Origin of the sequence: Rhodanobacter sp. L36 (assembly GCF_009765755.1) — a bacterium.
In the GTDB taxonomy this organism is placed as follows: domain Bacteria; phylum Pseudomonadota; class Gammaproteobacteria; order Xanthomonadales; family Rhodanobacteraceae; genus Rhodanobacter.
The window spans coordinates 1,071,432-1,127,408 of sequence record NZ_LMUV01000011.1 but is presented as its reverse complement, the minus strand read 5'-3'; the positions used below and the strand labels follow the sequence as shown (position 1 = coordinate 1,127,408).

Genomic DNA, 55,977 nt, shown 5'->3' with positions numbered 1-55,977 from the left:
ATGGCGCAACGAACCACGCCGGTTCCGCCGAAGGAGCCGCGTGCAGCGGCTGCTGCACAACAATCAAGCGCGCAGGCGGCGATGCCTTCGGATTCCAGCGTCGGTGTGGCCGCTTCTCCGCATCGGACGCGCCATGCCGCCGCCCCCGCGGTGGGTGGCAATGGCCAGTACGGGCCGGTGGCACGGGGCCAGACGTTGTCGTCGATCGCACGCAACACGGCACCTGCCGGCGTCGATGTACATCAGATGCTGCTCGCGCTGAAACAGGCCAACCCGGACGCTTTCTATCGCGACAATATCAACGCCCTGAAAACCGGCGCCGTGTTGCGTGTGCCGACCCAGACGGAAGCGCAAGCGATGGAAGTCGCGGCCGCCGTCGCGGAAGTGCAGCGCGAAAACAGCGACTGGCGCGCTGGCACCACGAGCAAGCCCGGCATCGTCGCCGATGCCGGAACGCGTGCCAACGCATCCAGCTCGCCGACCAGCAAACCGAGCAAGACTGGCGATCACCTCGCGTTGGTGCCGGCGAAGGAAGGCAACAGCGCAGGTACGCAAGGCAACACCGCCGGAGCGAAGGGCGACGCATCATCGTCCACGGGCGCACGACAGGATCTGCTGCGCACCAAGGAGAGCCTCGCCAGCCTTCAGCAACAATCGGCGGATCTGAAAACGCGGCTCAAGGATCTGACCGACATCAACAGCAAGAACGAGCGTCTGTTGTCGCTGAAGGACAACGAGATCGCCGAGTTGCAGAACAAGCTGGCCGAAGCACGCAAGGCCGGCGGAACTCCATCGACACCGGTTGTCGCACAGAACAAGCCTGCTTCGGCGAGCAGCGCGCCGGCCACGGCTGTCGTGCCTGCCCATGCAGCCACGATCGCGCCAGCCAAGTCCGGTGCCGCTGCGCTTCCCGTCACGGCTCCTATAACCGCTGCGTCGTCAACAACGACCGCCGTGACAAAGCCTGTCATCGCGGCAAGCTCGCCGACAGCGAGCGCGCCCGCCGTGGTCAAGCCGGTGGTTGTACCCGCCGCCAAGCCGACTGTCGCCCCGCATCCTTACAAGCCCACTCCGGTACAGGTCGCGGAAGACCCCTGGTACATGCAGCCCTGGGCATGGGCTGTGGGCGCCGTCGTGTTGTTGCTGCTGATCGTGGCGGGCCTGCGTGGGCGCCGTCGTAGCGCGGTGACCACGTCCGGTTCCGCGTCGTCGCTGGCCGACCGTTTCGGCTCGGATGTCCCGGGCGATCACGGTCTGGTTGGCAGCGAGGACGTCGATCTGGACGAACTGCTCGACCAGCTGGCCGAGCATCCCGACGACATCGGCCTGCATCTCGAACTGGTCACGCTGTATTACTCACGTCGCGACGTGGATCACTTCGAAGCCGCCGCGGAAGCGATGCACGCGCACATCACCGATCCGCAGCAGGACGAGTGGCAAGACGTGATGCACATGGGCGAGGATCTCGCGCCGGGCCATCCGCTGTTCGACCATCACCCCGAACTGCCGCCGAACGAAGCGAACGAGGCGCGCCGCGCTTTCGATATCGACGACTACGCCGACAACAGCGCTGCGCATGCGACGGAATCGGCGGTGCCGCCGCTGCCTGCGTCACCGAAAAAAGTCAGCGAGTACAGCTTCAATTTCGACCTGACCTCAGCGAACCAGGTGGTGGCTGATGCGGACAAGTCGGCCCTTGCCGATGTGCAAGCGGACGAACATCACGAAACACCGGCCAGCACCGACAGCACCCCGCCGAGCTGGCAGTTTGACGAATCCGAGCCGCATGTAGCGCATCCGGATCACGGCCACGAGCTCGGCGAGTTCAACGACGATCCGGTCGATACCAAGCTCGATCTGGCGCGTGCCTACCTCGACATGGGTGACGCCGATGGCGCGCGCGCCATGCTCGGCGAGGTCATCAAGGAAGGTAGCCAGATGCAGCAGGATGTCGCCAAACGCCTGCTGGAGAACCTTCACTGAAGACGCTGTCACGCGTCGCATCGAATGTCGGGCCGGCCTTGCCGGCCCGACCTCGTTGAGGGCCTGCTAATCTTTGACGTCATCGACGGAATTCCATCACCAAGCCATGCGTCTCGCCCTGGGTATCGAATACGACGGCACTGATTTCTGCGGTTGGCAACGGCTGAAAGTCGACGCGAGCGTGCAGGCGGCCGTGGAAGCTGCGCTCTCCAAAGTCGCTGCGCATCCGGTGGAAATCAGTTGCGCGGGCCGCACCGATGCCGGCGTTCACGGTCGCTGCCAGGTTGTTCATTTCGATACCGAAGCGCAACGCGACATGCGAGGTTGGGTGCTGGGCACCAGCTCGAATCTTCCGCCCAGTGTCGCGGTGCTGTGGGCACAACCGGTGCTGGAAAGTTTTCATGCGCGCTACGCAGCACGCAGTCGACGCTACTGTTATCGCATCCTCAATCGGCCCGTTCGCGCCGCGCTCGATGCGCGTTACGTAACCTGGGAGCGGTTGCCGCTGGATGCCGAGCGCATGCATCTTGCCGCGCAGGCCTTGCTGGGCGAGCACGACTTCAGCACCTTTCGGGCCTTGTCGTGTCAGGCCATCCATCCGCGACGGAGCATGCTGGAGATCGATGTGCGACGTGACGGCGATTTCGTCGTCGTCGAAGTCGAGGCGAACGCCTTTCTGCATCACATGGTGCGGAATATCGTCGGTTCGCTGCTGCTTGTGGGACGCAACGAGCGACCCATCGAATGGATGGCTGAACTGTTGGCTGCCCGTGATCGACAAATCGCCGGGCCGACCGCGCCGGCGTCGGGGCTTACCTTCGTTGGCCCGCGTTATGAAGCGCACTGGAAATTGCCCATTGAAGTGACGTTGATGGAGAGCAATCCATGACCCGCATCAAGTGTTGCGGCATGACCCGCGTGGAAGACGCGCTGCTCGCGGCGCAGCTCGGTGCCGACGCCATCGGTGTCGTGCTTACGAGCAGAAGTCGCCGGCATGTTTCTGTTGCGCAGGCAGCGAAGATCGTGCGCGCGATGCCGCCGTTTATCGGAACGGTGGCGTTGCTGATGAATGACGACGAGTCGCTGGTCCGCGACGTGATCGAGATCGTGCAACCCGCATTGCTGCAATTTCACGGCGCGGAGACCGATGCATGGTGCGCGCAATTCGGACGGCCTTTCATCAAGGCCATCGCGATGGGCGAGGGCGCCTCGGCACTGACGCAGCTCGGCAATTTTCCGAACGCGAAAGGCTTGCTGCTGGACAGCCATGGCCTGGGCGAAGCCGGCGGCAGCGGCAAGGTTTTCGACTGGTTGTTGATGCCCACGTCGACAACACAACCGCTTATCCTTGCCGGCGGCTTGCATGCGGGCAACGTGGGCGCTGCGATACAGCGCGCGCGACCGTGGGCCGTCGACGTCGCCAGCGGCGTCGAATCCGAACCCGGCATCAAGAACGCACGAAAGCTCGCGGATTTCATCCAGGCCGTGCGCGCGGCGGACAGGGCCTAGCGTAGTCGTCGAGTTTTGTCCCGGGCAGCGATCCCGCTAAGATGATCGATCGTTGCCGCACTGCGGCAATCCTTCTGCAGGTCCACCGACGCGAAGCGCGATGTCGTGACAGCGATCTGCATCAACGAGCGAGTGCATGAACAAGATCGTGGATTTCAACGCCTATCCCGACGCGCAAGGGCGCTTCGGCAACTACGGCGGCAGCTACGTCGCCGAAACGCTGATGGCGCCGCTGGCCGAACTGACGGAAGCCTATCTGCGACTGCGCGAGGATCCGGAGTTCATCGCCGAGCTCGATCACGATCTGAAGCACTACGTCGGCCGGCCCAGCCCGATCTATCACGCCGAACGTCTGTCAAAGCACGTTGGCGGTGCGCGCATTTTGCTCAAGCGCGAGGATTTGAATCACACCGGCGCGCACAAGATCAATAACACCGTCGGCCAGGCGCTGGTCGCCAAACGCATGGGCAAGCCGCGCATCATCGCCGAGACCGGCGCAGGCCAGCATGGCGTTGCCAGTGCCACTGTCGCTGCGCGGCTGGGCCTCAAGTGCGTCGTCTACATGGGTGCCGTCGATATCGAGCGGCAGAAGATCAACGTCTATCGCATGAAGCTGCTCGGCGCCGATGTGGTGCCCGTCACCTCCGGCTCGAAGACGCTGAAGGATGCGCTGAACGAAGCGATGCGCGACTGGGTGACTAACGTGGCCGACACGTTCTACATCATCGGCACGGTGGCCGGTCCGCATCCGTATCCGCTGATGGTGCGTGACTTCAACGCCATTGTCGGACGCGAAGCGCGCGCGCAGATGCTCGAGCAATATGGACGTCTGCCGGACGTGCTGACCGCATGCGTCGGCGGCGGCTCCAACGCCATCGGCCTGTTTCACGCTTTTCTCAATGACGCCGACGTTCGCATCGTCGGCGCCGAGGCGGCGGGTGAGGGTATTGCGACCGGGCATCACGCGGCATCGCTGGCGGCGGGTCGCCCGGGTGTGCTGCATGGCAATCGCACTTATGTGCTTTGCGACGACAACGGCCAGATCACCGAAACGCATTCGGTGTCGGCAGGTCTGGATTACCCGGGCGTGGGTCCCGAGCACGCGTTCCTGAAAGACGCGAACCGTGCCGAGTATGTCGGCGTCACCGACGACGAAGCGCTGAAAGCGTTCCATCTGCTGGCGCGCACCGAAGGCATCCTGGCCGCGCTCGAATCCAGTCACGCAGTGGCGCAGGCGATGAAACTCGCACGCGACATGCCGAAGGACGGCATCGTGCTGTGCAATCTCTCCGGCCGTGGCGACAAGGACGTGCACACGATTGCGGCGCGCGAAGGAGTCGACGTATGAGCCGCATCGATCGTCGCTTTGCGGCCTTGAAAATGGCCGGCCGCACCGGCCTGATTCCGTTCGTCACCGCCGGCGATCCCTCGCCCGAGCACATGGTGGTGTTGATGCATGCGCTCGTTGATGCGGGCGCGGACATCATCGAACTGGGCGTGCCGTTCTCCGATCCGATGGCGGACGGCCCGGTGATCCAGCACGCCAGCGAGCGTGCCATCGCGAAAGGTATCGGTCTTGCACAGGTGCTGGCCTGGGTGACCGCGTTTCGCGAGCGCGACACCGACACGCCGATCGTGCTGATGGGCTACCTGAATCCGGTCGAGATTCACGGCTATGTGCGGTTCGCCAGCGAGGCTGCGAAGGCGGGCGTCGACGGCGTACTTCTCGTCGATTGCCCGCTCGAAGAAGCAGCGGTGCTGCAGCCGTTGCGAGACGCCGGATTGCAGCAGATTCTGCTCGCGGCGCCGACCACCGCACCCGCGCGTATGGCGCAGCTGTGCGGGTCCGCGGAGGGCTTCCTGTACTATGTGTCGTTCGCTGGCATCACGGGTGCGGCGCAGTTGAACACGGCCGACATCGCTGCGCGCGTCGCGGAGATTCGCCGCCAGTCGAAGGCACCGGTGGCGGTCGGTTTCGGTATCCGTGATGCGACGAGTGCTCGCGCGATCGCCGAATTCGCCGACGCCGTGGTGATCGGCAGCGCGCTGGTCGATCGGCTGGATGGCGCTACGAGCGCTGAAGACATCACCGCGCGGACGCATGCGTTTCTCGCTCCGATCCGCGCCGCGCTGGATGTGCATTGACATGAGCGGCACCACGCAGGTGCCCACCACGAATCAGGTGACGCGATGAACTGGTTGCAGAAAATCATGAACCCGACCACCCGCGCCCAGCAGCCGAACGCCGGCAAGGGCTCGGTGCCGGAAGGCGTATGGGAGAAGTGCGGCGGCTGCGGCACGGTGCTGTATCGGCCGGAGCTCGAGCGCAACCTGATGGTCTGTCCGAAGTGCGGTCACCACCATTACATCGAGGCGCGCACGCGCCTCAATGCGCTGCTCGACGAAGGCTCCGCAACGGAACTGTGGGCCAGCATGGAGCCAACCGACCCGCTGAAATTCCGCGACTCCAAGAAGTACCGCGACCGCATCATCGCCACGCAGAAAAAAGTCGGCGAGAAAGACGCGCTGCTCGCGATGAGCGGCAAGCTCAAGGGCCGGCCATTGATGGCGGTGGCGTTCGAGTTCGCCTACATGGGCGGCTCGATGGGCTCGGTGGTCGGCGAAAAATTCACCCGCGCCGCCGAACGTGCATTGGCCGAGCGCAGCGCGCTGGTGTGCTTTTCCGCCACCGGCGGCGCACGCATGCAGGAAGCGTTGTTTTCGCTGATGCAGATGGCCAAGACCTCCGCCGCACTCGCTCGTCTGCGCGATGCCGGCGTGCCGTACATCAGCGTGCTCACCAACCCGACCACCGGCGGCGTCTCCGCCAGTCTGGCGATGCTCGGCGACATCAACATCGGCGAGCCCAAGGCACTGATCGGTTTTGCCGGCCCACGCGTGATCGAGCAGACCGTGCGCGAAACCCTGCCCGAAGGTTTCCAGCGTTCGGAATTTCTGGTCGACCACGGCGCCATCGACCTGATCGTCGATCGCCGCGAAATGCGCGACAAGCTGGCTGATCTGTTCGGTATTCTCATGCGCTCGCAACGCGCGGCCTGAGCGCTTGAGTTGTCCACAGCCATTGTGGAAGCAACCCGTGGAAGCCTGTGGACAAGTAGGCTATCTGCCTGACCGCAAAGGAACTCGCGACGGACTGCGCAAGAACTGTCCAGCCAGAATCCGAACCGCTGCAACGTTGGATCAGATGATCCGCGTCGCCAGCGGTATCAGGCAGGCCGAGCCGCCGCCGAGGATGCTGCCGATCAGCATCGCCGCCAGTACATCGCTGGGATAGTGCAGGCCGAGGATCACGCGCGAGGCGGCGACCAGTGTGGTGAAACCGATCAGCAACGCTGCGAGCGGCGGGTACCAGGCGATCGCCACGATGCTGAAGCTCACTGCCTGCAAGGTGTGGCCGGAGGGAAAGCTGAATTCGTCCAGCGGTGGGATGTGCGCGATCACGCCGGGGCAGACGCGATACGGTCGCGGCCGGCGCGTCCATCGCTTCAGCACACGATAGAGCATGAGCGCAGTGAGTCCGGTGAGTGCCATCTGCGTGGCGGCAATAGCGCCGTGCTGTCCGCCCACCAGCGCAAGCACAGCCATCAAGGCGTACCAGAAAATGCCGTCGCCAAGTCGGCTGATCGCGCTGAAGAACAACCCCACCGCGCGTCGCGCGCCCCAGCGGTTGGCGGCCACGCAGACGCGACGATCGAGCGCGAAACGCGGCGCCGATATGTCAGGCGTGGGCAACGTCGGCAACATGCTCATGCAGATTCTCCTCGGCCATTTCGCGCAACAGCGATTCGAAATCACGGATGACGGCATCGGGCGACAGCCCGGCGACGCCGACATGTGCGGCACGCCCCATGTGACGGATCAGCCCCGGGTTGCTCGCCAGTTTCACGGTCGCGGCGGTGAAAGCGGCTGCGTCTCCCGAGGCGATGGCATAGCCGTTGACGCCGTCGGTCAGATGTTCGCGCGCCGCGCCTTCGGTATAGGCGACCACCGGCAACCCTGCGGCCAGCGCTTCGAGGATCACGTTGCCGAAGGTTTCGCTCAAGCTCGGGAAGGGAAACACATCCGCGCTGGCGAAGTGTCGCGCCAGTGCTTCGCCACGCTGCACGCCGGCGAAGATGAAATCGGGGTTCGCCGCTTGCAGCGCCTGGCATGCGGGGCCGTCGCCAACCCACACGTAGCGCGCATGCGGCACTTGCTGCTGTACGGCGCGAAAAGTCTGCACGGCGAGGTCGAGGTTTTTCTCTGGCGCCACGCGCCCCACGTACAACATCACCGGCGTCGTCGCGTCGACACCCCACGACGCGCGCAGCGCTTCATCGCGATGGCGCGGATGAAAAAGTTTGGTATCCACGGCGCGGCGCAGCAGGCGTGCATTGGTGACACCCATGTCGAGCAACTCCTTCGCCAGCGCATCGGTCGGCACCAGCGTCGCCGCCGTGCGCCGATGGAAACGTGTCAGATAACCGCGTACCAGCGGGGTCAGGAAACCCACGCCGTAGTGATTCGCGTAGCTGTCGAAGCGCGTATGAAAGCCGCCACTGACCGGAATGCCCAGTCGCACGGCAGCGCGCACTGCCGACCATCCCAACGGCCCTTCGGTGGCGACGTAGATCGCATCGGGCCGTTGCTGCTGCCAGTGCTGGCGCAGCGTGCGACCGGCCGGCAGCCCGAAGCGCAAGCCCGGGTAGCGCGGCAAACCGCCGCCCCGAACAAGCAGCGCTTCGATGCCCGGCTCGTCGACGTGCGGCTGCGGTTGACGCGGTCTGACCAGGTCGATGCGATGGCCGCGGGCGGCGAGGCCGGCGGCGAGACTGTGCACGGTGAGTGCGACGCCGTTGATTTCCGGTGGATAGGTTTCGCTGACGATGCCGATGCGCATGACCTTACCTGTGCTGGCTTGGCCCAGCTTGGTCACTACGCGTTTCGGTGACGTGGCGCGCGCATGACGTTGCGGTGACGCGGGGCGCAGTTGCGCATGCCGATGGTGAATCTATCCGCCCCTTTGACGCGCCGGGAGGACTCAGGCGTGAACCCCTCGATACTCATCGATGAGGCAAAAACACTCACCCATGAGGCTCGCTCACTCATCGACAAGCCTTTTTGCTTCGTCGACGAGGCAAAAAGAGTCATGCGTGGGGCTCCCGATACTCAACGATGGGGCAAAAAGGCTCACGGATGAGGCTCGCTCACCTCACCGACGGGTCTTTTTGCTTCATCGACGAGGCAAAAAGAGTGATGCGTGAGGCTCTCGATACTCATCGGTGAGGCAGAACTACTCACGCATGAGGCTCACTCACCTCATCGACGAGTCTTTTTGCTTCATCGCCGAGCCGCACGACCTCGCCGCCGAATCTCATCGGTCGCGGCCCTACACTGGTTGTTCTGACCACTGGGAGATACCGATGAAGAAGCTGTTGCTGGCCGTTGCGTTGTCCGGGCTGAGCTTTTCGGCGATGGCCGCCGATGCGTCGGCCTTGCCGGTGACCAAGGCGGCTGCCGATGCCGCGGTCTACATCATTTCCCCGAAGGACGGCGCTACCGTCGGCACGCAGGTGGTCGTGCGTTTCGGTCTCAAAGGCATGGGCGTGGCGCCTGCCGGCGTCGCCAAGGAGCACACCGGCCACCATCACCTGCTGGTGGATGTGAAGGAGTTGCCTGCTGCGGGCCAGCCGATTCCGAAGGACGACAACCACCTGCATTTCGGTGGTGGACAGACCGAGACGACGCTGACGCTGAAGCCCGGCACGCACACGCTGCAACTGGAACTCGGCGATGCCAATCACATCCCGTTCGATCCGGCGGTGGTGTCGAAGAAGATCACCATCCACGTCAAGTAACGCGCACGGTCGCCGCCGGTTAGCGCCCGAAATAGACCGACACGCCGAGATTAGTTTGCCACTCGGAGGCGTTGCCGCTCAGGCGGTGATCGAGGCCGGCGTCGAGCTGTACGCGCGGGCTGGCCATCCAGGTCAGCCCGCCACCGGCCACCGTGCCGTGGCCCTGATCGGGTGAATGCAGCAACGCGGTTTCGACATAGGCGACAAGCGTTTTGCTCAGCGTGACGTTGTCGCTGAAGGCCACGGTGGTGCTGTCGGTGTGGCCGGCGCGAACATCTTCGAGATACGCGCCGAGAGAATGGCGCTCGCTGGCCTGCCAGTTGAATTGCGCGCCCAGCAGATACTGGCGTTGATCGTTGCGGAAATCCTTCGCGCCGTCGGTGAACTCGACGTTGCCCAGCAAACCCCAGCTGAAATCCTTGTTGGACGAGGGCAGCGCGAGCTTGAGCCCGAGGTTGCTGCTGCCGCGTCCGCTGCTGCGGTGGTTCACGCCAGCGCCGCTCTGACGAAGCGAATTCCACGGCGTACTTCCAAGCTGCAATTCGAGCGGGCCGCCGATGCCGATGCGCAACAGGCTGTCCGCGGCGTAGAGCGAGCTGCTGACGCCGCCATCGTGATCGCGACTCCAGTCCGGCAGGCCTTGCTCGAAGGTGACGTCGCCGGCCGCCAGCACGGCAGGCGCGAAGCCATAACCGGGTCGGTCATAACCGGGGTTGTCGGCCAGCACCGGGCAGGCGACGAAGGCGCACGCGAGCGCCAGCGTTGCGCGGGCCACACGATGTCGATGCGTGTGTGGCAGGTGAGGCCGGTAAGCGACCCGGTATCGGCTAAAATCCATGACTTCGCTCCGCGCTTTCGAAAATATTCCAATGACTGTCCGCACCCGTTTCGCTCCCAGCCCCACCGGTTTCCTGCATATCGGCGGCGCGCGTACCGCGTTGTATTGCTGGCTGGAGTCGCGTCGTCGCGGCGGCGAATTTCTGCTGCGCATCGAGGATACCGATCGCGAACGTTCCACGGACGTTGCCGTGCAGGCGATTCTCGATGCGATGCAGTGGCTCGGCCTCGAAGCCGATCATGCACCGGTGTACCAGACGCACCGGCTGGAGCGCTACAGGAAAGTGGCCGATCAACTCGTTGCCGCCGGCAAGGCGTACTACGCGTACGAGAGCAAGGACGAGATCGAGGCGATGCGCGAGGCCGCGATGGCGAACGGCGAAAAGCCGCGCTACAACGGCTATTACCGCGACCGCAACGAGCCGCTGCGCGATGATCCGAACCGGGTGATCCGATTCCGCAACCCGAGCGAAGGTTCGGTGGTGTTCGACGACAAGGTGAAGGGTCGCATCGAATGGGCGAACGCCGAGCTGGACGATCTGGTGATCTTCCGCTCCGACGGCTGGCCGACGTACAACTTCGCCGTGGTCGTCGACGACATCGACATGGGCATCACCGAGGTGATTCGCGGCGACGACCACGTCAACAACACGCCGAGACAGATCAACATCTATCACGCGCTCGGCGGTACCGTGCCGGAGTTCGCGCACCTGCCGATGATCCTCGACAAGGAAGGCAAGAAGCTTTCCAAGCGCACCAGCGCGGTGAGCGTGATGGAGTATCGCGACGACGGATTCCTCCCGCATGCGCTGCTCAATTATCTCGTGCGGCTGGGTTGGTCGCATGGTGATCAGGAGATTTTTTCGCGCGACGAAATGATCGCGCTGTTCGATGTCGCCGACGTCAACAAGGCCGCCTCGCGCTTCGATACCGAGAAGCTCGCATGGCTCAACCAGCACTATCTGAAGACCGACGATCCGCAAGTCCTGGCGCCGGAACTCGTCTGGCATCTCGCGCGTGCCGGCGCGGATGTCACCGCAGGACCTGCACCTGCCGAAGTGATCGTTGCACTGCGTGATCGCGTGCACACGCTGAAGGAAATGGCCGAGCGCGCGATGATCTGGTATGCGCCGATTGTCGACTGGGACGATAAAGCGGTTGCCAAGCATCTGAAGAACGACAGCGCCGCTGGCGTGCTGGAAACGGCGAAGGCGCTTCTCGCCGGATGCGAGTGGAATCCTGAGCCGATCCATCAGGTGATAGAGCAGGTCGCGACGAAACTCGAGCTGGGCATGGGCAAGATCGCGCAGCCGCTTCGCGTGGCGATGACCGGTACGCAGGTGTCGCCGTCGATCGATCACACGATTTATCTCGCCGGTCGTACCGAGGCGCTGCGACGCATCGATGCAGCCATCGAGATCGCGTCGGCGTAATGGTGTCTTCACTGGAAAGTTGCCGGCGTCGCGATGGATGAGTTGCTCGCCAAGGCGGGTGCGGGCGTTGATCCCGATGCGCCGGGAGCGTTCTGGCACATCTTTTTCAACGTGTTGAATTCGCTGCCCTGGGCAGCCATGTTCTGGTGGACGCTGATCTTCATGGTCGTCGGCGCCGCCATCGGCTGGTGGCGTGGCCGATGGGTGGAAGGCGTGGTGTGGGCCGCCGTGCTCGGGCCGATCGGCTGGATCGTGGTGATCGCAAGACCCAAGGCTGTGCCGCGCAAGAAACCGCCGCCGCTGCCGCTGTGACCGGACCGTCACGAGCGCCATGTATGATTTGCAACGAGGTGAAATCGTGAGCCAGGACGCAGTCAACCATTCGCACGCACATCCCACGCATCATCACGATGCGAAAGGTTTCGTGCGCGCCGTGGAGCATGCGAGCGAGGAGCGCGGCCTTCGGCTTACGCCGTTGCGCAAGGAGGTTCTGGAGTTGATCGCCGCTTCGCGCAAGCCGATCAAGGCCTACGATTTGCTGGACCTGTTGCGCGAAAGACACGGCAACGCCGCGCCGCCGACGGTTTATCGCGCGCTGGATTTCCTGCTCGACAACGGCTTCATCCACAAGCTCGAGTCAATCAACTCGTATGTGTCCTGCCATCACCCGGCGGAGGCGCATCAGGTGCCGTTCCTGATCTGCGACAGCTGCTCCAGCGCCGAGGAAGTCTGCGACGACCGCGTGGCCGACCTGATCGAGGCGCAGGCGAAAGCGCTGGGCTTCAAGCCGCAGGCGCAGACGCTGGAAGTCCACGGTACCTGCAAGAACTGCCGCAAGGCTTGAGCGCTCTCCAGGCTCGAGGCGGCAGTGGTGTTCAAAGTTGTTATAATGTAACATTACGTTGAAGCCGAAACCGTCATCCTCGACGGTGCAAGAGCAGACGATGGATGCCGAGTCCGAACCGTTGAGCAAAACCCGCTGGTGGCGAATCGCCGACCGCGTCGGTGCGACGGCGTCGTTTCTGTGTGCGATCCACTGCGCGTTGCTCCCGTTCGTGATTGCGCTGCTGCCGTTCGTTGGCCTTGAATTTCTGGCCGATCATCGTTTCGAACGTGGCTTCGTGCTGTGTGCGTGTGCGCTGGCACTGCTTGCGCTGGTACGCGGCTATCGTCGCCATCAAGGTTCGCTGCCGTTGCTGTTGGCGGCGCCAGGCCTCGCGTTGTTGCTTCTCGGCGTGACGTATGCCGAGAACTACTCGATCATCCTGCACAGCGTGCTGGTGACCTGCGGCGGACTACTGGTGGCCTCGGCGCATTTCGTGAACCTGCGTGCGGATCGTCGTTATGGTCATGGTCATGTACACGGTCCGCAATGCGCGCATTGAGCGCCGTTGCCGGTCGTGGTGATTGTGTAACGGCGCTGGCCATTCCTAGCATGCGTCGATGAATACCCAACACGCCCACCATCACGATCATCCGCATGTGCATTCGGCGACCGAGGCGCATGGCTCGCACGGACATCGTGGCCGCAAGCTGCTTTTCGCCTTTGCATTGACCGTCTTAACCATGGTGGCCGAGGCTGTCGGCGGCGTGTGGTCCGGCTCGCTTGCGCTGCTGGCCGATGCGGGTCACATGATGGTCGATGCGTTGGCGCTGTTGCTGGCTTTCGTAGGCGCCTGGATGGCGACGCGGCCGGCCGATGCGCGACGCAGTTACGGCTATGGACGCATGGAAGTGCTGGTCGGCTTCGTCAACGCGCTGAGCCAGTTCGTGCTGGTCGGCTGGATCATCTACGAGGCGGTCGTGCGCCTGCTGCATCCGGGGCCGATTCTTTCCGGCGTGATGCTGGTCGTGGCGATCGGCGGCCTGCTGGTGAATACGCTGCTGCTGCGCACGCTGCACGGCCACGCCCACGACGACGTGAACATGGCCGGTGCAAGCCTGCATGTACTTGGCGATCTATTGGGTTCGGTCGCGGCGGTGCTCGCGGCGCTGGCGATCCGCTGGTTCGGCTGGCTGTGGGCTGATCCGCTGCTTTCCTTGCTGGTCTCGCTGCTGATCCTCGCCAGCGCGTGGCGGCTGCTGCGGTTGTCCGCGCACATCCTGCTGGAAGGTGTGCCCGATGGCATGGACAGCGAAGTCGTGGAGGTCTCGCTGCGCGACGCGGACGCGTCGATCCGCAACATCCACCACCTTCACGTCTGGCAGCTCGCCTCCGGCTCGCGCATGGCGACCTTGCACGCCGAACTTTACGAGCACGCGGATGCCGCCAAGGCGCTGCTTTCGATCAAGCAGATGTTGCTGGAGCGCTTCGAGATCCAGCACGTCACCGTACAGATCGACCCGGGCGACTGCCTCGACCAAGGCGAGGACTGCGCCGGCCATGGCCACCCCTGACTAGGTGCCCCGGGTCGGCGCTGCTATGATCATCGGCCGTACATCCAAACTATCTGAGGAGTTTCCATGGGCAAGGGCGATCGCAAGACCCGTCGTGGCAAGACCTATCGCGGCAGCTACGGCAACACCCGTGCGCATTCGGTGTCGCCGGCTGTGGTGGGCGCCAAGCAGACCGTGACCAAGCCGGCCGCAGCCAAGAAGGCCGCGCCGAAGAAGAAATCGGCCTGAGCTTTCGAAGCCGGATCCGAACAAGACCCCGCCACGGCGGGGTTTTTTTTGCGTGCGATTTTTAAATTGCTGCGTTCGCTTTGCGGATTGCGCGCGACTCCGCGAGGCAGTTCATGCCGCGCCCTGATGTTTTGAACACGACTGATTTCTGCATCTTGACGGTTACGTCGAGGTCAGCGGTGAGCGGTAAATAAGTTTCTTGTCGACGGCAACGGTGCATCTCGAAAAATCGATACGTCATCACTCGATTCGCGCAGGATTGCCGTCACGCACCAGCTCATGTAGCATCCATGTATCGTATTAACGCGTTAGTACACTATGAAACGTCGATCGCTCGATCCTGAAACGCCGGTCGAATCCGCAGAACAGAGTCTTTACGAGGCTTTGCTGTCGTTGAAAAACGTCGACGAGATGGGCGCATTCCTCGGTGATCTGTGCACGCCGGCCGAACTGGAAGTGCTGGTGGATCGTTGGCGCGTCGTGCCCTACCTGCTGGAAGGCGTCTCTTACCGTGAAATCCATGAACGTACCGCAGTGAGCATCACCACCATCGGTCGCGTGGCGAGATACCTCAACCAGGGTAACGGCGGCTATCTCGCCGCTGCGGCACGCGCGGCCAGACGGCAATCGATGGCAGCCAGGAAGGCCAGGGCATGAAGACACGTGATCGTTTGCGCATCGCCATGCAGAAGTCCGGCCGGCTCACCGAGCCTGCACTGGAACTGCTCAACCGCTGCGGCCTGAGTTTTCGCCAGAGCCGCGACAAACTGTTCTGTTTCGGCGAGGGCGAGCCAGTCGATTTGCTGCTTGTGCGCGACGACGATATTCCCGGCCTGATCTCGCAAGGCGTATGCGATCTCGGCATCGTTGGACGCAATGTGCTGGGCGAATTCCAGCTCACCGCAGGCCGCGATACCGCGCCTATCAGCGAATTGCGACCACTCGGCTTCGGTCGTTGCCGGCTCTCGATCGCCGTGCCACAGGAGCTGGAATATCTCTCGCCGCAGCAGTTGGAAGGCCAACGTATCGCGACGTCTTATCCGGGCCTGCTCGGCGAATGGCTGCGCCTGCATGGCATCAATGCTGGCGTGGTGACGTTGAACGGATCGGTGGAAATCGCCCCGAAGCTCGGCACCGCGGATGCGATCTGCGATCTCGTGCAGAGCGGCGGAACGCTGGTCGCGAATCAGTTGCGCGAGACCGACGTGTTGCTCGAAAGCGAAGCCGTGCTCGCGGGTCCATCGACTCTCCCCGTGGACGAGCGTGGCGACATGCTGGAGCTGCTGCTCAAGCGGCTGGATGGCGTCATCCAGGTGCGTGAATCGCGCCTGCTGCTGCTGCAGACATCGCGCTTCCATCTGGATGCTGTCACGCGCCTGTTGCCCGGTGGTCCGCAACCCACGCTGTTGCCCGTAGCGGGTCAGCCTGATCAATTCATGTTGCAGGCGCTGTGCGCCGGCGAGGTGAGCTGGCGGCAGCTGGAGGAAATCAAGAAAGCCGGTGCGCGCGAAATGTTCGTGCTGCCAGTGGAGAAAATGCTGGCATGAATCGCCTCGACTGGAATCTGCTGGACGAGGACGGCCGTCGCCAAGCGCTTTCGCGACCGGCGCAGTCGCGCTCCCAAACGTTGCGGGATCGGGTCGAGCAAATCATCGCTGCGGTAAGAGACAACGGCGATCAGGCTTTGCTGGAACTCACCGCAACCTACGACCACTGCAAACTCGATACGATCGAGGTAAGCGAAGCCGAGTTCGCGGCGGCGGAGGTGGCGCTTGATCCAGCTTTGAAAGCGGCCATCCAGGAAGCGGCGGGCCGCATCGAAACGTTCCATCGCGTCGCGGCGCCTCAGGCTGTCGCCGTCGATACCGCGCCCGGCGTGCGTGTCGAGCGGATGCTGCGGCCGATCAGTCGCGTTGGACTTTATGTGCCGGCCGGCACGGCGCCGTTGCCATCGACCGCTTTGATGCTGGGGATTCCTGCCAGCATCGCGGGATGTCCGCAGATCGTGCTGTGCTCGCCTGCGCGCGCCGATGGCCTTTGCGATGAAGCCGTGCTTTACGCGGCGCGCGTCACCGGTGTGCACAGAGTGTTCAAAGTGGGCGGTGCGCAGGCCATCGCTGCGATGTCCTATGGCACGGCATCGATTCCGAAATGCGACAAGATTTTCGGACCGGGCAACGCCTGGGTCACTGAAGCGAAGCTGCAGGTGTCGAGCGATCCGGAAGGCGCGGCGATCGACATGCCTGCCGGGCCATCCGAAGTTCTGGTGATCGCGGATGCTGAAGCGAGCGCCGTATTCGTCGCAGCGGATCTGCTTTCGCAGGCGGAACACGGAGCGGACTCGCAGGTGATCCTGCTCGGTTCCTCCAACGAACTACTTGATCGTGTCGAGGCGGAAGTCGCGCGCCAGTGCAGCGAATTGCCTCGCAGGGATATCGCGGCACAGGCGCTGGATCACAGTCGCCTGATCGCGGTCGAGTCGCTTGAGCAGGCGATTGAAGTCAGCAATCGTTACGCACCCGAGCATCTGATTCTGCAAGTCGATAACCCGCGTTCCCTGCTTGATGGTATCGAAAGCGCGGGTTCGATTTTTCTTGGCGCCTGGACGCCCGAGTCGGTGGGCGACTATTGCAGCGGCAGCAACCACGTATTGCCGACTTATGGCTATGCACGCAGTTACAGCGGTGTATCGGTCGCGAGTTATCAAAAGCAGATCACGGTGCAGGAAGTCAGTCCCGAAGGGCTGCGAAACATCGGCCCGTGCACTCTCACCCTGGCGCAAGCCGAACAACTGGAGGCGCATCGACGCGCGGTGACGTTGCGATTGGCGGCACTCGATCGAATCGACATGGAGCGAAACATCATGGAACAGACAGGCGTGGAGCACCGGGCATGAGCGTACTGGATATCGCAAGAGAGGAAATTCGCACGATGCAGCCGTATTCCTCGGCGCGCATGGAGGCCAGTGGCGGGCAGATTTTTCTCAACGCAAATGAATCGGCGTGGCCGCCGACCGGCGACATGGGGCAGGGTCGCAATCGCTATCCCGATCCGCAACCAGAGGAACTGCTGACGGCATTGGCCGAGCTCTATGGCGTGCGTCAGGAACAGCTGCTTGTAACGCGTGGCAGTGACGAAGCGATTGATCTGCTGGTGCGTGCGTTCTGTCGCGCAGGAAGGGATGCGATCCTGATTCAGCCGCCGACCTTCGGAATGTATTCGGTGTGCGCGCGAATCCAGGATGCAAAAGTCGTCGACGTGCCGCTGGCCGCGAATTTCACGCTGGATGTGGATGCCGTCCTGGCTGCGTGGACGCCCGCCGTGAAACTGGTGTTTGTCTGCACGCCGAATAATCCGACCGGCCAGGTGATCACGCGTGCGCAACTCGAAAAACTGGCTCTTGCGCTGCGCGACCGCGCCTTGTTGGTCGTTGACGAAGCCTACGTTGAATTCTGCGATGGCGGCAGCGTGACGGATCTGATCGAAGGACATGAAAACCTCGCGGTGCTGCGCACGTTGTCCAAGGCCTGGGCGCTGGCCGGCGCGCGCATCGGTAGCCTGCTGGCCAACGCCGGCGTCATCGACATGCTTCGCCGGATATTGCCGCCTTACCCGCTGCCTTCGCCTTGCGTGGATGCCGCATTGATGGCGCTGTCCGGCTGGGGCCAGGCGAACGCGCGCGAACGCATCGCGACCGTGTGCGAGCAACGCGCGCAAATCGGTGCGCAACTTGCGGCGCTTCCGGGTGTTCGTGCGGTGCTTCCTTCGCAGGCGAATTTTCTTGCAGTGCGTTTCGATGATGCGGGCACGGTATACAAGTGTTTGCTGGCCGCCGGGATCGTGGTGCGCGACATCAGCCGGTACCCGGGATTGGGCGATGCATTACGCATCACAGTCGGCATGCCGCAGGAGAACGCTCGCGTGCTGGCCGTTTTGCAGGGAGCTTTCGCATGAGCCGCAAGATACTTTTCATCGATCGCGACGGCTGCCTGATCGAGGAACCCGCCGATCAGCAGATCGACAGCTACGAAAAACTGAATTTGCTGCCGGGCGTCATCAGCGCTCTGCAACGTTTCGGCGATGCCGGTTATGAGCTGGTGATGGTGACGAATCAGGATGGCCTGGGCACGGATAGCTTCCCCGAGCCGCAGTTCAACGGTCCGCACCAACTTCTGCTGCGCATCCTCGCATCGCAAGACATTCGTTTCCGTGAGGTCTTGATCGACCGGAGTTTTGCGCACCAGCAACTCGACACGCGCAAGCCAGGCATCGGCATGGCGCGTCACTATTTGTCCGATGATGGCTGGAGCAGGGCGGCGTCGGCGATGGTGGGTGATCGCGAAACGGATATGCAATTCGCAGCCAACATCGGCGTGCGCGGATACCGCGTCGGTGCACAGGGCACGTCGTGGAGCAATATCGCCCATGAAATACTCGATGCGCCACGCACAGCGACGATTCGGCGCGATACCAAGGAGACGCGTATCTCGGTTCACGTCGATCTTGATCGCGTGGCAGAGCCGCAGATCCAAACCGGCCTTGGTTTCTTCGACCACATGCTCGAACAGCTTGGCAAGCATGGTGGTTTTGCATTGCAGCTGGAGTGCGAAGGCGACCTGCATACCGACGAACATCACACGATCGAGGATTGCGCGCTCGTGCTCGGTCAGGCGTTGCGTCAGGCGCTCGGCGACAAGCGTGGCATCAGTCGCTACGGTTTCACCGTGCCGATGGACGAGTCGCTGGCAACGGCAACGCTGGATTTGTCCGGACGTCCATACTTCGTCTTCGAAGGCAGCTTCCCACGCGAACGCGTCGGCGAGATTGCCACCGAACTCGTGCCACATTTTTTTCGCTCGCTGTGCGAAACACTCGGCGCGAATCTGCATCTTTCAGTGCAAGGCGACAACGCGCATCACATGGTGGAAGGCTGCTTCAAGGTGGTCGCGCGCGTATTGCGTCAGGCGATGCGACGCGAGGGGAACGAGCTGCCGAGCACGAAAGGGACGCTCTGATGGCGGTAGTTCTTGTCGATGCAGGCGGCACCAATATCGGCTCGGTACGTTACGCGCTTCAGCGTCTTGGTGTGGATGCGGCGTTGACTTCGGACGGCCAAACCATCCGTGCTGCGGACAAGGTCATTCTCCCGGGCGTTGGCGCCGCTGGCCCGGGCATGGCGCGGCTGCGTGAACTGGGTCTGGTCGAACTGATGCGCTCGTTGACACAACCGATACTTGGTGTCTGCCTTGGCATGCAGCTGTTGTGCGATTGGTCGGAGGAAGGCGATACGCCATGCCTCGGCGTGATTCCCTCAAAGGTACGACGCTTCACCAAAGTACCGAGTCTGCGCGTGCCACACATGGGCTGGAATTCATTGAACAAGCTGCAGGCTCATCCGCTGCTGAAAAATCTTGATGACGGTGACCAGGCATATTTCGTGCACAGCTACGCCGTGCCCGTGTGCGAGTTCAGCCTCGCCACAGCCGACCAAGGCGTCGCTTTCTCCGCCGTGATCGCACGCAGCAATTTTCACGGCATGCAATTTCATCCCGAACGTTCGGCCGCGGTTGGCGCGAAGCTTCTGCTGAATTTTCTCGAACTATGAAAAAATCGATGAACGACTTCGCCGTGATCCCCGCCATCGACCTGCGCGATGGCCGCGTGGTGCGTCTGAAGCAGGGCGACTATGCGCAGCAGACCATCTACGACATCGATGCGATAGCACTCGCTCGACGCTATGCCGACGCCGGCGCTCGCCATCTGCACGTGGTGGATCTGGATGGTGCGCGCTCCGGCAAGCTGGACAATCTTGCGGTGCTCACAGCGATCGCGGCGACGGGCATGTCGGTGCAGGCTGGCGGTGGTGTGCGTGACGAGACGGATGTGCAACGCCTGTTCGATGCGGGCGTGTCCCGCGTGGTACTTGGCAGCGTGGCGATTCGTGATCCGGAACGCGTGGCCACATGGCTGAACGCCTATGGTTCAGAGCGTCTGATCATGGCGCTAGATACGCGTCGCATCGAAGGACGCTGGACCTTGCCAAGCAGTGGCTGGACCGAAACGGAAACGCGCACGCTCGACGATCTGGCTCCGTGGTACGCCGCTCACGGTGCACGCCACCTGCTTTGTACCGACATTGATCGCGACGGCATGTTGTCCGGTTTCAATATCGATCTTTACCGTCATCTGGCTGAGCACGTACCAATGCTCGCCGTGCAGGCATCAGGCGGCGTGCGCTCACTGGAAGATATCCGTGGCGCGCGGGACGCCGGAGCGAAAGCCGTGATTCTCGGTCGTGCGCTGCTGGAAGATCGCTTCACGCTGGAGGCAGCACTGGCATGCTGAGTCGAAGGATCATTCCCTGCCTCGACGTTCGCGACGGACAGGTGGTCAAAGGCGTGCGGTTTCGCGATCACGTCGTTCTCGGAGAGATCGTCGATCTGGCGCTTCGATATCGCGATGAAGGCGCGGACGAACTGGTGTTCTACGACATCACTGCGAGCCCTGAAGGCCGCAGCGTTGATCGCGCGTGGGTCGAACGCGTGGCGCGGCTGATCGACATTCCCTTTTGCGTGGCAGGAGGCATACGTTCGGTGGACGATGCGCGCGCAGTGCTGCACGCCGGTGCCGACAAGATATCGGTCAATTCGCCCGCGCTCGAGCGGCCCGAACTCATCGGCGAGCTCGCCGCGGCATTTGGCGTGCAGTGCGTGGTGGTTGGCATCGATTCGTTGCGCGATGTCGATGGCGAATGGCGCGTGCGCCAGTACACCGGCGATCCCGATCGCACGCGCGCATTGCCACGCACGACACTCGACTGGGTTGACGAAGCGCAACGACTTGGCGCCGGCGAGATCGTGCTCAACTGCATGGGTAGCGATGGCGTGCGCGCAGGCTACGACATGCAGCAGCTACGCGCGGTGCGTGCGGTGTGTCACGTGCCGTTGATCGCTTCCGGTGGCGCTGGCGCACCTGAACATTTTCGTGATGCCTTCGTGGAAGCCGACGTCGATGGTGCGCTCGCCGCCAGCGTGTTCCACACCGGCGCCATTGCAATACCAGCGTTGAAGCAATATCTGCGCGAGCAAGGTGTGGCGATCCGCCCATGAGTCCGGAGAAAATCGTGACGAACGAAAAGAATGTCGATACGAGTCGACTCGACTGGGCCAAAGGTGATGGCCTGCTGCCGGTGATCGTGCAGCACTGGCAAAACGGCGAAGTGCTGATGCTCGGTTACATGAACGCGCAAGCGCTGGCGACAACGCAGGCCACCGGTCACGTGACGTTCTTCAGCCGAAGCAAGCAGCGGTTATGGACCAAGGGCGAGAGCTCGGGTCACCTGCTTGTCTCGCGATCGATAAGAGTCGATTGCGATGCAGATACGCTGCTCGTTTCCGCCGAACCGCGAGGACCGACGTGCCACGAAGGCAGCACGAGTTGCTTCGGTGCAACGGTTCGTCCGCCGCTCGGTTTTCTGGCCGAGCTCGATGCATTGGTGGCATCTCGTCACGGCGACATGCCGCAGGACAGCTACACGGCGAGCCTGTTCGAGGGCGGTCTGCGGCGCATGGCGCAGAAAGTCGGCGAGGAAGGTGTGGAGACGGCACTTGCCGCGGTGGCGCAGAGCGATGACGAACTGCTGGGCGAATCGTCGGATCTCGTTTTCCATCTCATCGTGCTGCTGCGCGCGCGCGGTTTATCGCTAGCGGATGTGGCGAGCGTGCTGGCAGAGCGTCATGAAAAGCGGGAAGCATCCTGATCGTATGGCTTCACGAGCCAGCAATGATGCTCAGGGAGTTTCCCCGGTCATGCTTGTTGCTTGTGCGGGCGCGGCCGGCTTGAACGGCACCGCTGCTCCTGGGGTAAAGCCGCTGCGCCATGCTGCAAGCTGTGCCGCGATACCGTCACCGATATCGATCTGCGGTTCCGAGGGCGTGAGCTTGCCTTGCTTCTCCCACGTCGCGATATCGGATTTGGCCAGCGCGAAAGCCGCGATGAAATCCGGCGTGCGGTTCAGTGCATCGATGAGCCACGCCTTGCCGAAATAGGTGGCGTCCGAATCACTGCCGCAGCCGAATGAGCTGCGGTCGGTGCGAGCAGCGGTCAGCACCAAAGTGCCGGCATGATGCAGCGGTGGAACGAAGCCACCGGAATAGCAGGCATTGACCACGACGACTTTCCACTTGAAAGGCCGCTTCTCCAGGATGCCGGCCAAATCCTGCGCGCCGATCTGATCCAGCGGCAGCGGATCCATGTCCACGAGAAGGTTGTGGTCAGGATCGCCGTGGGTGGTGAGGTAGAGCAGCAGGATGTCCTGGTCCGGATGCATCACGGTCGCCAGTCCGTCGAGCGTCGCTTCGAGGTTGCTCCAGCTCGCCAATGGGGCAACGTCAAGCGTGGCTGGATTGTTCTCCAGCACGACGCTGTGTGCAGTAGGGCCGAAACGATGTGCAGTCAGCTGCGCGGCGTATTCCGCCTCGTTACGGAATACGTCCTCCTCCCCATCACCTGCAAAGCTCACCACGTAGAGATTCGGTTTCCCCGCTACGCGCGGTGTCAGTTTTGCCAGCGCGTCGCGCACCATACGCGGTTGCGCAAACAGTGCCTGTTCCGGTGAAGGGCCGTTGGCCGGCCAGTCGCTGCCTGCGTCGGCCGACTCGGTATCGTCGGTATTTGTCGAAGCAGCAGTTGCAACATTGGCAGGCGCTTGTTTTGCGAAGATGGTCGGTGCGGAAACGGTCGTGATCGTCGACGCCGGATGTTGGTTTCCATGATGAGCAGGCCACCACAACATGACGATGATGCCGGCAACGAAAGCGAGAAGGGCAGTCAGGGCGTGGCGCATAAGCGGCGATCCGGGTTAGATGTTGATCGCATCGAAATCGCGATAAGCCGAATGCCTGTCATTCGTCGCCGTCTGTTGCGGGTCGCGTTGTAGCCAGCCGGTGCGGAAACCCGCGCTCTTCGCCGCATCCAGTTCTTCGACGATGTCGGAGAGAAAGAGAATGTGCGCGGGCTCTTCGCCGATCGCGGCTGCGATGCGCTGGTAAGAATCGGGTGAGCGCTTGGGGCCGGTTTCGGTATCGAAATATCCGGACAGCAGTGAGGTCAGGTCGCCAGCCTCGCTGTAACCGAAAAACAACTGCTGCGCCGGCACCGATCCGGAGGAATACACATAGAGACGCTGACCCTCGGCGTGCCATGCGCGAAGTTTCGCGGCGACTTCGGGATAAAGGTGTGCGCAATAGTCGCCGGCGACATAACCGTCTTTCCAGATCATGCCCTGCAGCGCCTTGAGCGCGGTGGACTTGCGATCCTCATCGATCCAGCGCAACAACAGCTCAATGATTTCCTGCCGGCTCGCTTCGGCCAGGCCCGCTTCGGCAGCAGCTTCATGAAGCCAGTGCTGCACTTCGGGTTGATCGCCATGCGTCTCGACGAATGCCGGCAGGCGTTGGCGCGCGTAAGGAAAAAGCACGTCGCGCACGAAATCGATCGAGCTGGTGGTGCCTTCGATGTCGGTGACGATGGCGCGGATCTTGGTCATGGCTTCGACTGCGTTGTAAAAGGGGCCAGCATAAAGCGTGTTTCGTGATGAGCCGCGTCAACGTCGACCAGATCAGCCCAACAGCATCAACGCGCGGACGACGCGTTTGGAAGCATGCGCGGAAAATGCTGCGCGATCTCGTCGCCGGTGAACTGGGCGATCCAGCCTTCCTTGTTGGTGAACAGACGGATCGCCACGAAATAGGGCGATTCACTCATGTCGAACCAGTGGCGCGTGCCGTCCGGTACGCCGATCAGGTCACCTTGTTCGCACAGAATGTCGTAGACCTTGCCTGCAATGTGCAGTGTGAACTGGCCGGAGCCGGCGACGAAGAAACGCACTTCGTCTTCGCTGTGCGTGTGCTCGCTGAGAAATTTCTGGCGGAGCGTGGCGCGCTCGGGATGATCGGGCACGAGGCTGATCACGTCGACCGACTGATAGCCCTTTTCGGCGATCAGCCGATCGATATCCGAACGATAGGCGGCGATTACTTCGTCCTGGCTTGCGCCGGGCGCGATCCGCTGGCTCGCCTCCCACTGTTCGAAACGCACGCCAACCTTGTCGAGTTCGCTGGCAATCGCGGCGTGTTCGGAATATTCCGCTAGCGGTGTACGCGGTTTTGTTTCGTCGAAGATGCGCAGGCGACTCATGATGCCCTCAATCTTTTCAGGTCCAGTTCGCAAGCCAGCAGAAACTCCAGCGCTTCGAGATGTCGATGGGTTTCAGCCATGTCCCGGCCCCAGGTATAAATGCCGTGGCCGTTGATCAGATAAGCGTGCAGCGGTTTTCCAGCGTCCAGCCATGCGTCCACTTGGGCCACCAGTTCCGGCATGTGCTGGGTGTTGGGGAAAACCGGGATTTCAAGCACGCTCTCATGCGTGCTGTAACCAGTAATCGCCTTCTGCAATTCCCAGCCTTGCAGACGTACCTTGCCTTCCGCAGCAAAGAATCGAGATGCCACGCTTTGCGTGCGCGAATGCGTGTGCAGCACGGCGCCCATCTCCGGCCAACGGCAGTAAATCTGTGTGTGCAGGGCGGTTTCCGCACTTGGCCGGGCGTCGGTTCCGACGGCCTTGCCCTGCAGATCGATCAGCATGATGTCGTCGCGACCCAGTTGGCCCTTGTGCCTGCCTGAGATCGTGATCGCTGCGTGGTCGGCATCGACTCGCATCGAAAAATTACTGCTCGTTGCGGGCGTCCAGCCACGTTCCGACAGCTCCCGTGCCGTTTCCGCGATGAAATCCGAACAGGCCTCGAACAGGCTTGCGGAGATCGTGGAAGGCAATGTCTGGCTCATGCGTTTGGACGTCCAAATGAGAAATAACTATAACATGCACAAATTTGCCGATCGCGCCGCATGACAGTTATTTATCCAGTCACGAAAAATTGCGACGACGAGCGTACGATCGACGGATATCCGGGGCGGAATGCGCCGGCCCAATCGCCGACGGAGGCTTGCCCATGTCGAATACACCAGATATCGAATCACGCCGACGCTTTCTCAAGTGGGCCACAGCGGGCGCTGCAACGGCGGTGCTTCTGGTTGGCTCGCCGAGATTCGCACGAGCCGATGATCTTCCGGCACTGACCGAGACGGACCCGACTGCCAAAGCGCTCGGTTATGTGGAAAACGGCAGTGTGTCCGGCAATGCAAAACACAAGGCGGGTGACGTCTGTTCCAACTGCCAGTTTTATGGCGGCGGTAGTACCGGGCGCGGGCCATGTCAATTGTTTCCGGGCAAGTCGGTGAACGCGAGAGGCTGGTGCTTATCACACACGCCAAAGAAAGGCTGATTCTTTGATGGCGATGCGGTGATCGCTACTGCGTTTCGTACGCGTCGACTTACCGCATGGAACTGACAGATTTGTTCGACTTCATCGCGACATCGACTCGCGCGTTGTAACCAGCGCTGAGAACGATTTGGAAAAATTGCGGCGTCGTGACTAAAAGTGCTGCCCGACGCGCCAGGCTGAGGAGCTGACCGACCTGACGCGCCGAGCGGCGATCCGGGGCCCACTGCCAAGTGATCAACCCGCGGACTGAGGATGATACTCCCGCCACCAGCAAATGGACGGCCACTTCGAAATTTTCTCTTGAAAAGAACTTGTTAAAATATTTAAAAACAAATAGTTACGGAACTATTCGTGACTGAATCTGCGAGGTAGTTCCTGTTTGTCGCCGGCTCGGCGACTTACTACGTGGAAACGATATTCGGAACATTTTTCGCTATTTAAGGGATTTTCGGCGATTTTCGATTGAAGTCAGCCCAGAGGCGAGGAATTCATGACTTGGCGCAGACGGCTGTGACGTCTTCCATAACCGAAGTAAATGGCCATGCCGAGCACGGTCCAGATACCCAGCAGCAGCCACTGATACCAGTTCTCCCAATACAGCAACGCCAGGCAACTCAACACGCCAAGCACGCAGGTGACCGGCGCCCACGGTACGCGGAATGTGCGCGGCAATTCGGGTCGTGTCTTGCGAAGTATCAGCACGCCAGCGCACACCGCGACGAACGCGATCAGCGTGCCCATCGAGACAAGATCGCCGAGCACGTCGAGCGGAAATACCGCTGCCAGCGCTGCAATGCCGATACCGGTGATGACGGTGTTGATGTAAGGCGTGTGATACCGCGGATGAATTCTGGCGAAAACTGGCGGTAGCAAGCCGTCGCGGCCCATGATCATGAAGATTCGCGGTTGCGCGATCACCATCACCAGAATCACGGAAGAGAGTCCGATCAACGCGCCGACCTCCACCACCCAGCGCAACCAGCCAAGCTCCGGATGCGCCTTTACCGCAGTGACGACGGGCTCACTTGTGCCGAGCTGGTCGAAGGGCAGGAGGCCTGTGATGACCGCCGCGATACCTATGTAGAGAACCGTGCAAATCGCCAACGAAGCCAGTGTCGCGATGGGAAGATCGCGTTGTGGATTCTTCGCTTCCTGCGCGGCCGTGGATGTCGCTTCGAATCCTATGTATGCGAAGAAAACCAGCGTGGCTGCGCGCATGATCCCCGACCAGCCGTATTTCTCGACACCTTGATTGGCTGGAATGAAGGGATGCCAGTAGCTGGTGTTGACGTAGTGCCAGCCGGCGACGATCACGATCACAATCAGGCTGACCTTGAGAATGACCATCGCCAGATTCGCACCGCTGGATTCCTTGATCCCGACATAGCAGAGCCAGGTAAGCGCGAGCACGATCACAACGGCGGGCAAGTTGAACAGCGCTCCCGTCGTCACAAGATGCCCATCGGTAAATGCGAGCGGGGCATTCGTAAGGACAGCAGGCAGGTGGAGTCTGAGAGGAATACCCATCCTGGCGAACAGGGAAGAAATGTCATCGAGCAAGCTGACGAAATAACCCGTCCAGCTCACCGCTACCGCGGAAGCGGAAACGCCGTACTCGAGCACCATGTTCCAGCCAATGAACCACGCCACCAGTTCGCCCAGCGTGGCGTATGCATACGAGTACGAACTGCCGGACATCGGAATGAGCGTGGCGAACTCGGCGTAGCACAGCGCGGTGAAGCTGCAGCAAACGGCCGCGATAACGAATGCCAGGATGATGGCCGGACCGGCATGTTCCGCCGCTGCTTGGCCGGTAATCACGAAGATGCCGCCGCCGATCACGGCGCCGATGCCCAGTGCCGTCAATCCCCATGGACCGAGCGTGCGCTTCAGGCCGGGACCGTGGCCATCGTCGGCGTTGTTCGAAAAGTCCGTCTTGCGAGCGAGCAGTTGCTTGAGCATGGTCATTCCACAACATGGCGACGGCACGGTTTTCACCGTGCCGCCCGGGTTCGTTCAATCGCCGGACCGCAGCCTCAGCTGGGCTCGGTGCCGTTGGCCAGATGGCTCTTTCGGAAGCCGTAGAGATAGTAAACAACCAAGCCGACCGCGGCCCAGATGAAGAATACCGAAATGGCAGTCTTGGATAGATTCACGAACAACAGCAGGCACCCAACGACTGCCAGCGGGCAAACGATCCAAGCCAGCGGAGTACGAAAAGGACGCGGCCGCTCGGGCTGCTTTTTGCGCAGGATCATCACGCCAATTGCCACCATCATGAAGGCAAACAAAGTGCCTGAGTTGGTGATGTCCGCAAGCAAACCGACCGGAAAGATCGCGGCGAACAATGAGACAAAAGTTCCCGTAATCATCGTTAACACGTGTGGCGTGTGGAAACGCGGATGGACCGTGGAAAGACGATTGGGCAGCAGGCCGTCGCGGGACATGGTGAAAAAGATCCGAGTCTGACCATAGATCATCATTAGAATGACCGAAGGCAACGCAATGCTGGCTGCGGCGCCCACCAGATAACCGATCTTGTCCGAACCCAATGCGTGCAATACGAAAGCCAGAGGCTCCTTGCTACAGACCAACGCATGCAAGCCCTTGCAGGCAGTTGCCATTTCCGGAGTGCCTGGCTGGAGGGCGAGGCCATCCGCCCCCAACATGGGCTGAGAACCCGCCGCGCCAACGGCGCCGTAGCCCACTAACAGGTAAAAGATGGTGCACACGGTCAGTGACCCGATTAATCCAATCGGGATATTACGGTTCGGATTTTTGGTTTCCTCGGCGGCGGTCGATACCGCGTCAAAACCGACGTACGCAAAGAAGATCGATGCCGCGGCGCCCAACACCCCGATGCCACCCAGAGGACTTCCCCAACCATTGGGCAGGAAGGGATGAAAGTTCGATTGGTGCACCGCCGGAACCGTGATGATGATGAAGGCGATCAGTGCAGCGACTTTGACGGAAACCAAGACCGCATTAACTTTGGCGGATTTGGACGTCCCGAAGACCAGAAGCACGGTCACCGTCAGTGCCACCAGAAAAGCGAGCAGGTTGAAACTTCCACCGTCAAAAGGTCCAGTCCGCAGAAACTCCGGCAAGCCATAACCAGCGCTTGCCAGAAGGCCATTGACGTATCCAGACCAACCCACCGATACCGTACTGGCAGCTATGGTGTATTCGAGTATGAGCGCCCAGCCAACCACCCAGGCAAGCCCCTCCCCAAGGACTCCGTATGTGTAGGTGTAAGCGGAACCTGCAACGGGAATCATCCCGGCCAATTCGGCGTAGGCCAGCGCCGCAAGTGCACAGACCACCGCGGCGATCACGAACGCGATCATCATTCCCGGGCCGGCTTTTTGTCCGGCTTCTGCAGTGAGTACGAAGATACCGGTGCCGATGATTGCGCCGACGCCCATCAAGGTCAGTTGGATCGGACCAAGCTGACGTTTCAGGCTCTTCTTCTCGGCCGTCGCGAGAATCTGATCGAGTGGCTTGACGCGCTGAAAAAGCATATGGAGTAACTCCCCTTGAAGGCTGGACGGCGCTCGATCTGGGCCACAGCGAAGGTGGCGTGCCGGGCTGACGTGACGAGCAACCATAACGGAGCGGGACAAGGGGGACAAGCTGCGACGCAGCTATCATGCGCCTCGCCCATCAAGTCGCGTCCTCGTCCATGCCTGATGATTTTTCGCCTCTACTTGCTCGTCTCGATGCGTACGCATCGCGCTGGCCGCACGAAGCAGCGCTGGTCCGGACTTTCGGCGAGTTTCTTCACTCCGATCCGGCGGTTTTCGAACGTCGTTTTCTTGTCGGCCACTTCACCGGATCGGCATGGCTGGTCAGCGCAGAGAGTCAGCGCGTGCTGTTGATGCACCATCGCAAACTCCGCCGCTGGCTGCAGCCGGGCGGCCACGCCGATGGCGATGTCGATCTCGCGCGCGTGGCGTTGCGCGAGGCGCAGGAGGAAACCGGTGTGACCGGTTTGCAGGTGGACGAAGACATCTTCGACATCGACCGCCACCGCATTCCTTCGCGCGCTGACGAGCCGGAGCATTGGCACTACGACCTTCGCTATATCGTTCGCACGTGTGAGGACGAGCGTTTCGCCATCAACGAGGAATCGCATGCGCTGGCGTGGCGCGACGTGGTGGACGTTGCCGCTGATGCAAGCCTTGAAACATCGCTGCGTCGCATGGCTTCAAAGTGGCTCGCGCGATAAAACGCCTAAGCGTATTTCGCCGGTGCCGGATTCAGGTATCCGCATTCGCTGCAGGTGCGTGCGTCGTGCGATCCATAGAAACGATCGAACACCGGCGGGAAATCGCTCTCGATGCTGTCGAGCACGAAATATTCTTCGTATAGTTTGTGGTTGCAGCGTTCGCAGAACCAAAGCAGGCCGTCTTTCTCCTGCGGCAGCCGGCGACGCTCGATCACCAGCCCGATTGACGCGGGCATGCGTTGCGGCGAATGCGGTATGCGCGGTGGCAGATAGAACATCTCGCCGGCCTTGATCGGAACATCGCGCGCCTTCCCATCGTCCTGCACCTTCAGCACCATTTCGCCTTCGATCTGATAAAAGAATTCGGGGCCCTCGTCGTAGTGGTAATCGGTGCGCGCGTTCGGACCGCCGACGATCATGATGATGAAATCGCCATCCACGATGCACTTGTTGCCGACCGGCGGTTTCAGCAGGTGGCGGTGTTCGTCGATCCAGCGTTGCAGATCGATGGGCGGTAGCAGAGACATGTGAAGAGCCTCGATGGTGGGCACGTCGCTACATTAACGCCCGTGCATGGATTGCGGAAAAGGTGCGGTGGCGTCGCGGCGCAGGACCGCTTGAGCTGCTCACAGGATGCGAACGCGCGTCCCTCGAATCAAACCTCAAGCGTCGCCAGGTCGCCTTTCTCTTCCAGCCACGCCTTGCGATCACTCGCGCGTTTCTTGGCCAGCAACATATCCATCAACTTCGATGTGCCGTCGTCATCGCTGATGGTCAGTTGCACCAGCCGGCGCGTATCGGGATGAATGGTCGACTCGCGCAACTGCGGCGGATTCATTTCGCCGAGTCCCTTGAAGCGCGTCGTGTTGACTGCGCCTTTCATTTTTTCGCGTTCGATCCGTTGCAGCATTGCCTGTTTCTCGCTTTCATCGAGGCAGTAGAAAACCTGCTTGCCCACGTCGACGCGGAACAACGGCGGCATCGCCACGAACACGTGACCCTCGCTGACAAGGGTGGGGAAATGCCTGAGAAAAAGTGCGGTCAACAGCGTGGCGATGTGCAGGCCGTCGGAATCCGCATCGGCCAGGATGATCACCTTGCCGTAGCGCAAGCCGGATAGATCGTCCTTGCCCGGATCGCAGCCGATCGCAATGGCGAGGTTGTGCACTTCTTCCGAGGCGAGCACCGAACCGGATTCGACTTCCCACGTGTTGAGGATCTTGCCGCGCAGCGGCAGGATCGCCTGGAATTCCTTGTCGCGCGCCTGCTTGGCGCTGCCGCCGGCGGAGTCGCCTTCGACCAGGAACAGTTCAGTGCGAGTGAGATCGGTGGCGGTGCAATCAGCGAGCTTGCCGGGCAGTTGCGGGCCTTGGGTGATTTTCTTGCGCACGATCTGCTTGGCGGCTTTCAGTCGCGCGCTGGCGCGTTCGATCGCCAGTTGCGCGATGCGTTCGCCCATCTCCACGTGCTGGTTGAGCCACAGGCTGAAGGCATCGTGGATCACGTTCTCGACCATGCCGGCGGTCTGTCGCGAGGACAGGCGTTCCTTGGTCTGGCCAGCGAACTGTGGATCCTGCAGGCGTGCGGAAAGAACGAAGGCGAGTCGCTCCCACACGTCTTCCGGCGCGAGTTTCACACCGCGCGGAAGCAGGTTGCGGATGTCGCAGAATTCGCGGATCGCGGTAGTCAGGCCGGTGCGTAGACCGTTCACGTGCGTGCCGCCTTGCGCGGTGGGAATCAGGTTGACGTAGCTCTCCTGCACCAGTTCGCCGTCGGGCAGCCAGGCCAGCGCGACCTCCATGCCTTCCACGTCGCGCGCCATGTGATGCACGAACAATTCGCCGGGCAGCGCTTCGGCGCCGTCGAGTTCGCCTTTCAGGTAGTCGCGCAGGCCATCTTCGAAATACCACTCGTTGATTTCGCCGCTGGCCGCGTCGGTGAGCTTGACGCTGAGTCCGGCGCACAGCACCGCTTTCGCGCGCAGCAGATGCCTGAGTTTCGACAGCGAGATTTTCGGCGAGTCGAAATACTTCGCTTCGGGCCAGAAGCGCAGCGTGGTGCCGGTGCGTTTCTTCGGCACCGAGCCGATGACTTCCAGTGGGCTGATCTTGTCGCCGTGCGCAAACACCATCCGGTATTCGGAGCTGTCGCGGCGAATCGTTACCTCGACGCGGTCGGACAGTGCGTTCACTACCGACACGCCCACGCCATGCAAGCCGCCGGAGAAGTTGTAGTTCTTGCCACTGAATTTTCCGCCCGCGTGCAGCCTGGTCATGATCAGCTCGACGCCGGACACGCCTTCTTCCGGATGGATGTCTACCGGCATGCCGCGGCCGTCGTCGGTCACTTCCACCGAGCCGTCGTCGTGCAGGATCACTTCGATGCTGCGGGCGTGGCCGGCCAGTGCCTCGTCGACCGAGTTGTCCACCACTTCCTGCACCAGGTGATTGGGGCGGGTGGTGTCGGTGTACATGCCGGGGCGGCGTTTTACCGGATCAAGGCCGGAGAGGACTTCAATGTCGGCGGCGTTGTAGCGACTGCTCATGCTTTGCTTCGATGGGGACAAAAGACAGCGAAGCATGGGGCGCACTGGCGGCCAGGGTCAAGCTGGCCGCCGGCGATGAGGCTTAGCGCAGCTGCACGTCCACGACTTGCTGGCTGTCGCGGTAGATCGACGGGAAAAGCTGTGCGAGATGCGCCACTTTCGGTGCGTCGTTGTAGACGATGTACGGGTTGTCCGGATGCTCGTTGAAATAATGCTGGTGATACGCCTCGGCGGCATAGAACGCTTTCAGCGGCACGACCTGCGTCACGATCGGTGCGGAGAAGGAGTTCGCGGCAGTAAGTTGAGCGATGTATGCGGACGCGACTTTCTGCTGCTCGTCGTTGCCGTAGAAAATCACCGAGCGATATTGCGTACCGCTGTCGGGACCTTGCCGGTTGAGTTCGGTCGGATCCAGCGCCACCGAAAAAAACACGCGCAACAACGTGCCGTAGCTCACCTGTTTCGGATTGAACTGAACCTTCACCGATTCGGCGTGGCGAGTTTCGCCGGTGCTGACCTGGTCGTAGCTGGCGGTGCTGGCCTGGCCACCGGAATAGCCGGCAGTCGCCTTGTCCACACCCTTGATGTGCTCGAACACGGCTTCGATGCCCCAGAAACAACCGCCGGCGAATACCGCGGTCTGCTCACCGGTGGCGCTCGATGCATCGACGACAGGCGCGGGCAACGCCTGCGCCTCGCTTGCGGCGGAAGCGTTCTGGCACGCGCTCAATCCCATCATCAGGGCGGCAGCCAGCGGAAGAAAAAGTGGTGTGCGACGGATCATGGGAAACCTCGTTGACGGGTGATGCTTCCGTTCGGTTGACGATGGATATACGCAGAAGCCAGCGCGGCGGATGCGGCCGCTTGTAGAGTATTCGCCACTGCCGCGGTGGTGGTTACAGCGCCTTCGGGATAGCCGGTAATATCGTCCGCCTTCCAGGGAGGACTGCACATCCATGCAGCCATCGATCGATCTGAGCGCCTATCTGCGTCGCATCGGGCTTCCACGCCCGCTGCGCGCCGACGCGGAACATCTCCAGGCACTTGCGACGGCGCATGTCGCCTCGATCGCCTTCGAAAGCCTGAATCCATTGCTCGGCCTTCCTGTCGATCTGGCGTTGCCTGCGCTGGAAAACAAGTTGATCCGTTCGGGTCGTGGTGGATATTGCTTCGAACAGAACCTGTTGTTCGCCGCTGCGCTGCGCGCCGTCGGTTACGAAGTGAGCTACCTGATCGCGCGCGTGATGTGGAATCAGCCGGAGGAGGCCATCACCGGCCAGACGCACATTCTCGTGCGCGTCGAAATCGATGGCGAAAGCTGGCTGGCCGATGTCGGCTTCGGCGGGCAGGCACTCAGCGGCGCACTGCGACTGCTGGCCGACATCGCGCAAGACACGCGCCTGGAGCCGTATCGTTTGCTGCAGTCCGCCGATGAGTGGCGCATGCAGTCGCTGGTGCGCGGACAGTGGCTGACACTTTATCGTTTTGATTTGCGACCGGCGCAGATGATCGACTGCATCATCTCCAACCATTACGTGTCGACGCACCCGGCATCGCGATTCGTGAACAACTTGATCGTGGCGCGCACCGAGCCCGGTCGTCGCCTGAGCATGCTCAATCACGAGTTCACCATCCGTCGCCCGGGGCACGAACCCGAACGCCACATCCTTCTCGATCATGTGGCGATTCGGCGCGTACTGGAGCAGGAATTCCTGCTGCGACTGCCTGAGGGCGTGGGCCTGGATCAACGGCTGCAGCAACTGCCCGTTGCAACCGATCGGAACTGAGTCGCATCTATTCCTGCAGAGTCGGCGCAGACGGCTGGCTCACCACGATGTCATCGGAATCGATGAGCATTGATACGACATGCAGGTCGTTGCGGTGCGTGTTCGTGGCCTGACGAATTTGAAGCGCGACAACCAGACCGGTGCGCCACCGGCGCATTCGTAACGGCATTACTCAATCCAGGAAAACGGTATCCGCGTGACGCCGGGGGAGCGGCTTGCCCATGTTTTCACTATCGGGAGATTTCCATGCGATGCACTCTTTTTTTCGCCGCCACGCTTATCGCGTCGAGCGTCACCTGTGCCGAGACCGTCTATCGTTTCGACGTCGTCAATGCGAGTGCCCGCACGATCATAACCGTCGCTGTTGCGCCCGCTGGCGGTGCGGTTTTCAGAAAGGCGCTTGATGAGCTTCATAAGCCGGTGCGGTTGGAACGCGGCGAAAGCATGACGATCACGACGCGACCGAGCGAAGGCGGATGTCTGCGCGATGTACGCGTCGCATTTGATGATGGCCGCGAAGCGATCGATCGCAATCTCGATATTTGTCGACGCAACGCAAGCGATGCAGCCGCGCCATAACCGTCGCCGTCGCGCCGAAGAACACTCGCAGCCAGATGATGATCGGCTGTATGGCCGTCTATTCCTGTTCGGCCAGTACGCGTATCTCGACGTCGCCGAGCTGCACGATTTGGCCTGCGCGCACCTTGTGCGTCTTGCGCAACTCGACGGCGCCATCGACCGATACGGTGCCGCCGGCCACGAGTTTCTTGCCGGCGCCGCCGCTGTCGCACAGTCCGCTCAGCTTGAGCAGCATGTTGAGTTCGACATAGTCGCCTTCGAGTTCGAAATCGATTGTTTGCATGGGTGTTCCGCGTTGCAGGGGTGCGAAGGATGGCAGGATTTCAGTCTTGCATGTGCCGCTCGTCGAACGCGCCGTCGGGCAACGAGAGGAAGGCGAACCACGGTACGTCGTGTTCGGTGCCGAATGTGGCGGCGTCGTCGAGGATGCCGAGCAGCACATCGAAATCCGCCTCGGCGGCGTGCCGCAGGTCATCGGCATGTTCGAACAACAGCACGCGCCCCCATGCCGGCATGCGATCGAGATCGCGCAGGCTGTCGGCCAGCGCATCCCAGTTGTGGCCAAAGTCAGCCGGCAACTGCAGCGACTCTGCCAGGCGGTGCAACAAATCGTCCTTGCTGAAACAGCCAGCCAGGTCGGTGCGACACACATGCAACTCGTCGCGCGTGGCGATCCGGGCAAGCCGATCCAGGTCGTCCACGCTTACGAAATAAACACCGCTCTGCGTCGGCCGGGTGAGGTCGAGATCAAACTCGCGATTCATCGATCCGCGAGTCACCGGGGACGCTCAACGCGGCGAAAGCTGCGGTAGTGGTCGTCGGTGTAGTACCAGACGGTGGGCGGCGTTCCGCCGGTGATGATGCGCCGCGTGCCGCGTGTGTCCGCGCCGGGTGTTTCCACCGTGTACTCGTGGTAGTAGCCGCGAGGCTGCTCGGGCAGCAGGTGTTCGTAGTTGCCGAACACAACGCCATCCTGGCGATGTTCGAACGGACCACCACGCGCGATGGCATCCAGCGTGGTGCGCGCTTCGGGCGGCAGGAACGACGGCAAGGTCACGCTGTCGTCGCCGCGCGCTGTGGCCGAGCCCGGAGCGCTGCTCGCCGGAGACGCAACGATGCCGGGCGCGTGGCGTTGCCAGAAGAACACGACAACAGCTACCACGATCAGCAGCAACAGGGAATGAGGTCGGCGCATGGGTCGTGGCTGGCGTGGCGGGGAACGGTCAGCTTAATGCGCGCACGCACGCTTGGTAAGCCGTCCGTCAACCGTGTGACGTGTCATCGACCCTTGATTGCAGAGCCATCGCCGCCGCCGGATTGCGATGCTTGGCGGCGCTGATGAAATAGATGAAGACATCGCGCGTTTTCGTTCTTGCTGTTGCCGACGTGGCGTGCGGCAATTCGTCGATGTCCTTGCCTGCAGCCCATTCGCTCGCCCGTTTCGACCAGGCATCGAGCTCCTTTGCCTTGTAGCCGGTGGCGATTTCATCGGCGCTGCGCATCAACCGCGCATAAACGAAATCCCCCGTGATGTCGGCCATTGAAGGATAGTCGGGCGAGTCAGTGAATACGGTGGGCACGTTGCGGCTGCGCGCCAGCACGACGTATTCCTGGCACATGAAACTGGGATTGCGCACTTCGATCACGTGGCGCAACGGTCGGCCGTCAAGTTCGTGCGGCAGGTGTTCGAGGAATCCGGCGATGTCGTCGGCGTCGAACTTTCGTGACGGCGCCAGTTGCCAGAGGATCGGCCCAAGCCGGTCGCCCATTTCACTCAGGCCGCCACGCACGAAACCGTCGATGCCTTTGCTGGCTTCGGCAAGCTTGCGACTCTCGACCACGTAGCGCGGCGCCTTCAGTGAAAAAATGAAACCCGCGGGAGTTTCGCTTGCCCACTTCGCATATGTCGCCGGCTTCTGTGCGCCGTAATAGGTGCCGTTGATTTCGATGGTGCGCAGATGCGCGCTTGCGTATTCGAGTTCGCGTCGCTGCACCAGCCCCTCGGGATAGAAGTTGGCGCGCCACGGCGCGTACGTCCAACCGCCGATGCCGATGCGGACATGGCGATCGCCTTCGGTCTTCGGAGCGAACAGATCGTCGGATGCCGATTGCGTTTTCTTCGTCACGAATGTCTCCCGAAGTGATCGCCAGGAGCGCAACTTACGAGCAACACGGTGCATGTCGGGTCAAGGTAAGCACACCGTTCGCGCGACGCTTCAGGCCATCGCGAACGGTGTGCGGGCACAACGACTAACGGGTGTGAGCCAGCATCTTCGTCGGCCCGATCGGCGCCATGATCCGGCATTGCGGCATCGGCGAGCACGGCGCATCCGGGTCGCGGAACATCAGGCTGCCGAACACGTCGTCCTGATAGACCTCCACCGTCGGCACGTAACCGCGATACACACTGTCGGCGATCGATCCCTCGACCATCACGTCCTGGCGGTACGTCGTCGCGGTGGAGTTCTTGTAGGTCAGCGTCATCGTGTTGGTGGTGTCCTGGGTGTTGCCTTTCTTCAAGGTTTCGGACTGTTTGAGGCCGATGTTGATGATCGGGATGACCGGCCCCGTGTTGCCGCCGAGCGTGATGCCGGTGCTCTGCGTGGTGGCGACCACATCCTCGACGGTGGATGCATAGGTTTCGGTGTTCTGGTCGGTGATCGCCTGCGAGTTGCTGACAATCTGCTGGATGTCGAGGTTGGATGTCGTGCCTTGCGGGCCGCTACCCGATACGCCGTACTGGCGATCCGCAACCATCAGCTGCGCGCGTCCGGTGAGGTCCGCCGACTGGCCGCCGCGGCTGTAGAACGGATCGAGCTGGGCGAGCGCGCGGCATTCGTCCGACGTCAATGTTTCCGGCTGTTCGCTGGCCGTGATGAAGGTGAAACCGTTGACGTACTGGCCTGTTTTCTTCGCGCATTCGTCGAGCTGGCTGACGTAGATCGCATAGTCGTTCGGCATGCCGCTGGCGCTGCTCGCGGCGATCAGCTGGCTGGAAATCTTGCCGTAGAAATCCCACACGGCCAGTTGCGGATGGACCAGCACGATGACGAAATCACTCCAGAACGGTTCGTTGGCAAACGTGCTCGCCGCCCCGGGAATGTTCGCAGCGCCAGCGTTGACGCCCTGGGTGAGGATGGTTTGCACCTGATGCAGGCCCTGAATGTCGTGCTCATACGCCTGGCCGCTTTTCAGGCTGGTCTTGCGATCCCACTTGGTGTCGGTGGAACTGTCGTAGCTGCCGTTGTCGATCTTGGCGATATCCAGCGTGCCGCTGGTGTCGAAGGTGTGTTCGGTCCAGTCGTCCTGCGCGTTGGTGTTGTCGATCTGGCTGACCGCACCGGCCGTGATGGTGGTGGCGAACGTATCGGTCACCTTGAGGTTGGCCTTGCTGCCGTTGCCCGGCGGCAGATACAGCAGTGTCTCCGGCAGCACTTTCAACTGGACCAGCGCCGCGGGCAGCACCACCAGCTTGAACGGGTCGGTATAGAGGTTGGCCGAGGTGCTGCACTCCGCGTTCGGGCAGGTGGTGATGCTGAGGTTCGGGCCGGTGTGGTTCTGCGGATAATCCAGCGTGTAACCGACTGCATGGAAACGCACCGGCGCGGAAATCTGCTGCGCGTTCAGCGGCACCTTGGTCGGTATGTAGATGAAGCCTGAATTTTGCACGACGTACACGTCGGCGAACGTGTCGGCCACCTGATACCAGTTGCGCGGCACTTCCACGTCATTGACCAGATCGTCCACCGAATTGCACATGCCGCTGCCGGGCTGGGTCTGCTTGGCGCCAGCCCAGGCCTGCGCCTGCGCGCCGGTCAGGCAGACTTCCGTATACAGATGGCCGCTCCAGCCGATCGCCTTGTACGCGAAGTGGAGGCCGCCGTTGATATAGCCGTCTATATCCATCGTGATCGGAAAATCGAACACCACGGATGGGTTGTGCACGGCGAGCACGCCGGTCGAAGGCGTGGTGGAGGTGTGCACGACCGCCGTCGGGCCGCCGATCTGCAATCCGTACGGCGCAGTGATTTCTTCCGGATGCGCAAAGCCGACGGGACCGTTATCCGGATCCATCACGCCGTTGATCGGCTTGATGTGGATCGGCCCGATCGTCTTCACCGGTTTTTTGGTCGTTACCTGCGTCACACCGGCGGCTTTCACCGTCGTGATGGGCATAGCCGTGTGGACCTGCGGTGAGGCGAGGGCAGCGGTCGACGAGAGCAGCGTCGACGCGAACAGAACAAAAACGGGGATGAACCTGATCACGTCATGCACTCCTCTGGTTGCGACGGACATCGGCATCGACAGACGATGCAGATAATCCGGCGGACGCGAAGGCGACGATGCTTTCGCAAGTTGCACGTGTTGTAGAGCAGGAAAATACGCCGTGCTATTCCACGTTGGTGATAGATCGCGCACGCCATCGGTCGAATGACATACGTTCGAGATGACAAGCCCCTCGCCAGGGCCATGACTCCTGGCGCTGGCCTTGGCGGCGGTTTGCCGGGATAGTTGGGCACCTCGATGCCTGTGGAGTCGACGATGCCCTTGCGAAACCTGTCCCCGCGCCTTGCGGGTTGCTGCGCACTGTTCGTGTTCGCCACTGCGGCCTGCGGGCAATCGCCATCGTCCGTGAGCTCGCCGCCACCGGTCAGCACGCATGACACGGTGCGGCCGATGCTGCCCGATCAACTGCAGGATTTCGGTGCGTACGTCGACAGCGCACGCAAGGCCTTCGACGTGCCGGGCATCGCGGTGGCGATCGTCAAGGACGGCAAGGTGGTGATGGAGCAGGGTTTCGGCCTGCGCGAAATCGACAAGCCCGATGCCGTCGATGCGCACACGCTGTTCGCGATCGCATCGAACACCAAGGCATTCACCGCCGCGTCGCTGCAGCAGCTTGCCGAGGCCGGCAAGCTGAAGATGGACGATCGCGTGATCGATCATTTGCCGTGGTTTCGCATGTCCGATCCGTACGTGACGCACGAGATGCGCATCCGCGACCTGCTCGCGCATCGCAGCGGGCTTTCGCTGGGCGCGGGCGATCTTCTTTACTGGCCGCCGACGTCGTACACCACGAAGGAAGTAGTCGAGCGACTGCGCGACGTACCGATCAAGAATGGCTTTCGCAGCGGCTACGCGTACGACAACATCTTGTTCGCGGTGGCGACGCTGGTGATCGAACAGGCGTCGGGTCAGAGCTACGCCGATTACGTGCGCACGCATATTTTCCAGCCGGTGGGCATGGATGAATCGCTGATCGACAAGACCTATCTGAAGCCGGGCATGGATGTCGCGACGGGCCACGCCAAGGCCAATTTCAGTAATCTCGAAACCGTGCCGCCGATGGCATGGCTCAACGATCCCGGCGCCGGCGGTATCTACGCCAGCGTGCACGATCTGGCCAAGTGGATGAACGTGCAACTCGCCACGGGCGTGCTGCCGAACGCAGACAAGGACGGCAAGCCGCAACGATTGTTCAGCGCCGACAGCCAGCAGCAGATGTGGTCGATGCTCACGCCGATCGACATCGGCAAGCCGCCGATTCCCGAACTCGCGCCGTTGATGCCGCACTTCTACGGCTACGGCGAAAGCTGGTTTCTTTCCGACTATCGCAACCAGCGGCTGGTGTGGCACACCGGCGGCTGGCCCGGCATGGTCTCGCGCGTGACGCTGGTGCCCGAACTGCACCTCGGCGTGGTGGTGCTGACCAATGCGGAATCCGGCGCGGCGTTCAATGCGGTGACGTATCGCGCGCTGGATGCGTACCTCAATCCCTCGCAGAAAACCGATTGGGTCGCCGTCTACGCCAAGGCGGTGAAGAAAGGTGAGGCGCATGCGGACGACAGCTTTGCCAAGCACCAGTCCGCACGCGACAAGACGAGCAAACCATCGTTGCCGCTGGCGACCTACGTCGGCACCTATCGTGACCCTTGGTATGGCGACGTCATCGTCAGCAACGAAAACGGCAAGCTGCGCCTGCGCTTCAGCAAGACGGCGCAGCTGGTTGGCAGCATGACGCCGTGGCAGCACGATACCTTTACCGTGCGCTGGGATGACCGAGCACTCAACGCCGATGCATTCCTCACCTTCACGTTGGATATGGACGGCCATATCACCGGCGCGCGGATGGAGCCGATTTCGCCATTGACGGATTTCAGTTTTGATTTTCAGGATCTGCGACTCGTGCCGGTGCAGGCGGCCGCAGATTCGACGAACTGATTCCCAAACGGCGTGCCGGAAACTCTCCGGCTCGCCACCGAAGGCGCAAGGGGAGCAACGCCTTCGGTTCACGCAAGCTCCGCAGTTCGTGGACGGAGAACCTTCATGCAGTCTCGTCATGCCGTTGTTGCGATGTTGGGCCTCGCGCTGTGCGCGGGCGTGGTGCAGGCGCGTACCGATGCGGTTCCCACGCACCGGTTTTTCCACGTGCAGCTGGGTGAACCTTCGGCGGAACCGACCTCCGGTCGATTGCTGCTGTTCGCCACTGACGCGAAGGTGGCCGAAGCCGCCGCCAAGGAAGATTCGCAGGGGAAAAGCAGCACGGTCGAAGAAGTGGATGCCAACCCGTTCCGCGCCAGCGACACCAGCGTCGCCGCGCGTGAAGTGACTCGATGGACGCCGGGGCAGGTGGTCGATATCGACGCGGATGAGCTCGCCTTTCCCGCCGGTTATTCGCAATTGCCGCCGGGTGACTACGATATCCAGGCCGTGCTCGACGTCGATCACACCTACAACTACACCGGTCGCGGCGCCGGCGATCTGGTCAGCGCGGTGGTGAAAATCCACCTGCCGACGACGAGCATTCCGACCCTGACCTTGAACAGGATGTTGCCCGCCAGCGATCCGTGGGCGATGCGTGCATCGACATCGGACGCCGCGCGCAAGGCTGCGCCGGAAGCACGCCAGCACGCGACGCTGGTCAACTTCACCAGCCCGTCGTTGAGCGCGTTCTGGGGTCGGCCGATCGTGATGCGCGGCTGGGTGCTCACGCCGCCGGGCTACGACGCGAAGTCATCCGCGCGTTATCCCACGGTGTATTACACGCAGGGTTACGGCGGCAACAACGATCGCGCGACCGGCTCGCTCGTGAGCGTTTACGCGGCGATGAGCAGCAAGGACATGCCGCCGATGATCTGGGTGTTCCTCGACGAATCCAGCGCGACTGGCACCCACGAGTTCGCCGACTCGGTGAATAATGGTCCGTGGGGTCAGGCGCTCACCACCGAATTGATTCCGCAACTGGAAAAAACGTTTCGCATGGACGGCAAGGTCGGCGGCCGTTTCCTCAACGGTCATTCGTCCGGCGGCTGGGCCACGCTGTGGTTGCAGACGCGCTATCCGAAAGTGTTCGGCGGCACGTGGTCGACATCGCCCGACCCGAGCGACTTCCATGATTTCACCGGCGTCGATCTGTATGCGCCGAACGCGAATGTCTATCGCAAGGCCGATGGCTCGGCCTATCCGCTGGTGCGCGATCACGGCAAGGTGCTCGGTACCTTCGAAAGCTTCGCCAGGCTCGAGCGTGTGCTCGGTCCGTACGGTGGCCAGATGGCCTCGTTCGAGTGGGTGTTTTCACCGCGCGCGAAAAGCGGCAGCCCGACGCCCATGTTCGATCGCGACACCGGGGCGGTCGATGCCGATGTGGTGGGTTATTGGCGTGACCACTACGACATCGCCAACCGCTTGCAACGCGACTGGCCGCAGCTTAAACCGGACCTTGACGGCAAGATCCACGTGTATGTCGGTACAGCGGATACGTTCTATCTCGACGGCGCTGCGCATCGCCTGAAGGCGGTGCTCGATGGCCTGCATGCCAAGGCGAGCGTTACCTTCATTCCGGATCGCACGCACTTCGACCTGTACAAGATCGGCGACGATCGGCAAGGGCTGCTCAAGCAGATCAGTTGGGAGATGTATGCGCAGGCGCGTCCGCATTCGTCGCTGAAAGCGGCCGCGTTGAAACCCTGAGCGCTCGATGGCGCGGCGCTTCGCAAGTTTCTGCGTGGCGGCCGTCTGCCAGTTAAACGCTACAGGTCCGGAGCATCGCGCCGTCATGATTTTGCGGCATAGTCGCCGGGCAGGCCGCTGCTGTCGCAGATGCTTGGGGCGTCCGTGAACCTGGTCAGATTTTCTGCTTCGGCGAAACGATCGGCATGGGCTGAAAAGACGCAGCAGTGTGCATGGTCGATACAACGATCCTGCTTGCAACGCTGCGAATTCACTTGGAGGGAGTCTGAAATGAAATCATCAGTTTTGATCGCCGTGGTCGTCATGGGTCTGTTCGCCGGTTCGGCAGTTCATGCTCAGCAGGCTGCTGCGCCGGCCGGTTCGACCGGCCAGTGCAAGGACGGCAGCTATACCAGTGCCGCCGCGAAGCGTGGTTCGTGCAAGGGACACAAGGGTGTGAAGGAGTGGTACGCCGCAGCTGGTGCAGCCGCCGCTGCCGCACCGGCGGCGGCACCAGCGCCGGCTGCTGCTCCTGCCGCGGCACCTGCTGCGGCAGCGGCACCCGCATCCGGCACCGCCATGAAGAGCAATCGCAAGATGCCGGCGCCGGCGGCGACTGCTGCACCGGGCGGTGGCCCGGGCATGGTCTGGGTCAATGACAAAAGCAAGGTCTACCACTGCCCGAGCGACAAGTGGTACGGCAAGACCAAGCAGGGCGAATACATGACCGAAGCCGATGCCAAGGCCAAGGGTAACCATGGCGAGCATGGCAAGGCGTGTACGCCGTAAGCGAAAGATCGAAAGCTTGCATCGGAAGGCCGGCCTTTGCGCCGGCCTTCTGCTTATCGGGAACTCGCTATCGCGCTCGACGGCGCGCGGATCGTGGCTCGCATCGCTGCGTGTGGACTGGCTCGCTCTGCAATCAATCGCGGTCGTCCGAGCCTTCGGCTGCGGCCGGCAGCGTGCGTACCACCATGCTTTGCGGACTGGTCATCGGCAGTTTGGCCGCTCGCAGGCGTTGCAGCATTTCGAAAAGCACGTCGCTCTTCACGTTGCCGACGTCGCGCGGGCTGTTGACATAGCCGACGCAGGCAAAGGTCATCGACCCCGCATCGAGGTTCTCCAGCGTGACGGCCGGCGCAGGTATCGCGAGCGTACCCGGATGGCCGCGCAGCACATCGAGCAGGATTTCCCGCGCCTTGCTTGCGTCGGTATCCAGCGGCATCGCGAGCTTGATGCTCACGCGGCCCTGCGCATTGGCCAGCGTCACGTTGCGCACGTTGGAGGTGATGAACTGCGAGTTCGGCACGATCATGGTCGAACGGTCGCTCATCTGGATTTCGGTGGCGCGCACATTGATGCGGCGGATGTCGCCCTCGACGCCGCCAATGCTGACCCAGTCGCCCACTTTTACCGGCCGCTCGGCCAGCAGTATCAGTCCGGAAATGAAGTTCTGCACGATCGCCTGTAGTCCGAAACCGATACCGACCGACAACGCGCTGGCCATCCACGCGATGCTTTGCAGATCCACGCCGATGTCTGCCAGGGCGACTCCGAAAACCAGCACGCCACCGACGTAACCCAGCAGGGTGACCATGGAGTTCTGCATGCCCGGATCGAGCGCGGTTTTTGGCAGAAGTTGTTCGCTCAGCCAGCGCTTGATGACACGCACGATGAACAAACCGACCACGAAGACCAGCAGAGCGCTGAAAATATCGGTCGCGCGAATGTTCAACTTGCCAAGCGATGCGCTCGACAGCGTGTTGCTGACTCGTTCGATCAACTCCTGCGGGCCCGCCCCGAACGGCGTCAGCACGATCGCCACGGCAAGGATCACCAGCATCGCGCGCGCCGCGCCCGACAATACCGTACCGGTCTGTTCCAGCGCATTGGAGGACACGCCGAAACTGTTCTGCATGCGCAGGCCGGTGTGGCCCTTGGGTGCGAACACCGTGTCGAAGATGTCGTCGACCAGGTGCATCATCAGATAGAGCGCGGTGAGCACTACGCCGAACCACAGCATCTGTCGCGCGATGAAGAACGCGAACGCGATGTAGCCCGACGCCACGCCGAGGAAGGTCATCGCCACGCAGATGAAGGCAGCGCCGATCACCAGCCCGATCCACACCGGTCGCTGCGTCGGCGTTTCACCGGCGGCGAGCGTGACGCGTCGCGATTGTCCGAGCCGTAACAGCACGCTGCCGATCAGCACGCCGATAAGCACCGCGAGAACGGCGCGTGTCAGTACCGTCGTCGCAAGGCTCGCGCCCACCGTGCTGCTGACGGTTTCAACCACGCCAATCGCCAGCGCGCCGAGTGCCAGCAGCACTGGAAATGCGCGCAGCTTTTCCGCAGTGGCGTCGGACAGCCCCGGCAATCGCCACGACGGACGGCCGCACGAAAGCATCGCGCGGCCGAGCCCGGCCATGAACGCTGCAAACGTCACTAGCCGGACGAAGCGATGCGCGAGTGTTTCGAGATCGTCGTCGAGCAGATCGTTCCAGTTCACCGCCATGTGCATGAATTGCGCGGCGAGCCCGATCGCCAGCGTATAAGCCAGCGTCACCGCGAACGCCAGCGCACTGCGCCGCAGATGTCCGGCAGGCAGGCGGTCGATGGTCAGGCGGCCCAGCATCTTTTCGATCAGCCGGCGTCCCACCGCGAGCAACGCCGCTGCCAGCAACAGGCAGATCACGAACGGCAGGCGGTTCGGTGGCTGCCACGCTTGGCGAATGGCATCCAGCGCGTTGCTGCCGAGCTGTCGGATGCGCCCCATGTCGTCGGGAAACGCCTTGACCGGATCGGACCAGAACGCGCGGCTGAAAGGCGTCGCGGTGCGTGAGGCGAGCGCGGTCTGGAACTGGTCGCGGCGAAGTTCGGCCACGTGCGTCGCCAGTTGCGCTGCTTCGGTGCCCAGCGAATTCGCCTGCTTGATCTGCCCGTCGATATCGTTTTTCGCCTTGCCCAATTGCCGCCGTTGCGCCGCCAGCTGCGCCGATTCGGGCGGCCCGCCTTTCACGGGCGCCGGGCCGAGCACATCGACACGCGCCTGCAGGCTGGCCGACTGTGGCGACAGCGTGGACACGACCTGTTCGGCGTCCTGCTGCACCGTCAGCGCATTGCCGCGCAGGTCGTTCAGCGGCGCATCGGGCTTCCTCGCATCGACCGCGGCCTTGATGTTGTCGAGCTGCGCGCGCAACTGCACCAACGTCTGCGCCGGCGTGAGTACGACCGCGGGCGTGTTTGCATCCGGCGTGTCCTGTGCGTGGACGGCGATGCTGCACAGGGCGAGTACAAGGGCGAACAGGCAGCGCAGCGGGAGAGAACGTCGAAGGTTGGGCATCCGGGCATGATCGGAGCGCGGCTGCGGTGGGTCAATCGATCCGTCGCCGCGACGCGGCTGGCGTTCACGAATGTCGAGGCGTCTTCGCCTGGCGCATGCCCACTGCGGCGAGGCATGCAATGAGCAGCAGCAACACCGCCGATGTCACGAATGCGGCGCGCATGCCGCCGACGATATCGCTGGCCGCCAGCGTGCCGAACACGGCCACGCCAATCGCTCCCGCGGCCTGACGCACCGTGTTGAGCACGCCGGATGCCACGCCGGATTGAGCGCGCGGCACGCGCGACAGCAGTGCGGCCGTCATCGGTGGCGCCGCCAGGCCGATGCCCAGCGACACCAGCACCAGCCGCCAGTTGAGATCAACGAAACCCGTCTGCGCGCCGACGTGGCCTAGGCAGGCGAAGCCGATCGTGCCGATTGCCAGTCCTGCTGTCATCGGCCAGCGCGGACCGAAGCTTGCGGCCAGCCGCCCACCGACGACGTTCGCGACGATGATCGCCAGCATGAAAGGCAGAAACGCGAGCCCGGCGTCGATCGGCGATTCGTGTCGCACGTGCTGGAAATATAGGCTGAGCACGAAGATCGTTCCGTACAGCGCGAAATTCACCACCAGTCCCACCCCCGTCGCCACGTTGAAGCTGAGGTCGCTGAAAAATTTCAGCGGCAACATCGGCGCACGTTGCCGCGATTCCACTACGACGAATACCACCAGCCCGATCACGGAAATCGCCAGGCCGATCCACACGACCGGCGATTGCCAGCCGCGCGAACCTGATTCGATCACGGCAGCGGTGCCAGCGAGCAGTGCGATCACCGCGAGCAACAACCCGGCGATATCGAATTGCTGTTTCTCCTGCGTGTCGGTTTCTTCGGTACGCCGCAACGCCAGCCAGATGGCGAGCACGCCGATCGGCAGGTTCACCAGAAAAATGCTGCGCCAGCCGAAGGGATGCAGCAACAGACCGCCGATCACCGGACCTGCCGACAACGCCACGCCACCAGCGGCGGTCCAAAGGCCCACGGCTTTGGCACGTGCGGGTGCATCGTCGCGACACGCATGGTTGAGCAACGCAAGCGAGCAGGGCATCAGCAAGGCAGCGCCGATGCCCTGCACGGCGCGGGCGGCGATCAGCGATGCGAGATTCGGCGCGAAGCCGCAGCCCATCGAGGCCAGCGTGAACACGGCGGTGCCGATCACGAATCCCCGCCGCGCTCCAATGCGGTCGCCGATGGCGCCAGCCGACAACAGGCACGCGGCGAACGCCAGCGTGTACATGTCGACCACCCACTGCATGCCGCCCACGCCGGTGTGCAGCGCGCTGCTGATGGCGGGCAACGCGACATTGACGATGGAGACATCCAGTTGCACCACCACGAAGCCCAGGCTGGTGACGAAGATGGCCCAGCTGAGCGAAGCGGCGCGATGGGTACCAGTCGGGGAGTGACTTTTCGACGTCATGATTTCTCCGCATGAACGACCACCTGCGGCATGATGCTGGCAGCATGTGCTGCGCCGATGCTGCGGTCCTGGCCGAAACAATTTGCCCTGATGCAGGTGGAGAGACGGTCAAGCGCAAACCTTGCGGACCGTCTTCGCAGCACCTATCTACTGACGTTCAACACAAGTGACTCTGCATGATTTTTCGCTGGTTCGAATCCCTCATTGATGCGTTCAAGGAACCGGTCGACGGCATGCCGCCGAAATCCGTGTTGCGCTTCTACGCGTTTTATCTGCGCCAGGTATGGGGCGTGTTTGCCGTGGCGATCGTGGTCGGCTTCGTGGTGGCGATCGTCGAGGTGTCGCTGTTCGGCTTCATCGGCAGCATCGTCGACATGACCAAGGGCGTGCCGGTGGCGGATTTTTTCCGCCAGCATGGACGCACGTTGATGTGGATGGGTTTCGTCGCGCTGGTGATCCGGCCGATCGCCATCGGTGTGCACGATCTGCTGGTGAACCAGGCGATCGTGCCGAGCCTGACCAACCGCATCCGGTGGCAGAACCATCGCTACGTGATTCGGCAGAGCCTGGGTTTCTTCCAGAACGATTACGCCGGGCGTATTGCCAACCGCATCATGCTGACCGGCAGTTCGCTGCGCGAATCGGCGGTGCAGATCGTCGACGCGATCTGGTACGTCACTATTTACACCGGCAGCGCCATCGTGATGTTCGCGCAGGCGGATGTATGGCTCGCCGCACCGCTGGTGGCGTGGCTGTTTCTGTATGTCGGATCGCTGGCGTACTTCATCCCGCGCATCAAGGAGCGCTCGTGGCATTCGTCCGAGGCGCGCTCGAAAATGATGGGTCGCATCGTCGATGGCTACAGCAATGTGCTGACGCTGAAACTGTTCGCGCACACGCAGCGCGAGGAAGCGTACGTCGCCGAAGCGATGCAGGAGCAGACCGAAAAACTGCGTCGCATGACGCGGCTCACCACCGGCATGGATGCGACCATCACCACGCTCAACGGCTTCCTCATCGTTGGCACCTCGGCGCTGGCAATCCTGCTGTGGAGCCAGGGCAAGGTGACGGTGGGCGCGATCGCGCTGTCGACCGGGCTGGTGATCCGCATCAACAACATGTCCGGCTGGATCATGTGGGTGGTCAACGGCATCTTCGAAAACGTCGGTACCGTGCAGGACGGCATCACCACCATCTCGCAGCCGCGCATCGTGCAGGACAACGAAGGCGCGCCACCGCTGGAAGTGACCAACGGTTCCGTGCGCTTCGAGCACATCCACTTTCACTACGGCAAGCAAGGCGGCGTGATCGCCGGGCTCGATCTGGCTGTGCGCGCGGGCGAAAAGATTGGCGTGGTCGGGCCGTCGGGCGCAGGCAAGTCGACGCTGGTCAATGTGCTGTTGCGGCTGTACGACCTCGAAGGTGGACGCATCCTGATCGACGGACAGGACATCGCCAACGTCACGCAGGAAAGCCTGCGCGCGCAGATCGGCGTGGTGACGCAGGACACGTCGCTGTTGCACCGATCGATTCGCGACAACCTCCTGTACGGACGACCGGATGCCAGCGAGGCGCAGATCCTCGAAGCCGTGCGCAAGGCGCGCGCCGACGAATTCATTCCGCAGCTGATCGATGGTGAAGGTCGCCTTGGATACGAGGCATTGGTCGGCGAGCGTGGCGTGAAACTCTCCGGTGGCCAGCGCCAGCGCATCGCCATTGCCCGCGTGCTGCTGAAGGATGCGCCGATCCTGGTGCTCGACGAAGCCACCTCGGCGCTGGACTCCGAGGCTGAAGCGGCGATCCAGGACAGCCTCGATATTTTGATGCAGGGCAAGACGGTGATCGCCATCGCGCACCGCCTGTCCACCATTGCGCGAATGGATCGGCTGGTCGTGCTGGACAAGGGCCAGGTCGTCGAAACCGGCACGCACGCCGAACTCATCGCACATGAAGGCCTGTATGCGCGATTGTGGAAACGCCAGACCGGCGGCTTCGTCGCGGCGGAAGATGCAGCGTCCTGAGTTCCGCTTTATCAACAACATGAGAATCGACCCATGAGCGCACGACCCACGAAAACTCCCGGCCCCGATCATCCGATCACGATCAAGCGCAATCCGGCACGCGTCACCGTGTCGATCGAAGGGCGCGTGATTGCCGACACGACCGATGCGCTGATTTTGCAGGAGGCCAGCTATCCGGCCGTGCAATACATCCCGCGCAAGGACGTCGACATGTCGCTGCTTCAGCGAACGGACCATGCGACCTATTGCCCGTACAAGGGCGATTGCGCGTACTACAGCATCACGTTCGGCGGCGAGCGTTCGATCAACGCCGTGTGGACGTACGAGCACCCGTTCGACGCGGTGAAGCAGATCGAAGGTTATCTGGCGTTTTACGCGGATCGTGTCGACGGGCTGAGCTAGCGAGCACTCGCGTTACGCAGGTGCGATTGAAGAAACACTTTTTCGCCACGCCTGGCGCATCGCTGTGCCGCAGGTAACGCCTGGGCGCAATGCTAGGCTACGCGTTTTGAAATTCCGGGAAAGTCATGGCCGAAGCGGGTCGACGACATGCGGTGCTGGTAGGGGCAGGCATCCTGTGCAGCCGAATTTTCGGGCTCGTGCGGCAGCGTGTGTTTTCGCATTACTTCGGGCTTTCAGACATCGCCGACGTTTTCAGTTCGGCGCTGCGCGTGCCGAATTTTTTGCAAAACCTGTTTGGCGAAGGCGTGCTCTCCGCGTCGTTCATTCCGGTGTATGCGCGCTTGCTGGCGCAGGAGCGACAGGAAGATGCGGGCAAACTCGCGGGCGCGATCGCGGCGATTCTCGCGGTCGGCATTTCGATCATCGTGGCGATCGGCGTGGTGGCGACGCCATGGCTGTTGTGGATCATTGCGCCGGGTTATACGGGCGACAAACGCGAGCTGACGATCCTGATCGTGCGGATTCTGTTTCCCGGCACCGGCATTCTGGTGTGGTCGGCATGGTGCCTGGGTATCCTCAACAGTCATCACAAGTTTTTTCTTTCGTACGCGGCGCCGGTGGTGTGGAACCTCTCGATGATCGCGACGCTGCTGGTCTTCCGCAACCTGCCGCAGGAACGGTTGATCGTGTATCTGGCGTGGGGCACGGTGCTCGGCTGCCTGCTGCAATTTCTGGTGCAGCTGCCTTCGGTGCTGAAACTGGTGCCGCACATGCCACTGCGTCTGGACTGGCGCAACGCGCACGTGCAACAGGTCGGCGGCAGCTTCATGTCGGTGGCGGTGGGTCGCGGCGTGGTGCAGATCAGTGCCTTCGTCGATCAGGCGATTTCCACCTTGCTCGGCAGCGGCGCGATGGCGGCGATCACCACGGCAGCGTCGGTCAACATGCTGCCGGTGAGCCTGTTCGGCATGGCCATTTCGGCTTCCGAGCTGCCGACGCTGTCGCGCATGGTGGGCGAAGGGCTCGATGGTGATACGAAGGACAAATTGTCGGCGCGTTTGAACGATGGACTGGAGCGCATTGCGTTCTTCATCATCCCATCGGCGATGGCGTTTCTCGCGCTCGGCAATGTGATCGTGGCGGCGTTGTATCAATCCGGTCAGTTCACCAGCCACGATTCGCGTTACGTCTGGGCGATCCTCGCCGGCTCGGGTATCGGTTTGCTGGCTTCGACGTCCGGACGTCTATACGCCTCAACCTATTACGCCATGCGCGACACGCGAACTCCGCTGCGCTTTGCGCTGGTGCGACTTGCGGTTACCGCTGCACTGGGTCTGGCCAGCGCACTGCTGCTGCCGGGTTGGTTGGGTGTCGATCCGAAGTGGGGTGCGGCAGGTCTTACCGCATCGGCCGGCGTGGCAGGCTGGATCGAGTTCCATCTCTTGCGCAGCAAGATGAATCGCCTGCTCAAGCCGACCGGTGTGTCGATGGGCATCATGGTCCGGTTGTGGGTTGCCGCATGCGTCGCCGCTGTGCTGGCGTGCGCGGTGGAATACGTGACGCCCGCGTACGGTCCGATCCCCACCGCCATCTATGTGCTCGGCGTGTACGGCGTGATCTATTTCGCGGTGACCTGGATGCTGCGCATCAAGGAATGCGAAGAGCTGCTCGGCAAGCTGCTGCGACGCGCAGGCGTTCGGTAGCGAACCGCACCACGAATGAATTCACGAGTCTGGACTCATGGTCTAGACTTGCACGATGACCTCCGAAAACATCGCACTCACCATCGGTATCGTCGCCAAGCGCGTCGGCGTTGCCATCGACACCATTCGCTATTACGAACGCGAAGGCCTGCTGCCCGAGCCGCAACGTCGCGCCTCGGGGTATCGAACGTATGGCGAAGGCGCCATCACGCAGTTGCGTTTCATCCGGCGCGCGAAGGACATGGGTTTCACGCTGGAGGAAATCCGCGAACTGCTGGCCCTGTCCACCGACCGCCATCGCGGAGTGAAAGCTGTGAAGAAGCGCGTCGAGCAACGAGTGGCTGCCATCGATACGCGCATCGGCGAATTGCAGCGCGTGCGCGACGGACTCGTGCAACTGGTGGAATCCTGTCCCGGCCACGGCGCGCCGGAACACTGTCCGATCCTTCGCGCGTTGAGCGACGAAGCCGCCTGATCGAGCCGTGGTGACGGTTGTCATCGTCGATCGCTGACGACTGCTTCTGATTCGGCGATGGCGATCGACGGATCATCTCTGCGCACCTTGGTGGTGCTGGAGAATCCCATGAACTCGTTCCTCAAATATTCGCTGCTCGACAAATACATCCCGCCGTTGCTGGTGGCGTTCGCCACGGCTTCGATCGCGTTCGGCCTCTTCTGGTCGGTGCACGCCAGCCTGCTGCTGAATGGCTGAGCCGCTAGTCGTCCAACGATTCCAACCGCCGCGCAACCACATCGGTGCGTGCAGGAGAACACCATGAACGTCGTCAACGACACTCGCAGCACGCTTGAGAAATACATGCCATTGCTGATCGGCCTGCTTGTGGCATTGCTCGCTGGCAAGGCGCTGAAGAAAATGTTCTGGACATGCTTCGGCATGTACATGGCGCTGCACTACAGCGGCATCCATCCTTTCGACTGAGTCGATGCTTTAAACTTCGTGGCTTGTTCATTCGCGCGACGAGCGACGGATGCCGATCATTCCCCGCACGAAGTCTATGCATGGCCCGCACTCTCGCCGAATGGCTGGCGTATCAGGAACGCGTCAACGTGCACAGCATCGAGCTGGGGCTCGATCGTGTGCGCCAGGTATGGCACCGCATGGGCGCGCCGAGTCCGGGCAAGCGCGTGATCACCGTTGGTGGCACCAACGGCAAGGGTTCCACCGTCGCGCTGCTCGAAGCGATGGCAGGTGCCGCCGGATTGCGCGTGGGCAGTTTCACGTCGCCGCATCTGATGCGTTACAACGAACGCGTGCGCATCGACGGACACGATGCCGACGATGCGTCGCTGATCGCATCGTTCGAAAGGATCGAGGCGGCGCGCGGCGCCGATGCGGATGACGCTGTTCCACTGACCTATTTCGAATTCGGCGCACTCGCGGCGCTGGACCTTTTCTCGCGCGCGAGTCTCGACCTCGCCATCCTGGAAGTCGGTCTCGGCGGGCGCCTGGACGCGGTCAACATCGTCGATGCGGATGTCGCCATCGTCACCACCGTCGATCTTGATCACATGGACTGGCTCGGCCCGGATCGCGACAGCATCGGTCGCGAGAAGGCAGGCATCGCGCGTGCGGGTCGCACGGTCATCGTTGGCGAACTCGATCCACCCGCAGGTTTGATCGATGCGCTGGACAAGCTCGGTGCCGATGTCGAACGCTACGGCAAACATTTCCGCACCGAGCGCCACGCCACTGGCTGGCGCTGGCAACATCGCGACGGTACCGCGATGGAATTGCCCGACCCGGTGCTGGCCGCACCGGTGCAGTTTTGCAACGCCGCTGCAGCGATCGCCGCATTGCATGCGCTGTTCACGGATGACGAGGCGATGCTGCCGAAGAATTTTTTCGCCGCCGTGCGGTCCGGCCTGTGGGATGTTCGCGTGCCGGCGCGATTGCAATCGCTTGGCGGCGATCCGTCGTTGACCGTGGATGTGGGCCACAACCCGCAGGCCGCGCGCGCGCTGGCCGAGTGGCTCGATCTGCAGCCCGAGGCTCGCGTGCATGCAGTCTATGGCGCGCTGATCGACAAGGATGTCGCCGGTGTGCTGAGTGCGCTGGATGGACGCATCGCCCACTGGCACCTCGCCGGCCTGGAGCGCGTCACGCCGCGCGGCATGAATGCGCAGACGCTGGCCGGCATTCTCGAACAGACGTTGCCGCGCGCATCGTTCGACATCTATCCGGATGTACCGCGCGCCTTGGCTGCGGCACGCGAAATGGCACGGCCCGGCGAACGCATCCTCGCGTTCGGCTCGTTTTTCGTGGCGGGCGCAGTGCTCGCCGAACGCGCCGCCTGAACGTCGCGGAGCGGAAACAAACGAGGTTCGCCATGCCACCGGACGCAGGCAGGTATAATCACGCTGTTACATGCCGCGTTTGACGTCTGGAGCGAAGTCTTGAAAACACGCCTGCTTGGTGCCGCCGTCCTGATCGCCTTGGCGGTGGTGTTCGTACCGATGTTCTTTTCCGGCAAACCGCCGGCCCCGGGTGGCGATCAGTCGGTGAGCCTTGTCATCCCGCCGGCACCCGATGGCGATCTCCAGACCAAGACCATGAGCCTGGCACCCGATGCCACGGTGACATCGCCCGCAGTGGCCACATCAACGACGACGGCGGTGATTCCCGGAGCCGCCGGTCGCCTGGCCACGGTGGATATCGGTTCAAATCGTCCGCGCGATGTGGAAACCGATCCGAATGCCGGCAAGCCGCCGCAACCGACGACGGTCACCACAGCCACCGGTACCACGCTGGCGCAGCCGGTGATTCCGATGCAGAACACGCTGGCGGCGAGTACGCCCGTCATCAAGCCGAAGCCGAGGCCGACATCGGTTGCGCCTGTGGCATCGAAGCCGGTGTCGGCGCCAGTGAGCGCGGCAGAAACGCCAGCGCCTGCGGCGCACGGTAACTACAGCTTGAACCTCAGTGCGTATGCCAGCGCTGCTGGTGCCGCGAATCTCGAACGTCGCGTACACGCGCTGGGTTATCCGGTGAGCAGTCGCGCGATCAACCAGGCCGGCCAGTCGCGGACGCTGGTGATGGCCGGACCGTTCGCCACGCGCACGGCGGCTGAAGCGGCGCGTCTGAAAATCACCCAGTCGATTCCCGGTGCGCCGGCAAGGTTGGAGCAGGATGCCAGCCATGACGATGACGCCGCCGCGGCGCCATCCGCGCGCAACACAACGGCCGCCACCAAACGTGCTGGTGGATGGGCCGTACAGCTGGCGGCGATGAGCAGCCAGGGCGATGCGACCGCATTGCGCGACAAGTTGCGCGCGAACGGGTTCGACGGGTTCGTCGATTCGGTGCAATCCGGCGGCAAGAAACTTTGGCGCGTGCGCGCCGGTCCGCAGACGCAGCGTGGCGATGCGCTACGCGTGCACGATCAGATCAAGTCCAAGCTGGGCATCGACGGCAACGTCGTTTCGATGCCTTGAATTCCACGCGCCAGCCCACGAACCGGAGTGAGTGAGTGAACTGGACCGACGGCGTCATTCTCGGCGTACTGACTTTGTCGGTATTGATCGGTCTGTTTCGTGGACTGGTTGCCGAACTGCTGTCGCTGGTGATCTGGGTGGTCGCGTTCTGGTTTACCTGGACGTTCGGCCCGGTGGTATCGGCGCATCTGGAAAACACCATCCACATGCCGATGTTGCGCGAGACGGTTGGCTACGGCGTCTGCTTCGTGGTCGTGCTTATCGTGGGCGCGGTGATCCGCTTCGTCATGCGGCGATTGCTGTGGAGCAGCGGCCTGTCGGGCATCGATCGTCTGTTCGGCATGGTGTTCGGATTTCTGCGCGGCGTACTGATCGTCGCGGCGCTGGTTTTCATGATGGGCTTGACCGGCATGACGCGCGAGCCGTGGTGGCAGCAGTCGGCGATGGTGCCGCAGTTCCAGGGCGTGGCGGCGTGGCTTGGCCAGGTCATTCCGGCGAGCGTGCCAGCCAGCGTGCGCGACAATCTGCATCCGCAGGCCATGCTCGACAAGATCCATCCGTCGGACATGCTCAAGCACCTGCCTGACTTGTCCAAGCTGCCGCACGTCCCCATCTCGGGCTCGTCGTCATTGCCGGCATTCCCGGGCACCCATCCATTCCGGCCGGCGCCTGCGACCAGCGCACCGAATCCAAACTCCACTCACTGAAAGCAGGCTGCCACCATGTGCGGAATCATCGGCATTGTCGGTACCACTGAGGTGGCGTCGGCGCTCTATGACGGGTTGACGGTGCTGCAGCATCGCGGCCAGGACGCTGCCGGCATCGCGACGGTGGATGGCTCGCGCTTGCGCCTGCACAAGGGCAATGGTCTGGTGCGGGACGTGTTCGGCGAAGCATCGATGAGCAGCCTGCGCGGACGCA

The 55,977-nt window shown here is 62.2% G+C and carries 58 protein-coding genes (2 of these 58 running past the window's edge); 39 read left to right on the top strand and 19 right to left on the bottom strand.

The window, feature by feature from the left end:
* The 6 genes from GSQ73_RS14835 to accD form a co-directional block, all read left to right on the top strand.
* Positions 1-1,983, top strand: partial view of a FimV/HubP family polar landmark protein gene (locus GSQ73_RS14835; RefSeq protein WP_158885335.1) — the 3' portion only. 432 nt of this gene lie to the left of the window's left edge; the window shows 1,983 of its 2,415 coding nt (coding positions 433-2,415); its start codon lies beyond the left edge, outside the window; the stop codon is at positions 1,981-1,983.
* Between the two features lie 106 nt (positions 1,984-2,089).
* Positions 2,090-2,872 (top strand): tRNA pseudouridine(38-40) synthase TruA, encoded by a 783-nt coding sequence (truA, locus tag GSQ73_RS14830; protein ID WP_158885333.1) that lies wholly within the window; start codon positions 2,090-2,092, stop codon positions 2,870-2,872.
* Positions 2,869-3,492 (top strand): phosphoribosylanthranilate isomerase, encoded by a 624-nt coding sequence (locus tag GSQ73_RS14825; RefSeq protein WP_158885331.1) that lies wholly within the window; start codon positions 2,869-2,871, stop codon positions 3,490-3,492. The genes truA and GSQ73_RS14825 overlap by 4 nt, the downstream gene beginning before the upstream one ends.
* 136 nt (positions 3,493-3,628) lie before the next feature.
* Entirely contained in the window at positions 3,629-4,840 is a 1,212-nt protein-coding gene (gene trpB, locus GSQ73_RS14820; protein WP_158885329.1) for a tryptophan synthase subunit beta, read from the top strand.
* Positions 4,837-5,637 carry a tryptophan synthase subunit alpha gene (gene trpA / locus GSQ73_RS14815; RefSeq protein WP_158885327.1) on the top strand — a complete coding sequence of 267 codons (801 nt, stop codon included), beginning with the start codon at positions 4,837-4,839 and terminating at the stop codon, positions 5,635-5,637. The genes trpB and trpA overlap by 4 nt, the downstream gene beginning before the upstream one ends.
* Positions 5,638-5,682: 45 nt before the next feature.
* Positions 5,683-6,552, top strand: coding sequence for an acetyl-CoA carboxylase, carboxyltransferase subunit beta (accD, locus tag GSQ73_RS14810; RefSeq protein ID WP_158885325.1), 870 nt, complete (start codon positions 5,683-5,685; stop codon positions 6,550-6,552).
* 141 nt (positions 6,553-6,693) lie between these two features.
* Here the strand turns inward: accD and GSQ73_RS14805 are convergent, their stop codons facing one another.
* A complete protein-coding gene (locus GSQ73_RS14805) occupies positions 6,694-7,263 on the bottom strand; it encodes a phosphatase PAP2 family protein (RefSeq protein WP_158885323.1) in 570 nt (189 codons plus the stop codon).
* The gene (locus tag GSQ73_RS14800) at positions 7,232-8,392 is read right to left on the bottom strand and encodes a glycosyltransferase family 1 protein (protein ID WP_158886503.1); all 1,161 of its coding nucleotides are present in this window, start codon (positions 8,390-8,392) and stop codon (positions 7,232-7,234) included. The genes GSQ73_RS14805 and GSQ73_RS14800 overlap by 32 nt, the downstream gene beginning before the upstream one ends.
* A gap of 523 nt (positions 8,393-8,915) precedes the next feature.
* Here GSQ73_RS14800 and GSQ73_RS14795 point away from each other — a divergent pair.
* Positions 8,916-9,350, top strand: coding sequence for a DUF4399 domain-containing protein (locus GSQ73_RS14795; protein WP_158885321.1), 435 nt, complete (start codon positions 8,916-8,918; stop codon positions 9,348-9,350).
* 19 nt (positions 9,351-9,369) lie between these two features.
* Here GSQ73_RS14795 and GSQ73_RS14790 read toward each other — a convergent pair whose 3' ends face one another.
* Positions 9,370-10,188 (bottom strand): transporter, encoded by an 819-nt coding sequence (locus tag GSQ73_RS14790; protein ID WP_158885319.1) that lies wholly within the window; start codon positions 10,186-10,188, stop codon positions 9,370-9,372.
* 31 nt (positions 10,189-10,219) lie between these two features.
* On the opposite strand from GSQ73_RS14790, the gene gltX reads away from it, so the two are divergent.
* From gltX to hisIE, 15 genes are all read left to right on the top strand, one after another.
* Positions 10,220-11,620 (top strand): glutamate--tRNA ligase, encoded by a 1,401-nt coding sequence (gltX, locus tag GSQ73_RS14785; protein ID WP_158885317.1) that lies wholly within the window; start codon positions 10,220-10,222, stop codon positions 11,618-11,620.
* A 33-nt stretch (positions 11,621-11,653) separates the two neighbouring features.
* A complete protein-coding gene (locus GSQ73_RS14780) occupies positions 11,654-11,932 on the top strand; it encodes a hypothetical protein (RefSeq protein ID WP_158885315.1) in 279 nt (92 codons plus the stop codon).
* A gap of 19 nt (positions 11,933-11,951) precedes the next feature.
* Positions 11,952-12,464, top strand: a complete 513-nt coding sequence (locus GSQ73_RS14775) for a transcriptional repressor (protein ID WP_158885313.1) — start codon at positions 11,952-11,954, stop codon at positions 12,462-12,464.
* A gap of 100 nt (positions 12,465-12,564) precedes the next feature.
* Entirely contained in the window at positions 12,565-13,005 is a 441-nt protein-coding gene (locus GSQ73_RS14770) for a MerC domain-containing protein (protein ID WP_158885311.1), read from the top strand.
* 58 nt (positions 13,006-13,063) lie between these two features.
* Entirely contained in the window at positions 13,064-14,017 is a 954-nt protein-coding gene (locus GSQ73_RS14765; protein ID WP_158885309.1) for a cation diffusion facilitator family transporter, read from the top strand.
* 66 nt (positions 14,018-14,083) lie between these two features.
* On the top strand, positions 14,084-14,245 hold the full coding sequence (locus tag GSQ73_RS14760) for a 30S ribosomal protein THX (RefSeq protein ID WP_158885307.1): 162 nt from the start codon (positions 14,084-14,086) through the stop codon (positions 14,243-14,245).
* A 318-nt stretch (positions 14,246-14,563) separates the two neighbouring features.
* Positions 14,564-14,902 carry a YerC/YecD family TrpR-related protein gene (locus GSQ73_RS14755; RefSeq protein WP_158885305.1) on the top strand — a complete coding sequence of 113 codons (339 nt, stop codon included), beginning with the start codon at positions 14,564-14,566 and terminating at the stop codon, positions 14,900-14,902.
* Positions 14,899-15,792 carry an ATP phosphoribosyltransferase gene (gene hisG / locus GSQ73_RS14750; RefSeq protein ID WP_158885303.1) on the top strand — a complete coding sequence of 298 codons (894 nt, stop codon included), beginning with the start codon at positions 14,899-14,901 and terminating at the stop codon, positions 15,790-15,792. The genes GSQ73_RS14755 and hisG overlap by 4 nt, the downstream gene beginning before the upstream one ends.
* The gene (gene hisD, locus GSQ73_RS14745; RefSeq protein WP_158885301.1) at positions 15,789-17,141 is read left to right on the top strand and encodes a histidinol dehydrogenase; all 1,353 of its coding nucleotides are present in this window, start codon (positions 15,789-15,791) and stop codon (positions 17,139-17,141) included. Before hisG ends, hisD begins: the two co-directional genes overlap by 4 nt.
* Positions 17,138-18,199 carry a histidinol-phosphate transaminase gene (gene hisC / locus GSQ73_RS14740; protein WP_158885299.1) on the top strand — a complete coding sequence of 354 codons (1,062 nt, stop codon included), beginning with the start codon at positions 17,138-17,140 and terminating at the stop codon, positions 18,197-18,199. Before hisD ends, hisC begins: the two co-directional genes overlap by 4 nt.
* Entirely contained in the window at positions 18,196-19,260 is a 1,065-nt protein-coding gene (gene hisB, locus GSQ73_RS14735) for a bifunctional histidinol-phosphatase/imidazoleglycerol-phosphate dehydratase HisB (RefSeq protein WP_158885297.1), read from the top strand. The genes hisC and hisB overlap by 4 nt, the downstream gene beginning before the upstream one ends.
* Positions 19,260-19,850 carry an imidazole glycerol phosphate synthase subunit HisH gene (gene hisH / locus GSQ73_RS14730; RefSeq protein WP_158885295.1) on the top strand — a complete coding sequence of 197 codons (591 nt, stop codon included), beginning with the start codon at positions 19,260-19,262 and terminating at the stop codon, positions 19,848-19,850. The genes hisB and hisH overlap by 1 nt, the downstream gene beginning before the upstream one ends.
* An 8-nt stretch (positions 19,851-19,858) precedes the next feature.
* Positions 19,859-20,590, top strand: coding sequence for a 1-(5-phosphoribosyl)-5-[(5-phosphoribosylamino)methylideneamino]imidazole-4-carboxamide isomerase (gene hisA, locus GSQ73_RS14725; protein WP_158885293.1), 732 nt, complete (start codon positions 19,859-19,861; stop codon positions 20,588-20,590).
* A complete protein-coding gene (gene hisF, locus GSQ73_RS14720; RefSeq protein WP_158885291.1) occupies positions 20,584-21,354 on the top strand; it encodes an imidazole glycerol phosphate synthase subunit HisF in 771 nt (256 codons plus the stop codon). Before hisA ends, hisF begins: the two co-directional genes overlap by 7 nt.
* Before the next feature lie 14 nt (positions 21,355-21,368).
* Entirely contained in the window at positions 21,369-22,004 is a 636-nt protein-coding gene (gene hisIE, locus GSQ73_RS14715; protein ID WP_254063415.1) for a bifunctional phosphoribosyl-AMP cyclohydrolase/phosphoribosyl-ATP diphosphatase HisIE, read from the top strand.
* A gap of 30 nt (positions 22,005-22,034) precedes the next feature.
* On the opposite strand, the gene GSQ73_RS14710 is transcribed toward hisIE, so the two are convergent.
* The 4 genes from GSQ73_RS14710 to GSQ73_RS14695 form a co-directional block, all read right to left on the bottom strand.
* Positions 22,035-23,090, bottom strand: coding sequence for a C13 family peptidase (locus GSQ73_RS14710; protein ID WP_158885287.1), 1,056 nt, complete (start codon positions 23,088-23,090; stop codon positions 22,035-22,037).
* 15 nt (positions 23,091-23,105) lie between these two features.
* Positions 23,106-23,792 (bottom strand): acireductone synthase, encoded by a 687-nt coding sequence (gene mtnC / locus GSQ73_RS14705; RefSeq protein ID WP_158885285.1) that lies wholly within the window; start codon positions 23,790-23,792, stop codon positions 23,106-23,108.
* A gap of 86 nt (positions 23,793-23,878) precedes the next feature.
* Complete coding sequence (locus GSQ73_RS14700) at positions 23,879-24,442, bottom strand: acireductone dioxygenase (protein ID WP_158885283.1); 564 nt, start codon at positions 24,440-24,442, stop codon at positions 23,879-23,881.
* Positions 24,439-25,089: a methylthioribulose 1-phosphate dehydratase gene (locus GSQ73_RS14695; RefSeq protein WP_158885281.1), complete on the bottom strand. Its 651-nt coding sequence runs from the start codon at positions 25,087-25,089 to the stop codon at positions 24,439-24,441. Before GSQ73_RS14695 ends, GSQ73_RS14700 begins: the two co-directional genes overlap by 4 nt.
* Before the next feature lie 164 nt (positions 25,090-25,253).
* Here GSQ73_RS14695 and GSQ73_RS14690 point away from each other — a divergent pair, with 164 nt between their 5' ends.
* Positions 25,254-25,586 (top strand): high-potential iron-sulfur protein, encoded by a 333-nt coding sequence (locus tag GSQ73_RS14690; RefSeq protein ID WP_158885279.1) that lies wholly within the window; start codon positions 25,254-25,256, stop codon positions 25,584-25,586.
* Between the two features lie 468 nt (positions 25,587-26,054).
* On the opposite strand, the gene GSQ73_RS14685 is transcribed toward GSQ73_RS14690, so the two are convergent.
* Together GSQ73_RS14685 and GSQ73_RS14680 are read right to left on the bottom strand one after the other, a co-directional pair.
* On the bottom strand, positions 26,055-27,548 hold the full coding sequence (locus tag GSQ73_RS14685) for an amino acid permease (protein WP_158885277.1): 1,494 nt from the start codon (positions 27,546-27,548) through the stop codon (positions 26,055-26,057).
* A gap of 74 nt (positions 27,549-27,622) precedes the next feature.
* Positions 27,623-29,107: an amino acid permease gene (locus GSQ73_RS14680; protein WP_158885275.1), complete on the bottom strand. Its 1,485-nt coding sequence runs from the start codon at positions 29,105-29,107 to the stop codon at positions 27,623-27,625.
* 161 nt (positions 29,108-29,268) lie between these two features.
* Here GSQ73_RS14680 and GSQ73_RS14675 point away from each other — a divergent pair, with 161 nt between their 5' ends.
* A complete protein-coding gene (locus GSQ73_RS14675; protein ID WP_158886501.1) occupies positions 29,269-29,814 on the top strand; it encodes an NUDIX hydrolase in 546 nt (181 codons plus the stop codon).
* A 5-nt stretch (positions 29,815-29,819) separates the two neighbouring features.
* On the opposite strand, the gene GSQ73_RS14670 is transcribed toward GSQ73_RS14675, so the two are convergent.
* The 3 genes from GSQ73_RS14670 to msrA all read right to left on the bottom strand — a co-directional run bounded on the left by GSQ73_RS14670 (position 29,820) and on the right by msrA (position 33,143).
* Positions 29,820-30,341 (bottom strand): 3-hydroxyanthranilate 3,4-dioxygenase, encoded by a 522-nt coding sequence (locus tag GSQ73_RS14670; protein WP_158885273.1) that lies wholly within the window; start codon positions 30,339-30,341, stop codon positions 29,820-29,822.
* Positions 30,342-30,469: 128 nt separating this feature from the next.
* Positions 30,470-32,359, bottom strand: coding sequence for a DNA topoisomerase IV subunit B (gene parE / locus GSQ73_RS14665; protein WP_158885271.1), 1,890 nt, complete (start codon positions 32,357-32,359; stop codon positions 30,470-30,472).
* 82 nt (positions 32,360-32,441) lie between these two features.
* Positions 32,442-33,143 carry a peptide-methionine (S)-S-oxide reductase MsrA gene (msrA, locus tag GSQ73_RS14660; RefSeq protein WP_158885269.1) on the bottom strand — a complete coding sequence of 234 codons (702 nt, stop codon included), beginning with the start codon at positions 33,141-33,143 and terminating at the stop codon, positions 32,442-32,444.
* A gap of 172 nt (positions 33,144-33,315) precedes the next feature.
* On the opposite strand from msrA, the gene GSQ73_RS14655 reads away from it, so the two are divergent.
* Positions 33,316-34,146, top strand: coding sequence for an arylamine N-acetyltransferase (locus tag GSQ73_RS14655; RefSeq protein WP_158885267.1), 831 nt, complete (start codon positions 33,316-33,318; stop codon positions 34,144-34,146).
* A gap of 69 nt (positions 34,147-34,215) precedes the next feature.
* A complete protein-coding gene (locus tag GSQ73_RS14650; protein WP_158885265.1) occupies positions 34,216-34,725 on the top strand; it encodes a hypothetical protein in 510 nt (169 codons plus the stop codon).
* 58 nt (positions 34,726-34,783) lie between these two features.
* Here the strand turns inward: GSQ73_RS14650 and GSQ73_RS14645 are convergent, their stop codons facing one another.
* The 5 genes from GSQ73_RS14645 to GSQ73_RS14625 all read right to left on the bottom strand — a co-directional run bounded on the left by GSQ73_RS14645 (position 34,784) and on the right by GSQ73_RS14625 (position 38,991).
* The gene (locus GSQ73_RS14645) at positions 34,784-35,008 is read right to left on the bottom strand and encodes an RNA-binding S4 domain-containing protein (protein ID WP_158885242.1); all 225 of its coding nucleotides are present in this window, start codon (positions 35,006-35,008) and stop codon (positions 34,784-34,786) included.
* Between the two features lie 40 nt (positions 35,009-35,048).
* Positions 35,049-35,489 (bottom strand): barstar family protein, encoded by a 441-nt coding sequence (locus GSQ73_RS14640; RefSeq protein WP_158885240.1) that lies wholly within the window; start codon positions 35,487-35,489, stop codon positions 35,049-35,051.
* A gap of 11 nt (positions 35,490-35,500) precedes the next feature.
* Positions 35,501-35,920 carry a ribonuclease domain-containing protein gene (locus tag GSQ73_RS14635; protein ID WP_158885238.1) on the bottom strand — a complete coding sequence of 140 codons (420 nt, stop codon included), beginning with the start codon at positions 35,918-35,920 and terminating at the stop codon, positions 35,501-35,503.
* Between the two features lie 67 nt (positions 35,921-35,987).
* Complete coding sequence (locus tag GSQ73_RS14630; protein WP_254063459.1) at positions 35,988-36,818, bottom strand: DUF72 domain-containing protein; 831 nt, start codon at positions 36,816-36,818, stop codon at positions 35,988-35,990.
* Between the two features lie 157 nt (positions 36,819-36,975).
* Positions 36,976-38,991 carry a hypothetical protein gene (locus GSQ73_RS14625; protein WP_158885234.1) on the bottom strand — a complete coding sequence of 672 codons (2,016 nt, stop codon included), beginning with the start codon at positions 38,989-38,991 and terminating at the stop codon, positions 36,976-36,978.
* 276 nt (positions 38,992-39,267) lie between these two features.
* Between GSQ73_RS14625 and GSQ73_RS14620 the strand changes: the two genes are divergently transcribed.
* The 3 genes from GSQ73_RS14620 to GSQ73_RS14610 all read left to right on the top strand — a co-directional run bounded on the left by GSQ73_RS14620 (position 39,268) and on the right by GSQ73_RS14610 (position 43,464).
* Positions 39,268-40,947, top strand: a complete 1,680-nt coding sequence (locus GSQ73_RS14620) for a serine hydrolase (RefSeq protein ID WP_158885232.1) — start codon at positions 39,268-39,270, stop codon at positions 40,945-40,947.
* A gap of 105 nt (positions 40,948-41,052) precedes the next feature.
* Positions 41,053-42,696, top strand: a complete 1,644-nt coding sequence (locus GSQ73_RS14615; RefSeq protein WP_158885230.1) for an alpha/beta hydrolase-fold protein — start codon at positions 41,053-41,055, stop codon at positions 42,694-42,696.
* A gap of 270 nt (positions 42,697-42,966) precedes the next feature.
* Positions 42,967-43,464: a DUF3761 domain-containing protein gene (locus GSQ73_RS14610; protein ID WP_158885228.1), complete on the top strand. Its 498-nt coding sequence runs from the start codon at positions 42,967-42,969 to the stop codon at positions 43,462-43,464.
* A gap of 133 nt (positions 43,465-43,597) precedes the next feature.
* On the opposite strand, the gene GSQ73_RS14605 is transcribed toward GSQ73_RS14610, so the two are convergent.
* Complete coding sequence (locus tag GSQ73_RS14605; RefSeq protein ID WP_158885226.1) at positions 43,598-46,018, bottom strand: DUF3772 domain-containing protein; 2,421 nt, start codon at positions 46,016-46,018, stop codon at positions 43,598-43,600.
* A 64-nt stretch (positions 46,019-46,082) separates the two neighbouring features.
* Positions 46,083-47,477: an MFS transporter gene (locus tag GSQ73_RS14600; RefSeq protein WP_158885224.1), complete on the bottom strand. Its 1,395-nt coding sequence runs from the start codon at positions 47,475-47,477 to the stop codon at positions 46,083-46,085.
* A 179-nt stretch (positions 47,478-47,656) separates the two neighbouring features.
* Here GSQ73_RS14600 and GSQ73_RS14595 point away from each other — a divergent pair, with 179 nt between their 5' ends.
* The 10 genes from GSQ73_RS14595 to purF form a co-directional block, all read left to right on the top strand.
* The gene (locus tag GSQ73_RS14595) at positions 47,657-49,498 is read left to right on the top strand and encodes an ABC transporter ATP-binding protein (protein ID WP_174236127.1); all 1,842 of its coding nucleotides are present in this window, start codon (positions 47,657-47,659) and stop codon (positions 49,496-49,498) included.
* A gap of 33 nt (positions 49,499-49,531) precedes the next feature.
* Positions 49,532-49,900 (top strand): DUF427 domain-containing protein, encoded by a 369-nt coding sequence (locus GSQ73_RS14590; protein WP_158885220.1) that lies wholly within the window; start codon positions 49,532-49,534, stop codon positions 49,898-49,900.
* A gap of 125 nt (positions 49,901-50,025) precedes the next feature.
* Positions 50,026-51,603, top strand: a complete 1,578-nt coding sequence (murJ, locus tag GSQ73_RS14585) for a murein biosynthesis integral membrane protein MurJ (RefSeq protein WP_174236108.1) — start codon at positions 50,026-50,028, stop codon at positions 51,601-51,603.
* A gap of 55 nt (positions 51,604-51,658) precedes the next feature.
* On the top strand, positions 51,659-52,078 hold the full coding sequence (locus tag GSQ73_RS14580) for a MerR family DNA-binding protein (RefSeq protein WP_158885218.1): 420 nt from the start codon (positions 51,659-51,661) through the stop codon (positions 52,076-52,078).
* Positions 52,079-52,186: 108 nt separating this feature from the next.
* Positions 52,187-52,315, top strand: coding sequence for a hypothetical protein (locus GSQ73_RS18120; protein ID WP_256371888.1), 129 nt, complete (start codon positions 52,187-52,189; stop codon positions 52,313-52,315).
* A gap of 63 nt (positions 52,316-52,378) precedes the next feature.
* Complete coding sequence (locus GSQ73_RS17875; protein ID WP_174236107.1) at positions 52,379-52,543, top strand: hypothetical protein; 165 nt, start codon at positions 52,379-52,381, stop codon at positions 52,541-52,543.
* A gap of 80 nt (positions 52,544-52,623) precedes the next feature.
* Complete coding sequence (folC, locus tag GSQ73_RS14575; protein ID WP_158885216.1) at positions 52,624-53,919, top strand: bifunctional tetrahydrofolate synthase/dihydrofolate synthase; 1,296 nt, start codon at positions 52,624-52,626, stop codon at positions 53,917-53,919.
* Between the two features lie 99 nt (positions 53,920-54,018).
* Positions 54,019-55,056 (top strand): SPOR domain-containing protein, encoded by a 1,038-nt coding sequence (locus GSQ73_RS14570; protein ID WP_158885214.1) that lies wholly within the window; start codon positions 54,019-54,021, stop codon positions 55,054-55,056.
* 35 nt (positions 55,057-55,091) lie between these two features.
* Positions 55,092-55,763: a CvpA family protein gene (locus GSQ73_RS14565; protein WP_158885212.1), complete on the top strand. Its 672-nt coding sequence runs from the start codon at positions 55,092-55,094 to the stop codon at positions 55,761-55,763.
* 15 nt (positions 55,764-55,778) lie between these two features.
* On the top strand, positions 55,779-55,977 hold the beginning of the coding sequence (gene purF, locus GSQ73_RS14560; RefSeq protein ID WP_158885209.1) for an amidophosphoribosyltransferase. 1,277 nt of this gene lie beyond the right edge of the window; 199 of the gene's 1,476 nt are visible here — the first part of the coding sequence; it begins with the start codon at positions 55,779-55,781; its stop codon lies beyond the right edge, outside the window.

Coding starts and splice junctions, on each gene's coding strand:
- truA (WP_158885333.1), top strand. CDS start 2,090: ATGCGTCTCGCCCTGGGTATCGAATACGACGGCACTGATTTCTGCGGT.
- GSQ73_RS14825 (WP_158885331.1), top strand. CDS start 2,869: ATGACCCGCATCAAGTGTTGCGGCATGACCCGCGTGGAAGACGCGCTG.
- trpB (WP_158885329.1), top strand. CDS start 3,629: ATGAACAAGATCGTGGATTTCAACGCCTATCCCGACGCGCAAGGGCGC.
- trpA (WP_158885327.1), top strand. CDS start 4,837: ATGAGCCGCATCGATCGTCGCTTTGCGGCCTTGAAAATGGCCGGCCGC.
- accD (WP_158885325.1), top strand. CDS start 5,683: ATGAACTGGTTGCAGAAAATCATGAACCCGACCACCCGCGCCCAGCAG.
- GSQ73_RS14805 (WP_158885323.1), bottom strand. CDS start 7,263: ATGAGCATGTTGCCGACGTTGCCCACGCCTGACATATCGGCGCCGCGT.
- GSQ73_RS14800 (WP_158886503.1), bottom strand. CDS start 8,392: ATGCGCATCGGCATCGTCAGCGAAACCTATCCACCGGAAATCAACGGC.
- GSQ73_RS14795 (WP_158885321.1), top strand. CDS start 8,916: ATGAAGAAGCTGTTGCTGGCCGTTGCGTTGTCCGGGCTGAGCTTTTCG.
- GSQ73_RS14790 (WP_158885319.1), bottom strand. CDS start 10,188: ATGGATTTTAGCCGATACCGGGTCGCTTACCGGCCTCACCTGCCACAC.
- gltX (WP_158885317.1), top strand. CDS start 10,220: ATGACTGTCCGCACCCGTTTCGCTCCCAGCCCCACCGGTTTCCTGCAT.
- GSQ73_RS14780 (WP_158885315.1), top strand. CDS start 11,654: ATGGATGAGTTGCTCGCCAAGGCGGGTGCGGGCGTTGATCCCGATGCG.
- GSQ73_RS14775 (WP_158885313.1), top strand. CDS start 11,952: ATGTATGATTTGCAACGAGGTGAAATCGTGAGCCAGGACGCAGTCAAC.
- GSQ73_RS14770 (WP_158885311.1), top strand. CDS start 12,565: ATGGATGCCGAGTCCGAACCGTTGAGCAAAACCCGCTGGTGGCGAATC.
- GSQ73_RS14765 (WP_158885309.1), top strand. CDS start 13,064: ATGAATACCCAACACGCCCACCATCACGATCATCCGCATGTGCATTCG.
- GSQ73_RS14760 (WP_158885307.1), top strand. CDS start 14,084: ATGGGCAAGGGCGATCGCAAGACCCGTCGTGGCAAGACCTATCGCGGC.
- GSQ73_RS14755 (WP_158885305.1), top strand. CDS start 14,564: ATGAAACGTCGATCGCTCGATCCTGAAACGCCGGTCGAATCCGCAGAA.
- hisG (WP_158885303.1), top strand. CDS start 14,899: ATGAAGACACGTGATCGTTTGCGCATCGCCATGCAGAAGTCCGGCCGG.
- hisD (WP_158885301.1), top strand. CDS start 15,789: ATGAATCGCCTCGACTGGAATCTGCTGGACGAGGACGGCCGTCGCCAA.
- hisC (WP_158885299.1), top strand. CDS start 17,138: ATGAGCGTACTGGATATCGCAAGAGAGGAAATTCGCACGATGCAGCCG.
- hisB (WP_158885297.1), top strand. CDS start 18,196: ATGAGCCGCAAGATACTTTTCATCGATCGCGACGGCTGCCTGATCGAG.
- hisH (WP_158885295.1), top strand. CDS start 19,260: ATGGCGGTAGTTCTTGTCGATGCAGGCGGCACCAATATCGGCTCGGTA.
- hisA (WP_158885293.1), top strand. CDS start 19,859: ATGAACGACTTCGCCGTGATCCCCGCCATCGACCTGCGCGATGGCCGC.
- hisF (WP_158885291.1), top strand. CDS start 20,584: ATGCTGAGTCGAAGGATCATTCCCTGCCTCGACGTTCGCGACGGACAG.
- GSQ73_RS14710 (WP_158885287.1), bottom strand. CDS start 23,090: ATGCGCCACGCCCTGACTGCCCTTCTCGCTTTCGTTGCCGGCATCATC.
- mtnC (WP_158885285.1), bottom strand. CDS start 23,792: ATGACCAAGATCCGCGCCATCGTCACCGACATCGAAGGCACCACCAGC.
- GSQ73_RS14700 (WP_158885283.1), bottom strand. CDS start 24,442: ATGAGTCGCCTGCGCATCTTCGACGAAACAAAACCGCGTACACCGCTA.
- GSQ73_RS14695 (WP_158885281.1), bottom strand. CDS start 25,089: ATGAGCCAGACATTGCCTTCCACGATCTCCGCAAGCCTGTTCGAGGCC.
- GSQ73_RS14690 (WP_158885279.1), top strand. CDS start 25,254: ATGTCGAATACACCAGATATCGAATCACGCCGACGCTTTCTCAAGTGG.
- GSQ73_RS14685 (WP_158885277.1), bottom strand. CDS start 27,548: ATGCTCAAGCAACTGCTCGCTCGCAAGACGGACTTTTCGAACAACGCC.
- GSQ73_RS14680 (WP_158885275.1), bottom strand. CDS start 29,107: ATGCTTTTTCAGCGCGTCAAGCCACTCGATCAGATTCTCGCGACGGCC.
- GSQ73_RS14675 (WP_158886501.1), top strand. CDS start 29,269: ATGCCTGATGATTTTTCGCCTCTACTTGCTCGTCTCGATGCGTACGCA.
- GSQ73_RS14670 (WP_158885273.1), bottom strand. CDS start 30,341: ATGTCTCTGCTACCGCCCATCGATCTGCAACGCTGGATCGACGAACAC.
- parE (WP_158885271.1), bottom strand. CDS start 32,359: ATGAGCAGTCGCTACAACGCCGCCGACATTGAAGTCCTCTCCGGCCTT.
- msrA (WP_158885269.1), bottom strand. CDS start 33,143: ATGATCCGTCGCACACCACTTTTTCTTCCGCTGGCTGCCGCCCTGATG.
- GSQ73_RS14655 (WP_158885267.1), top strand. CDS start 33,316: ATGCAGCCATCGATCGATCTGAGCGCCTATCTGCGTCGCATCGGGCTT.
- GSQ73_RS14645 (WP_158885242.1), bottom strand. CDS start 35,008: ATGCAAACAATCGATTTCGAACTCGAAGGCGACTATGTCGAACTCAAC.
- GSQ73_RS14640 (WP_158885240.1), bottom strand. CDS start 35,489: ATGAATCGCGAGTTTGATCTCGACCTCACCCGGCCGACGCAGAGCGGT.
- GSQ73_RS14635 (WP_158885238.1), bottom strand. CDS start 35,920: ATGCGCCGACCTCATTCCCTGTTGCTGCTGATCGTGGTAGCTGTTGTC.
- GSQ73_RS14620 (WP_158885232.1), top strand. CDS start 39,268: ATGCCCTTGCGAAACCTGTCCCCGCGCCTTGCGGGTTGCTGCGCACTG.
- GSQ73_RS14615 (WP_158885230.1), top strand. CDS start 41,053: ATGCAGTCTCGTCATGCCGTTGTTGCGATGTTGGGCCTCGCGCTGTGC.
- GSQ73_RS14610 (WP_158885228.1), top strand. CDS start 42,967: ATGAAATCATCAGTTTTGATCGCCGTGGTCGTCATGGGTCTGTTCGCC.
- GSQ73_RS14605 (WP_158885226.1), bottom strand. CDS start 46,018: ATGCCCAACCTTCGACGTTCTCTCCCGCTGCGCTGCCTGTTCGCCCTT.
- GSQ73_RS14600 (WP_158885224.1), bottom strand. CDS start 47,477: ATGACGTCGAAAAGTCACTCCCCGACTGGTACCCATCGCGCCGCTTCG.
- GSQ73_RS14590 (WP_158885220.1), top strand. CDS start 49,532: ATGAGCGCACGACCCACGAAAACTCCCGGCCCCGATCATCCGATCACG.
- murJ (WP_174236108.1), top strand. CDS start 50,026: ATGGCCGAAGCGGGTCGACGACATGCGGTGCTGGTAGGGGCAGGCATC.
- GSQ73_RS14580 (WP_158885218.1), top strand. CDS start 51,659: ATGACCTCCGAAAACATCGCACTCACCATCGGTATCGTCGCCAAGCGC.
- GSQ73_RS18120 (WP_256371888.1), top strand. CDS start 52,187: ATGAACTCGTTCCTCAAATATTCGCTGCTCGACAAATACATCCCGCCG.
- GSQ73_RS17875 (WP_174236107.1), top strand. CDS start 52,379: ATGAACGTCGTCAACGACACTCGCAGCACGCTTGAGAAATACATGCCA.
- folC (WP_158885216.1), top strand. CDS start 52,624: ATGGCCCGCACTCTCGCCGAATGGCTGGCGTATCAGGAACGCGTCAAC.